Source organism: Pantoea sp. Taur, from assembly GCF_009830025.1.
GTDB classification, from domain to species: domain Bacteria; phylum Pseudomonadota; class Gammaproteobacteria; order Enterobacterales; family Enterobacteriaceae; genus Pantoea; species Pantoea communis.
In genome coordinates this window covers 1-56,921 of record NZ_SZZZ01000020.1, presented here as the reverse complement: position 1 = coordinate 56,921, position 56,921 = coordinate 1, and the positions used below count along the sequence as shown (strand labels likewise).

The 56,921-nt window shown below is 56.5% G+C and carries 53 protein-coding genes, 1 pseudogene and 1 riboswitch (1 of these 55 running past the window's edge); of the genes and pseudogenes, 32 read left to right on the top strand and 22 right to left on the bottom strand.

The features are described 5' to 3' along the window. The 3 genes in view from FD744_RS21050 to FD744_RS21040 are tightly spaced (each overlapping or abutting the next) and all read right to left on the bottom strand, a layout consistent with a single transcriptional unit that may run on beyond the window. On the bottom strand, positions 1–868 hold the 5' portion of the coding sequence (locus tag FD744_RS21050) for an ABC transporter permease (protein ID WP_160869255.1). Its footprint begins 32 nt before the window's first position; only the first 868 of its 900 coding nucleotides appear in the window; its start codon is at positions 866–868; its stop codon lies beyond the left edge, outside the window. Then, the gene (locus tag FD744_RS21045; protein WP_160869253.1) at positions 865–1,875 is read right to left on the bottom strand and encodes an ABC transporter permease; all 1,011 of its coding nucleotides are present in this window, start codon (positions 1,873–1,875) and stop codon (positions 865–867) included. Before FD744_RS21045 ends, FD744_RS21050 begins: the two co-directional genes overlap by 4 nt. Then, on the bottom strand, positions 1,875–3,470 hold the full coding sequence (locus FD744_RS21040; RefSeq protein ID WP_160869251.1) for an ABC transporter substrate-binding protein: 1,596 nt from the start codon (positions 3,468–3,470) through the stop codon (positions 1,875–1,877). Before FD744_RS21040 ends, FD744_RS21045 begins: the two co-directional genes overlap by 1 nt. Positions 3,471–3,669: 199 nt before the next feature. Here FD744_RS21040 and FD744_RS21035 point away from each other — a divergent pair, with 199 nt between their 5' ends. Continuing rightward, positions 3,670–4,719 carry a dipeptidase gene (locus tag FD744_RS21035; protein WP_160869249.1) on the top strand — a complete coding sequence of 350 codons (1,050 nt, stop codon included), beginning with the start codon at positions 3,670–3,672 and terminating at the stop codon, positions 4,717–4,719. 2 nt (positions 4,720–4,721) lie between these two features. Further along, positions 4,722–5,630 (top strand): LysR family transcriptional regulator, encoded by a 909-nt coding sequence (locus FD744_RS21030; protein WP_034819931.1) that lies wholly within the window; start codon positions 4,722–4,724, stop codon positions 5,628–5,630. Positions 5,631–5,774: 144 nt separating this feature from the next. Here the strand turns inward: FD744_RS21030 and FD744_RS21025 are convergent, their stop codons facing one another. Together FD744_RS21025 and FD744_RS21020 are read right to left on the bottom strand one after the other, a co-directional pair. Beyond that, positions 5,775–7,127 carry an MFS transporter gene (locus FD744_RS21025; RefSeq protein WP_160869247.1) on the bottom strand — a complete coding sequence of 451 codons (1,353 nt, stop codon included), beginning with the start codon at positions 7,125–7,127 and terminating at the stop codon, positions 5,775–5,777. Positions 7,128–7,299: 172 nt separating this feature from the next. Continuing rightward, on the bottom strand, positions 7,300–8,202 hold the full coding sequence (locus tag FD744_RS21020) for a GntR family transcriptional regulator (RefSeq protein WP_097119436.1): 903 nt from the start codon (positions 8,200–8,202) through the stop codon (positions 7,300–7,302). A gap of 135 nt (positions 8,203–8,337) precedes the next feature. On the opposite strand from FD744_RS21020, the gene FD744_RS21015 reads away from it, so the two are divergent. Then, complete coding sequence (locus tag FD744_RS21015) at positions 8,338–9,366, top strand: zinc-binding alcohol dehydrogenase family protein (RefSeq protein ID WP_160869245.1); 1,029 nt, start codon at positions 8,338–8,340, stop codon at positions 9,364–9,366. Positions 9,367–9,786: 420 nt separating this feature from the next. Here the strand turns inward: FD744_RS21015 and FD744_RS21010 are convergent, their stop codons facing one another. Continuing rightward, entirely contained in the window at positions 9,787–10,704 is a 918-nt protein-coding gene (locus FD744_RS21010; RefSeq protein ID WP_160869243.1) for a nucleoside hydrolase, read from the bottom strand. Between the two features lie 90 nt (positions 10,705–10,794). Between FD744_RS21010 and FD744_RS25400 the strand changes: the two genes are divergently transcribed. The 3 genes from FD744_RS25400 to FD744_RS21000 all read left to right on the top strand — a co-directional run bounded on the left by FD744_RS25400 (position 10,795) and on the right by FD744_RS21000 (position 12,467). Continuing rightward, a complete protein-coding gene (locus tag FD744_RS25400; protein ID WP_202403647.1) occupies positions 10,795–10,965 on the top strand; it encodes a hypothetical protein in 171 nt (56 codons plus the stop codon). Positions 10,966–11,006: 41 nt separating this feature from the next. Further along, a riboswitch (Fluoride riboswitch) is annotated at positions 11,007–11,082 on the top strand. Between the two features lie 91 nt (positions 11,083–11,173). Beyond that, the gene (crcB, locus tag FD744_RS21005; RefSeq protein WP_034819910.1) at positions 11,174–11,551 is read left to right on the top strand and encodes a fluoride efflux transporter CrcB; all 378 of its coding nucleotides are present in this window, start codon (positions 11,174–11,176) and stop codon (positions 11,549–11,551) included. 118 nt (positions 11,552–11,669) lie between these two features. Then, positions 11,670–12,467, top strand: coding sequence for a sugar phosphate isomerase/epimerase (locus FD744_RS21000; protein WP_160869241.1), 798 nt, complete (start codon positions 11,670–11,672; stop codon positions 12,465–12,467). Here FD744_RS21000 and FD744_RS20995 read toward each other — a convergent pair. From FD744_RS20995 to FD744_RS20985, 3 genes are all read right to left on the bottom strand, one after another. Further along, entirely contained in the window at positions 12,464–13,069 is a 606-nt protein-coding gene (locus FD744_RS20995) for an alpha/beta hydrolase (protein WP_160869239.1), read from the bottom strand. The genes FD744_RS21000 and FD744_RS20995 overlap by 4 nt on opposite strands. Positions 13,070–13,080: 11 nt before the next feature. Next, positions 13,081–14,022, bottom strand: a complete 942-nt coding sequence (locus tag FD744_RS20990) for a glutathione S-transferase family protein (protein WP_160869237.1) — start codon at positions 14,020–14,022, stop codon at positions 13,081–13,083. Between the two features lie 99 nt (positions 14,023–14,121). Next, on the bottom strand, positions 14,122–15,021 hold the full coding sequence (locus FD744_RS20985; protein WP_034819884.1) for a LysR family transcriptional regulator: 900 nt from the start codon (positions 15,019–15,021) through the stop codon (positions 14,122–14,124). 192 nt (positions 15,022–15,213) lie between these two features. Here FD744_RS20985 and FD744_RS20980 point away from each other — a divergent pair, with 192 nt between their 5' ends. The 3 genes from FD744_RS20980 to FD744_RS20970 all read left to right on the top strand — a co-directional run bounded on the left by FD744_RS20980 (position 15,214) and on the right by FD744_RS20970 (position 17,038). Next, positions 15,214–15,450 carry a ParD-like family protein gene (locus FD744_RS20980; protein ID WP_034819879.1) on the top strand — a complete coding sequence of 79 codons (237 nt, stop codon included), beginning with the start codon at positions 15,214–15,216 and terminating at the stop codon, positions 15,448–15,450. Then, positions 15,419–15,748: a type II toxin-antitoxin system RelE/ParE family toxin gene (locus FD744_RS20975; protein WP_058960669.1), complete on the top strand. Its 330-nt coding sequence runs from the start codon at positions 15,419–15,421 to the stop codon at positions 15,746–15,748. The genes FD744_RS20980 and FD744_RS20975 overlap by 32 nt, the downstream gene beginning before the upstream one ends. A 165-nt stretch (positions 15,749–15,913) precedes the next feature. Beyond that, positions 15,914–17,038, top strand: coding sequence for a GNAT family N-acetyltransferase (locus tag FD744_RS20970; RefSeq protein WP_058960668.1), 1,125 nt, complete (start codon positions 15,914–15,916; stop codon positions 17,036–17,038). Here the strand turns inward: FD744_RS20970 and FD744_RS20965 are convergent. After that, positions 17,035–18,867 carry an ABC transporter ATP-binding protein gene (locus tag FD744_RS20965; RefSeq protein ID WP_160869235.1) on the bottom strand — a complete coding sequence of 611 codons (1,833 nt, stop codon included), beginning with the start codon at positions 18,865–18,867 and terminating at the stop codon, positions 17,035–17,037. The genes FD744_RS20970 and FD744_RS20965 overlap by 4 nt on opposite strands. Before the next feature lie 62 nt (positions 18,868–18,929). Between FD744_RS20965 and FD744_RS20960 the strand changes: the two genes are divergently transcribed. Beyond that, complete coding sequence (locus FD744_RS20960) at positions 18,930–19,424, top strand: GNAT family N-acetyltransferase (RefSeq protein ID WP_160869233.1); 495 nt, start codon at positions 18,930–18,932, stop codon at positions 19,422–19,424. Positions 19,425–19,491: 67 nt separating this feature from the next. Here FD744_RS20960 and FD744_RS20955 read toward each other — a convergent pair whose 3' ends face one another. Beyond that, positions 19,492–20,406 (bottom strand): sugar ABC transporter substrate-binding protein, encoded by a 915-nt coding sequence (locus FD744_RS20955; protein WP_034819850.1) that lies wholly within the window; start codon positions 20,404–20,406, stop codon positions 19,492–19,494. 504 nt (positions 20,407–20,910) lie between these two features. Here FD744_RS20955 and FD744_RS20950 point away from each other — a divergent pair. The 11 genes from FD744_RS20950 to FD744_RS20900 all read left to right on the top strand — a co-directional run bounded on the left by FD744_RS20950 (position 20,911) and on the right by FD744_RS20900 (position 33,261). Continuing rightward, the gene (locus FD744_RS20950) at positions 20,911–22,305 is read left to right on the top strand and encodes an MFS transporter (protein ID WP_160869231.1); all 1,395 of its coding nucleotides are present in this window, start codon (positions 20,911–20,913) and stop codon (positions 22,303–22,305) included. Further along, on the top strand, positions 22,286–23,245 hold the full coding sequence (locus FD744_RS20945) for a 2-hydroxyacid dehydrogenase (protein ID WP_160869229.1): 960 nt from the start codon (positions 22,286–22,288) through the stop codon (positions 23,243–23,245). The genes FD744_RS20950 and FD744_RS20945 overlap by 20 nt, the downstream gene beginning before the upstream one ends. A 190-nt stretch (positions 23,246–23,435) precedes the next feature. Further along, on the top strand, positions 23,436–23,744 hold the full coding sequence (locus FD744_RS20940; RefSeq protein WP_097119423.1) for a type II toxin-antitoxin system RelE/ParE family toxin: 309 nt from the start codon (positions 23,436–23,438) through the stop codon (positions 23,742–23,744). A gap of 42 nt (positions 23,745–23,786) precedes the next feature. Next, on the top strand, positions 23,787–24,119 hold the full coding sequence (locus FD744_RS20935; RefSeq protein WP_097119422.1) for a HigA family addiction module antitoxin: 333 nt from the start codon (positions 23,787–23,789) through the stop codon (positions 24,117–24,119). A gap of 188 nt (positions 24,120–24,307) precedes the next feature. Beyond that, complete coding sequence (locus tag FD744_RS20930) at positions 24,308–25,471, top strand: HD-GYP domain-containing protein (RefSeq protein ID WP_160869227.1); 1,164 nt, start codon at positions 24,308–24,310, stop codon at positions 25,469–25,471. Between the two features lie 108 nt (positions 25,472–25,579). Beyond that, the gene (gene kdpF, locus FD744_RS20925) at positions 25,580–25,669 is read left to right on the top strand and encodes a K(+)-transporting ATPase subunit F (protein WP_100701897.1); all 90 of its coding nucleotides are present in this window, start codon (positions 25,580–25,582) and stop codon (positions 25,667–25,669) included. After that, positions 25,669–27,348, top strand: a complete 1,680-nt coding sequence (gene kdpA / locus FD744_RS20920) for a potassium-transporting ATPase subunit KdpA (RefSeq protein WP_160869225.1) — start codon at positions 25,669–25,671, stop codon at positions 27,346–27,348. The genes kdpF and kdpA overlap by 1 nt, the downstream gene beginning before the upstream one ends. A gap of 7 nt (positions 27,349–27,355) precedes the next feature. Then, entirely contained in the window at positions 27,356–29,404 is a 2,049-nt protein-coding gene (kdpB, locus tag FD744_RS20915) for a potassium-transporting ATPase subunit KdpB (protein WP_058960661.1), read from the top strand. Positions 29,405–29,415: 11 nt separating this feature from the next. Continuing rightward, the gene (gene kdpC / locus FD744_RS20910) at positions 29,416–29,988 is read left to right on the top strand and encodes a potassium-transporting ATPase subunit KdpC (RefSeq protein ID WP_034819833.1); all 573 of its coding nucleotides are present in this window, start codon (positions 29,416–29,418) and stop codon (positions 29,986–29,988) included. Between the two features lie 45 nt (positions 29,989–30,033). Then, positions 30,034–32,709, top strand: coding sequence for a two-component system sensor histidine kinase KdpD (kdpD, locus tag FD744_RS20905; RefSeq protein WP_160869223.1), 2,676 nt, complete (start codon positions 30,034–30,036; stop codon positions 32,707–32,709). Between the two features lie 54 nt (positions 32,710–32,763). After that, entirely contained in the window at positions 32,764–33,261 is a 498-nt protein-coding gene (locus tag FD744_RS20900) for a TIGR00645 family protein (protein WP_034819827.1), read from the top strand. Positions 33,262–33,424: 163 nt separating this feature from the next. Here the strand turns inward: FD744_RS20900 and FD744_RS20895 are convergent, their stop codons facing one another. Beyond that, positions 33,425–34,354, bottom strand: coding sequence for a LysR family transcriptional regulator (locus FD744_RS20895; protein WP_160869221.1), 930 nt, complete (start codon positions 34,352–34,354; stop codon positions 33,425–33,427). Positions 34,355–34,446: 92 nt separating this feature from the next. Here FD744_RS20895 and FD744_RS20890 point away from each other — a divergent pair, with 92 nt between their 5' ends. From FD744_RS20890 to FD744_RS20875, 4 genes are all read left to right on the top strand, one after another. Next, positions 34,447–35,655, top strand: coding sequence for an MFS transporter (locus FD744_RS20890; protein ID WP_034819821.1), 1,209 nt, complete (start codon positions 34,447–34,449; stop codon positions 35,653–35,655). Between the two features lie 53 nt (positions 35,656–35,708). Beyond that, positions 35,709–37,058 carry a sodium:proton antiporter gene (locus FD744_RS20885; RefSeq protein ID WP_160869219.1) on the top strand — a complete coding sequence of 450 codons (1,350 nt, stop codon included), beginning with the start codon at positions 35,709–35,711 and terminating at the stop codon, positions 37,056–37,058. 26 nt (positions 37,059–37,084) lie between these two features. Then, positions 37,085–37,432, top strand: coding sequence for a hypothetical protein (locus FD744_RS20880; RefSeq protein ID WP_160869217.1), 348 nt, complete (start codon positions 37,085–37,087; stop codon positions 37,430–37,432). A gap of 397 nt (positions 37,433–37,829) precedes the next feature. After that, positions 37,830–38,675: an alpha/beta hydrolase gene (locus FD744_RS20875; protein ID WP_097119413.1), complete on the top strand. Its 846-nt coding sequence runs from the start codon at positions 37,830–37,832 to the stop codon at positions 38,673–38,675. A 120-nt stretch (positions 38,676–38,795) separates the two neighbouring features. On the opposite strand, the gene FD744_RS20870 is transcribed toward FD744_RS20875, so the two are convergent. Continuing rightward, on the bottom strand, positions 38,796–39,713 hold the full coding sequence (locus FD744_RS20870; RefSeq protein ID WP_097119412.1) for a bestrophin family protein: 918 nt from the start codon (positions 39,711–39,713) through the stop codon (positions 38,796–38,798). 253 nt (positions 39,714–39,966) lie between these two features. Between FD744_RS20870 and FD744_RS20865 the strand changes: the two genes are divergently transcribed. Continuing rightward, positions 39,967–40,608 (top strand): hydrolase, encoded by a 642-nt coding sequence (locus FD744_RS20865; RefSeq protein WP_034819796.1) that lies wholly within the window; start codon positions 39,967–39,969, stop codon positions 40,606–40,608. 1 nt (position 40,609) lies between these two features. Here the strand turns inward: FD744_RS20865 and FD744_RS20860 are convergent, their stop codons facing one another. Continuing rightward, positions 40,610–41,512, bottom strand: coding sequence for a LysR family transcriptional regulator (locus FD744_RS20860; RefSeq protein WP_160869215.1), 903 nt, complete (start codon positions 41,510–41,512; stop codon positions 40,610–40,612). Positions 41,513–41,607: 95 nt separating this feature from the next. Between FD744_RS20860 and FD744_RS20855 the strand changes: the two genes are divergently transcribed. Together FD744_RS20855 and FD744_RS20850 are read left to right on the top strand one after the other, a co-directional pair. After that, the gene (locus tag FD744_RS20855) at positions 41,608–42,429 is read left to right on the top strand and encodes an SDR family oxidoreductase (RefSeq protein ID WP_160869213.1); all 822 of its coding nucleotides are present in this window, start codon (positions 41,608–41,610) and stop codon (positions 42,427–42,429) included. Positions 42,430–42,563: 134 nt separating this feature from the next. Continuing rightward, on the top strand, positions 42,564–43,580 hold the full coding sequence (locus tag FD744_RS20850; RefSeq protein ID WP_097119408.1) for an NAD(P)-dependent alcohol dehydrogenase: 1,017 nt from the start codon (positions 42,564–42,566) through the stop codon (positions 43,578–43,580). A 44-nt stretch (positions 43,581–43,624) separates the two neighbouring features. Here the strand turns inward: FD744_RS20850 and FD744_RS20845 are convergent, their stop codons facing one another. From FD744_RS20845 to FD744_RS20830, 4 genes are all read right to left on the bottom strand, one after another. Beyond that, positions 43,625–44,404 carry an L-threonylcarbamoyladenylate synthase gene (locus FD744_RS20845; RefSeq protein ID WP_160869211.1) on the bottom strand — a complete coding sequence of 260 codons (780 nt, stop codon included), beginning with the start codon at positions 44,402–44,404 and terminating at the stop codon, positions 43,625–43,627. A 259-nt stretch (positions 44,405–44,663) separates the two neighbouring features. Next, positions 44,664–45,596 (bottom strand): nucleoside recognition family protein, encoded by a 933-nt coding sequence (locus FD744_RS20840; protein ID WP_034819784.1) that lies wholly within the window; start codon positions 45,594–45,596, stop codon positions 44,664–44,666. A 230-nt stretch (positions 45,597–45,826) separates the two neighbouring features. After that, the gene (locus FD744_RS20835; protein WP_160869209.1) at positions 45,827–47,440 is read right to left on the bottom strand and encodes an FGGY-family carbohydrate kinase; all 1,614 of its coding nucleotides are present in this window, start codon (positions 47,438–47,440) and stop codon (positions 45,827–45,829) included. 19 nt (positions 47,441–47,459) lie between these two features. Beyond that, entirely contained in the window at positions 47,460–48,209 is a 750-nt protein-coding gene (locus tag FD744_RS20830) for an SDR family oxidoreductase (RefSeq protein ID WP_160869207.1), read from the bottom strand. 108 nt (positions 48,210–48,317) lie between these two features. Here FD744_RS20830 and FD744_RS20825 point away from each other — a divergent pair, with 108 nt between their 5' ends. Then, the gene (locus FD744_RS20825; RefSeq protein WP_373424441.1) at positions 48,318–49,313 is read left to right on the top strand and encodes a substrate-binding domain-containing protein; all 996 of its coding nucleotides are present in this window, start codon (positions 48,318–48,320) and stop codon (positions 49,311–49,313) included. Between the two features lie 99 nt (positions 49,314–49,412). Here FD744_RS20825 and gorA read toward each other — a convergent pair whose 3' ends face one another. Then, positions 49,413–50,765, bottom strand: a complete 1,353-nt coding sequence (gene gorA / locus FD744_RS20820) for a glutathione-disulfide reductase (protein WP_160869203.1) — start codon at positions 50,763–50,765, stop codon at positions 49,413–49,415. Between the two features lie 125 nt (positions 50,766–50,890). On the opposite strand from gorA, the gene rnz reads away from it, so the two are divergent. Continuing rightward, positions 50,891–51,802, top strand: coding sequence for a ribonuclease Z (gene rnz, locus FD744_RS20815; protein WP_160869201.1), 912 nt, complete (start codon positions 50,891–50,893; stop codon positions 51,800–51,802). Here the strand turns inward: rnz and FD744_RS20810 are convergent. Both FD744_RS20810 and FD744_RS20805 read right to left on the bottom strand, forming a co-directional pair. Then, the gene (locus FD744_RS20810; protein WP_160869199.1) at positions 51,799–52,614 is read right to left on the bottom strand and encodes a CPBP family intramembrane glutamic endopeptidase; all 816 of its coding nucleotides are present in this window, start codon (positions 52,612–52,614) and stop codon (positions 51,799–51,801) included. The two genes, rnz and FD744_RS20810, sit on opposite strands and share 4 nt — an antisense overlap. A 62-nt stretch (positions 52,615–52,676) precedes the next feature. Continuing rightward, on the bottom strand, positions 52,677–53,519 hold the full coding sequence (locus tag FD744_RS20805) for a 23S rRNA (adenine(2030)-N(6))-methyltransferase RlmJ (protein ID WP_160869197.1): 843 nt from the start codon (positions 53,517–53,519) through the stop codon (positions 52,677–52,679). A 223-nt stretch (positions 53,520–53,742) separates the two neighbouring features. Here FD744_RS20805 and prlC point away from each other — a divergent pair, with 223 nt between their 5' ends. Then, positions 53,743–55,785, top strand: coding sequence for an oligopeptidase A (gene prlC / locus FD744_RS20800; RefSeq protein ID WP_160833791.1), 2,043 nt, complete (start codon positions 53,743–53,745; stop codon positions 55,783–55,785). Positions 55,786–55,793: 8 nt separating this feature from the next. Further along, on the top strand, positions 55,794–56,543 hold the full coding sequence (gene rsmJ / locus FD744_RS20795; RefSeq protein ID WP_160869195.1) for a 16S rRNA (guanine(1516)-N(2))-methyltransferase RsmJ: 750 nt from the start codon (positions 55,794–55,796) through the stop codon (positions 56,541–56,543). A gap of 107 nt (positions 56,544–56,650) precedes the next feature. Here the strand turns inward: rsmJ and FD744_RS25665 are convergent. Continuing rightward, positions 56,651–56,921 (bottom strand): annotated as a pseudogene (locus tag FD744_RS25665) (IS4 family transposase); the annotation flags it as partial.

Sequence of the window (56,921 nt, the reverse complement as noted above, 5' to 3'; positions counted from 1 at the left end):
GACCGTCGCCGAGAAAGTTAAACGCCAGTGAGGTCAGGAAAATGGCGATACACGGCATCAGCGGCACCCACCATTCGCTGAACAGGAAGCGGCGCGCGGTGGCAATCATGGTGCCCCATTCAGGCGACGGCGGTTGCGCGCCCATCCCCAGGAAGCCAAGGCTGGCGGCGGTGATGATGATGGAACTCATATCCAGCGTGACGCGCACAATCAGGCTCGGCATGCACAGTGGCATGATGTGGCGCAGGATGATGCGCAACGGCGAGGCACCGGTGAGTCGGCTAGCGGCGATAAAATCGCTGTGGCGGAACTGCATGGTTTCGGCACGCGCCAGACGCGCATACGGCGGCCAGGCGGTTAAGGCAATCGCCAGAATCGCGCTCTCCACGCCGGGTTTCAGCGCGGCCACAAACGCCAGCGCCAGAATCAAACGCGGGAAGGCGAGGAAGATGTCGGTGATACGCATCAGCGTCTTATCCACAATCCCACCGGCATAGCCCGCGATACAGCCAATCAGCAGGCCGAGCGGGGCGGTGAGCAGCACCACGGCGATCACCATGCCAAGCGTGGTGCGTCCGCCATAGATAATGCGCGTCCAGACATCGCGGCCGAGTTCATCAGTGCCAAGCCAGTGTGCGACAGAAGGAGCCGCCAGACGGTTTTCCAGATGCTGTGTGCCAGGGTCAAACGGCGTCAGCCACGGGGCAAACAGCGCCAGTAATAGCATGACGGCGATGACCGCTAATCCTGCCATTGCCAGCGGGTTGCTGCGCAGGCTGAGCCACAAGCGATAGCGTCGGCCCCACACCGCCTGACGGCGATTGGCTGGCGTATCGTCCAGCAGCCAGTCACGAGAGAAGAAGATCATTTTACGCGTGGGTCCCAAAGTCGATAAAGAAGGTCAGCCAGCAGATTGAGCAGCACGTATACGGTGCCGACCAGCAGCGTGGCACCCACTACCGGGTTCATGTCGGCGTTCATCAGCGAGGTGGTGAGATACTGCCCGAGGCCGGGCCATGAGAAGACGTTTTCGGTGACCACCGCGCCCTCCAGCAATCCGGCGTAGGTCAGCGCCAGCACCGTCACCAGCTGCACCGCCACGGTCGGAAAGGCATGCCGCCAGATCACCCGGCGCGATGACAGCCCTTTCGCACGCGCAGTGATCACAAATTCACCGCTCAAGGCATTGAGCATAAAGGTGCGCGTCATACGTGTGATGTAGGCCATGCTGAAGTAGGCAAGGATCAAGACCGGCTGCGCCATGTGTGCCAGCGCATCCCAGAAGGCATCCGTTTCACCGGCGAGCAATGAGTCGATGGTAAGAAAGCCGGTGACCTGCGGCACCATATCCTGCCAGATGATGTCCTGCCGTCCTGGACCCGGCGCAATGCCGAGCACGGCGTAGAACACCAGCAGGCTCAGCAGCGCCAGCACAAACACCGGTAGTGAGTGTCCAGCGAGGCACACCACGCGAATGGTCTGATCGACCCAGGTGCTTTGGCGCACGGCGGCCCAGACACCCAGCGGAATACCGACCAGCGCGGCGATAATAATCGCGGCAGTCGCCAGTTCCATGGTCGCCGGGAAGAAGCGCGCAATATCGGTGGTCACCGGATTTGAGGTGAGAATCGATTTACCCAAATCGCCATGGAGTAATTGGTTGAGATAGTGGCCGAACTGAATGTAGAGGGGCTGATCCAGCCCCATTTCCAGGCGCACGCGATCCACCACAGACTGCGGTGCGTTATCGCCCACCGCCGCCAGCACCGGATCGGTAGGCATCACCCGGCCGATAAAGAAGGTCAGTACAGAAAGACCAAACAGCGTCAGCACCAGGCTACCCAGGGTGCTGACGATTTTCTTCAGTAAAGGCATCAGGCTTTTTTCACCTGATCGTATGGCCACTGCTCCAGCACCGTCATGTGCACATCTGAGATGTTTTTGCCGCACGCGACATTTTTGGTCTTCTGCATCATGAAGATGAACGGACTTTTCTCACGGCCCAACTGCTGAATCTGCTGATAGAGGGCAATACGTTTCGCCGGATCCGGCTCGTGCAGTGCCTGTGCAGTCAGTTTGTTGAACTCTTCATCTGACCAGCTGCAGCGCCATGCCAGCGTGCGGCTGCGGGCATTTTCGCTGTTGTCGGTATTCACGCAGAAGGCTTCGGTGTTGGAGTTCGGATCGAAATAGTCCGCGCCCCACACGGTCAGCGCCAGCTGATGCTGACGCGCACGCATCTTGGTCAGGACCTGGCGGTTTTCGGCGGCAATCAATGACACTTTGATGCCAATCGCACCCAACTGAGTCTGGATCGCCTGAGCGATATCGGGATACGGCTGCATTGAGTAGTGGTCAAGGGTGATCTCGAATCCATTGGGATAACCCGCTTCCGCCAGCAGCGACTTAGCTTTTGCCACGTCTTTATGGAACGGCGTGTCGTCCAGCGCTGCCGGGAAGCCGCTCGGCAGGAAGCTTTGATGGGTAACAAAGCTCATCGACAGGATGTTTTTCTGGATGCTGTCGTAATCCAGCGCCCACTTCAGGGCTTGCCACACCTGCGGCTTTTTCAGGTATTCATTATTGGTGTTGCATGACATCAGCATGATGGCTGACAGCGACTGATTCACCAGCGACACGTTGCTGTCGTTCTTCACCTGCAACAACTGCTCGGTGGTGAGATCGTAGGCCGCATCCACGTCGCCTTTCTTCACCATCAGCGCCTGAGCGGCCGGGTCGGTGATGTGCTTCAGGATCACGCGCTTAATTTTGCTCTTATCGGCATACAACGGGCTCAGTTCCAGGATCACCGTTTCACTGGCTTTCCAGGTGCGCAGGGTGAAGGCACCCGAACCGGCGCTATGCTGTTTCAGCCACGCATTACCGAAATCGTTGTTCTGCTGGTTGGCTTCACAGGCCTTCTTCGACACGATGCTGCCAACGGTGGCGGAGAGGCAATACAGCAGGAAGGTTTCCGCTGCTGGCGCGCCGAGTTTCATCTCCACGGTATGCGCATCTTTCGCCGTGACCCTCTGTGTCACATTGTCTTTAGTGAAGCCGAACTGGTTGATGATAAAGGCCGGGCTTTTATCCAGCTTGACGATACGTTCAATCGAATAGGCGACATCTTCTGCGGTGAGCGCTGTGCCATCGGCGAATTTGGCTGCCGGATCGAGATGGAAGGTGTAGGTGCTGTTATCGCTGCTCACATCCCAGCTCTTCGCCAGCTGGCCAATCACTTTATCGGCTTTCTGCGGGTCCGGCGTGACCAGGCGCTGATACATGTTGCCGCAAATCTGGCCGCCGGTGGCTTCAAAGCTTTCATGGGGGTCAAGGCTGGTGATGTTGTCCAGCTGCATCGCCATCACGAACATACTCGGTGGCGTATCAGCGAAGGCGGTGTTGAGACTCAGATAGGAAAAAGCAGGGACGGCGGCGCATCCTGCGAGAAAACGTCTTCTGGTTACCATGACAACTCCAAGTTATTGATTATTAAAATTAAATTTAGTTATTTTGCTGTTTTTTGTCTTGACTTTCCCGCTGTGCGAGAGGATTAATAATGGGATTAAGTCATTTGTTTCATGCGTGAAGCCTTGCCTCTTTTTGGTGCAATTTGCCCCGCCAGCAGGCAGCGCTTGCGCTTTCTCCCGAACATGGAACCGACACAACATGTCTGAAATCATCAACATTCCAGTCTTTGACGGTCATAACGATGTGCTCAATAAACTCTGGCAACACCATCAACCCAACGCGGTGCAGGCCTTCCTGCAGGGCACTGGACGCGGTCAGATGGACCTGCCGCGTATCCGCCAAGGAAATATGGTAGGTGGGATATTTGCCACCTGGGTGCCGTCTCACCCTCTGATTGCAAGAAGTGCGCCAGACCTCTCAGATTTTCCTCAGGAAATTATTGGCGCTGCGCGTGATGCCACTTTTTCGATGCTGGCGTTGCTGCTGCGCATCGAACAGGCCTCAGAGGGGCAAGTGAAAATTTGCCGCAGCGTGCGCGATATTCGTGACTGCATGGCCAGGGGCGTGCTGGCGGTGGTGATGCACGTGGAAGGGGCGGAAGCGCTGGATACCAACGGCGAGCTACTGGATATCCTGTATGCCAGCGGTCTTCGTACGCTGGGGCCACTGTGGAGTCGCCCGAATCAATTTGGTGAGGGCGTGCCGTTCCTTTATCCGTCATCGCCGGATGTCGGCAACGGCTTAACCGCAGCGGGTAAACAGCTGGTGCGTGACTGTAATCAGCGCCGCATCATGGTTGACCTGTCGCACATGGATGAGAAGGGCTTCTGGCACACGGCGGAGATTAGTGATGCACCGCTGGTGGCGAGCCACTCCAATGCACATGTCATCAGTGCGCAGTCGCGCAACCTTACCGATCGCCAGCTGGCGGCGATCAAGGAAACCCACGGCTTTGTCGGCGTGAATTTCGCCGTGCCGTTCCTGCGTGAAGATGGCGATCGACATGCGCCGACCACCGTGGATGCCATCGTGCAGCACGTGGAATACCTGCTGGAAAAAGTGGGGGAAGATGGCGTCGGTTTCGGCTCCGATCTGGATGGTGCCACCATGCCAGGCGATATGAAAGATGTGGCCGGTTTCCCGCTAGTGGTGAACGCGCTGGCGGCTCGTGGTTACTCGCGCGAACTGCTGGAAAAAATTTGCCACGGCAACTGGCTGCGCGTGCTTGAAGCGACCTGGGGCGAGTAATTATGCGATTGCGACACATTGAAGTTTTTCAGGCAATTGTGCAGACCGGCAGCATCAGTGCGGCGGCGCGATTGCTCAATGTGTCGCAGCCGAATGTCAGCCGCGTCTTAACGCACGCCGAGCAGCAATTGGGTTTTGCGCTGTTTGAGCGCCGTGCACAGGGCATGGTGGTCACGGCCGAAGGACGCCGCTTGCTGCCGGAAGTGGAAGATCTCTATCAGCGTTTGCAGACCATAACCCAGCTCACCGAGCAGTTGCGGCGCGGCGAAGGGCAGATGGTGCGTGTCGGTGCTGCACACGCTTTTGGTCAGATGGTGCTGGCACCCGCACTGGTCAACTGGCGACAGCAGGCGGCATCGGTGAGCGTGGAGTTGGTGACCGAGCACTTCAGCACGCTGTGTCAGATGATCATGGATAACCAGCTCGATTTCGCGCTGGTATTTGGTCAGCAGGTCGATGCCGATCTGCTGGCGGAGCCGCTGTTTCAATCGTCGATGGTGGCGCTACTGCCGCAGCATCACACTCATAACGAACCCGCCACGCTGGAGTGGTTGTGTGCCAACAACCTGTTGATGATGCAGAACCAAGACCCACTTGGGCGCGTGCTGCACCGTGCGTTGCGTGACAAAGGGCTGGACCCGGCGGTGTCGCTGTCGATCAAAACTTATTCGGTGATTGCCGATATGGTGCTGGCGGGTGGGGGGGTGGGCGTGGTGGATCTGTTTACTGCCTGCCGGTATGCCGACCAGTTAAAGTTGCTGCCGGTGGCACAACCGCTGCCGTTTGAAGTGATGCTGATCAGCCGTCGCGATCAGCCGCAATCGCAGTCTACGTTGCAGCTGAAGCAGGTGATCCGTAATAAGCTGTGGGAGATTGCGCGGCAGTGTGAAACGCGGTTTTTTACCCTGTAAATGACGGCGAACTGGCTACGAACTGATTGCGCAATAAATTGCGCCGCTACAAAAAACATGAGCTCTGCCGTAGCGGCGCGATTCATCGTGCTACAAAGATATGCACCCTGCCGTAGCGATGCGGTTTATCGCGCAATTGACGACTTACACCCCATCCGTAATCGGTTTACGCACCAGCAGCAGATAAGCCAGCGCACCCACCACGGTGACGCCTGCACAAATCATCAGCGCCAGGCTGAATGACTTGGTGGTGTCCAGCACCCAACCGGTGATCACCGGCGCAAACGAGGCAAACACAAAGCTGGCGAAGTTCTGGATGCTGCCCACCGATGCCGTCATACGTGCGGTAACGTTAGCGTGAATCAAGCCCCAGCAAGATGTCCCGGCAAAGTGAATGCAGAACAGCGCCATGCCAATCAGCGTCACTGCACTGGCGGTGTCTGTTGCACGGGTGACGAAAGTGGTGAAGGCTGCAGACAGCAGCATGCCGCTGACAATCGATACTTTACGCACTTTCACCGCATCCATGCCGCGACGTACCAGCGCATCCACCACGTAGCCGTTCAGCAACATGCCCGCGGCACCAAACAGGAATGGAATCGCCGCCAGCAAACCGGTGCTTTTCAGATCGAGATGATAGGTCGATTGCAGATAACCCGGCAGCCAGGCAATGTAGAGCCACGCGGTGTAGTTGATGCCGCTGAAGCCAATCATCATGCCCCACATGGTGCGCTGCTTGAACAGGCCGCGCCACTCGGCAAAGCTCAGCGGCTCTTTACGTGAGGCCACGCTGCCCGCTTGCAGATAGTGAATCTCTTCGCCGCTCAGCTGGCTGTTATCGCGGTTACGGTACATCACATACCAGCCAATGGCGAGGAACATACCCAGCACGCCGATGGTCACGAACATGCCGCGCCAGCCCATCACCAACATCATCGCTGCCAGAATCGGTGGCGCAATCGACAGGCCAATCATCGACGCGGCGTTAAACATGCCCATCGGCATGCCGCGATCTTTGATGTTGAACCAGTCGTTAATTACTTTAACGCCGCACGGGTTCATCGGCGCTTCACCAATCCCCAACCCGATACGCACCAGCACAAACTGGGTGAAGTTATGCACCAGACCGGCAGCGGCCTGGAACAGTGACCAGACAAACATGCCGAGCGCCAGCATGATGCGTGGGCCTTTGCGATCCAGCAGTGCACCACATGGCAGCTGCGCTAAGCCGTAAGCCAGCGAGAACGCAGACAGCAACACGCCGATCTCGGTGGCCGATAAGCCCAGCTCGCCGCGAATGGTCATGTTGGCCACCGACAGTGAACTGCGATCGAGATAGTTGATGATGGCCGCAAACAGCAGCAACAACATGGCGGTAACCTGAATCTTCTTAATGCGCGGTGAGCGCACCACGTCACCGCGTGCCGGGACAAAGTCTTGTCCATCGGCGACGGATGTTGGCGCAGCGTCACGGCCACGTGCAGATGTATTTTCCATTGCAACCTCCCAGGTATGGGGTCTTATCGTTATCGAGGGTTGGGGTCCTGCGGCAGCGAAACGGTGCTGCCACAACAGATTGCTTTGGAGACTAGAAGTAAACCGGTTGGGATGTTGCGAGGATGTTTCAGATTCGTGCGGGCGCTTCAGAATTGTGGTTTTTAATCGGTTTTTAATTGTACTGGCGAATGCAGCGGATCATCGATGACTTCGCCGTGCCAAGATGGTTATGCAACGCGCACAAAGCTTCGACGTCCCGGCGGCTGATTAGCGCGGTCAGAATCGCCATATGTTCCTCCAGTGCCACGATGTTACGCTGTTTTAAATCTGTTTCATCCCATTGATAATGTGAATGAAAAATCACGGAGATGATCTCCAGTGACTGATTGAAGAACGGATTATTAGCCGCTGACAAAATCAGCGTATGCATCTCTTTATCCAACGCGGCAAAGTGGCGATAGTTACTGGCGATGGTGTCGCGCATGGCACGGTGGCGATCCAGCAGGTCGCGCGCCTGAATCCAGCGCTCATCACTGGAGGGGAGGTTGAGAAAGCGAGTAAGCGCATGTGTTTCCAGCATTTCACGCAGTTCGAACAGATTTTCAGCGTAGAGTTGATCAAACTTTTTCATGCGCCAGTGACCCCGCTTTACCGGTTCCAGCAGGTCGTAACGCATAAACCGCAGCAGGAACTCGCGTACCACTACCGGACTGGCCTTGACCTGTTGTGCCAGCTGCAACTCACTAAAACTGTCGCCGGGCATCAGCTGACGCTGGTTAATCAGATTAAAAAACGCCTGTTCAAACAGACGCGCTTGTTGATCGATCGGCGGCGTTAACGCGCTAAACCCATCCTCTTCGCTGGGATCGCGCACGATAACGTAAGTTTCTTCAACTTTATCCAGTACGCCGCGCTCATGCAGATGCTGCAAGGTATGGCGCACGGTGGTGCGGCTGATATTGAACATTTCCGCCAGCGCGGCTTGCGGTGGCAGCGGAGAGCGGATGTGGCGTTTAGCGATGCCTTCCAGCATTTGATTGATCACGTTCTGGCGTAAATTCAGGCTTCGGCTCATGCGCTTCTCCGGTTTTTTATTTATTAAAAACCACACAAAGCCCAAAAAAAGGGCGCTGCCTCACACTTCAGCATGTGCAAACGGCGCGGGTGGCTGATTTTCGCCAAAACTGCGACATCAGCACAGGAGAAGCCCATGACAACAATGAAAACCCTGGTGGTTGCCGAGCCGCGCAATATGGTGTGGCAGCAGCGTGAGAAACCGACTCCGGCCGAACAGGAGGTTGTGATTAAACCGATTGCCGCCGGGATTTGCGGCACCGATATTCATGCCTGGGCGGGCAATCAGCCGTTCTTTAGCTATCCACGCGTTCTGGGCCATGAGCTGTGTGGCGAAGTGGTGGAGCTGGGCTGTCGAGTAACGGATTTCAAAGTAGGGCAGCGCGTGGCGCTGATTCCCTATGTTTCCTGCCAGCAGTGCGATGCCTGTTTGAGTGGTAAAACTAACTGCTGCGAGAATATTTCGGTAATTGGCGTACATCAGGATGGTGGCTTCTGCGAGTTCCTCAACGTACCCGCCAGCAACCTGTTAGCTGTTGATGATGTGGCGCCAGAAGCGGCGGCGCTGATCGAGCCTTTTGCGATCAGTGCGCATGCGGTACGTCGTGCGGCGGTGGCAGCGGATGAGCAGGTGCTGGTGGTCGGTGCCGGACCGATTGGTTTAGGTGTAGCCGCAATTGCGGCGGCCGCGGGCGCTCAGGTAGTGGTGGCCGATACCAGCGAACCGCGACGTGCGCATGTCGCAGAAAAGCTGGGGCTTGCGACCCTCAACCCGATGGCCGAGGATTTCGAAGCCACGCTACGTGCAGAGTTTGGTGGGCGTCTGGCGGCGAAGGTGATTGATGCGACCGGCAACCCGGCGGCGATGAACGGTGCGGTGAAGCTGATTCGTCATGGTGGCACCATTGTGTTTGTCGGCCTGCACAAAGGGGATTTGGTGATCCCGGATATCGAGTTCCATAAACGTGAAACAACGTTGATGGGCAGCCGCAATGCCACGCACGAAGATTTCGCGAAAGTGGGCGAACTGATGGCTTCGGGTCAGCTTCGTGCCGACATCATGCTTAATCGTCATTATGACTTTTCTACTTTGGCGGAGACCTTTGAGCCTGAGGTGATTAATAATCGTGAGCTGATCAAAGGTGTGATTCATTTTTCGAGGTAGTCGGTGCGTATCACTGCGCGCGAATGCGGGCCTGAGCGCCTCTGCTGCTGCCGGGCCGTCCTCGCGCCGCTGACGCGGTGCCTTCGGCTTCCACGTCGTGCCTGCGGACCGTTCGGGTTAAGGGGTTCAGTTCAGGTAAGGCCGTCCTGGCCAACCCGAACTGCCAGTCGCATCCCTGCGCCTGGCTCCTGGCCCAACGTAAAAGCCTCAGCGCTGCGGATAGCCCTTGCAGCAGCAGAGGCGCTCTGGCCTCAGCCATCGTGCCGTTTTTAACAGCACGCACTGAAGCTGAAGAGCGTGCTGGGGCTGTTCAGGGGAAGAGGCGCGCTCTGGCCTCAACCATTGTGTCCTTTTAACAGACTGCGTGATCACCCGGCGCTTAACTGGCAAGCATTACGCCATTGATAGCGACCACCAATCTCATGCCCGCAGTGCGGCAAAAAAGTGTTCCCTGACCGCTTCGGCATCCACGCCGAGGCACAAGCGCTGTGGGCGTAAGCCAGCAAACGGGTCTTCACGTGAGGCGAGGGCGCTGAGGCGTCTCACTGTCTGACCACGGCTGATGCCCTCCGTTATCACGCGCACTGGTGCTTCGGTCACGGTAAACGCCTGTGGCAAAGCCAGCCAGGAGAGCGTGAGCGTGTCATGCAGCGCCATGCCATCAAACCCTTCCTTTTGCAGACTGTACGCCAGATACGGACGGCATATCGCGCTGAGTACAGGCTGATTTAACTGCCGCACTTCATCGCCGGTGATCAGCACCTTGTGTGTCACATCCAGCGGTAATACCACCACCGGCAGCGCCGAGGCCAGCACCTGATCGGCGGCATGCGGATCTTTCCAGATATTAAACTCGGCAAACGGCGAGACGTTGCCGGAATGGCCGTCGGTGCCAAATGCGCCGCCCATTATTACCAGCTCTTTCACCAATGGAATGATATCCGGCGCCTGGTTGATGGCGCTGGCGATATTGGTCAGCGGTCCAATCGCCACGATGGTGATGGCATGAGGCTGCGCGCGCACGCTATCAATAATGAACTGCACGGCGCTGGGTGCTGCTTCACTGTGTGAGTTCTCGAACGCATCCCCTAATCCATCCAGGCCGTGCAGCGTGGCGGGTGCAGAAGGCGCCAATGCCAGTGGCCGCGAGCAGCCACGATACACCGGCGCGTCAATATCCATCTTCTGGCAAAACAGCCGGGCATTTTTCACCGCCTGGCCGACCGCAACATTGCCAAACACCGTGGTAATCCCCAGCAACCGCTGCGTCCGCGCCGCATACGCCAGCGCAAAGGCATCATCCACGCCAATATCAGTATCAAAAATCAGGGTACGCATTGGGATCTCCAATTTTGTATAAATGGAAGTGAAGCAAAAATATCAAGATGATGAATGTGCTATAAACGCGAAAATTAATCAGGAGTAAGCATGATAATAAAATCGCTGATATTCATTGCGCCATCAGGTCAAGGCCAGCATTATCAAGAACGCTGTGCTTTGCTCACCTTACTTGCTCTCTCAGAGATAGATAAAGCGGCAAATATGGGAATGACGCGAGAAGAGTTGCTGAAAGACCTTATCCAGGCCACGACGGGTTAACTCTCCGATATTGTCACCCCCGCTACGCCAGCGTATTATTATGCCGCTAAGGTGATGGCGTGCCACCTTCCCCAACCGCCGTTCTGGAAACAGACGGCTGATGACGCCTGACAACACTCGTATCCCTGCGCGGGAGACGGCGGTGTGTCAGGTGTTTTTCTGTCCTGCCGCGGCCCTGCGCGTAACTCATTTCAGGAGCTCCAAAAGTATGTTGAAGTCGTTACTGGCTGTGATGCTCGGTGGTGCCGTGGGCTGTTCACTGCGCTGGCTTATTTCTCTGCGGTTCAACGCGCTGTTTCCCAATCTGCCACCGGGCACTTTAATGGTGAATCTGGTCGGTGGTTTTATCATCGGTGCAGCGTTGGCGTTTTTTGTCCGCAATCCGCATATTGACCCTTTCTGGAAACTGCTGATTGTCACTGGCTTATGCGGCGGTTTAACCACCTTCTCTACCTTTTCAGCGGAAATTGTCGGCTTGCTGCAAACCGGTAAATACCTCTGGGCGATGTCGAGCGTGATGGTGCATGTGATTGGTTCACTGCTGATGACCTTCGCCGGCTTTGCAGTGGTGAATCTGCTGGGATAAAAGCCCTGCGCATCACGGGCTTGAAATAACTCCTAAGAGGTAGATACTGGTCGGTGTTCTGTTTGCGTGACAAGCAGAACCTGTCACCGATTTATCCGGACGATTAGGGAGCCCGTTGATGCGAAGTAACCCCAAATTCCTTAACCTGGTGTTGTTAAACGGTGAACCTGAACAGAAACTGCGCGCGGCCCGTGCCGCCGGTTTCGATCAGGTCGAAATCTGGCGGGAAGACGTTGAGGCAGCCACAGCGCAGCTGGCTCAACAGTTAAATCTTGGCTTTACCAATTTGCAGGTGCTGCGTGATTTTACCGGTGCGCCAGATCGTGAACGTCTGCAAAAGCGTGAAGAGCTGCGGCAGTTTATCCGGATTGCGCAGTCTGTCGGTTGCAACACCATTCAGGCACCGGCCACCACGCGTGAAGATTGCGTGGCGGAGCGCATCGATGAAGATTTGCGTTGGATGGCCTCGGAAGCCGCGCGCTATAACATGCGCATCATGTATGAACCCATGGCGTGGTGCAGCGTTGATAATACGCTGCCGCTGGCGTGGGAACGATTGCAGCGCCTGGACCAGCCGAATATTGGGCTGGTGGTCGATCTGTTCCACATCTGTGCCTTGGGTGGGGACGCCTCACAGCTGGATGGCATTCCTGCCGATCGTATCTATGAAGTGCAACTGTGCGATATGGCGGAGATGCCGCCGCAAGAGAAGGGTGCGCTAAGTGATTATGCGCGCCATCAGCGGTTGTTGCCCGGCGACGGCATTATCGAAGTGGAACGCTTTGTCGATAAGCTGAAAAGCGCCAGCTATCGTGGCCCGGTCGGCATTGAAGTGTTTAACGATGGATTAAAAGCGCAGCCACCCGAAGTGGCTGCGCAACAAGCCTGGAACGCGTTAAATCGCTACTGGCCTTAATCCTGCAAGCACTGGGCGATAAAGGCGGCCGCTTGCATCGCACCCTGTGAAGAAATGGTATGACCGGTGGCGGCTTCAAAGCGCGCTTCCACCGTCACGCCTGCCGCTTGCAGGCGCTGTACTGCTGACTCACTCTCGCTATACGGAATCACGCCATCCGCTTTGCCGTGAATCAGCAACGCAGGCGTGTGCGAAGCCGGGGTTAATGCACCGTCAAACGACAATCGTCCGGAAAACGCCGCCACGCCCGCCAGCGGATGACGGCCCTGTGCCAGTGCATCCAGCGCCATGATCGAGCCCTGAGAAAAGCCCACCAGAATCACTTTATCCCACGCGTCCGTCATGCCGTGTTGCGCCATCAACTGTTGCAGTGTCTCATCGAACGCTGCGCGGGCTTCACGCACCCGCGCCGGACGATTTTCTGGGGTAATGCCCGTCAGGCTAAACCACTGATAGCCCATTGCATGTTCAAACGGATAGGGCGCATTCGGCGAGGCAAAAGCCACATCCGGCAGCAGGCTGGCCCAATGCTGGCCGAGTCCTGCCAGATCGTCGCCATTACTGCCCACACCATGTAAAAAAATCACCAACGCTTTTGCCATCGTCCTGCTCCTTAAAGTCCGTAATCCGCCATATCCGGGCCTACTGGCACAATCCCATTTGGGTTCAGCGCCTTAATCGAATAGTAACCCTGCTTGATATGGTCGATGTTCACTGTCTGACGCACACCCGAAACCGCCAGCATACTCTTCAGATAGCGATCGAGCAGCGGATAGTCGCGCAGGCGGCGCAGGTTACATTTGAACAGGCCATGATAAGCAACGTCAAAACGCACCAGCGTCACGAACAACCGAATATCGGCCTCGGTCAGGCGCTCGCCCAGCAGGAAAGTACGGCCATCTTTCAGACGCAGTTCCAGTTCGTCTAACTGGCTGAATACATCGTTAAAGGCCTGCTGATAGCTCACCTGCGTGGTGGCAAAGCCGGTACGATACACGCCGTTGTTGAGACGTGGATAGATCGATGCGTTGATCGCGTCGATCTCAGCGCGCAGATCTTCTGGATACAGATCGAGGCTGTTGTCTGCCAGATCGCCAAACCCGCTGTTCAGCATACGCAGGATGTCAGCAGATTCGTTGTTCACGATGGTCTGCGTCTTTTTATCCCACAGTACCGGCACCGTGGCGCGGCCAGTGAAGTCAGCATCGGCGCGGGTATAGAGTTCGTGGATGTACTCGGCTTTGTTAAGCCAGTCACGATCAGCACCCGGATAGTCACCGAAGTGCCAGCCCTGCGCACCCAACTGCGGCTCGACCACCGAGACGCTGATGACGTTTTCCAGCCCTTTCAGGCTGCGCGCCACCAGCGTGCGTGAAGCCCATGGGCAGATCAGTGCCACATACAAATGATAGCGATCCGGCTCGGCGGCAAATTCGCTCGAGCCGTCTGCGGTGATCCAGTGGCGAAAACTGGACGTCTGACGGACAAATCCGCCCTGTTTATCGGTGGCTTGAACCGGATGCCACTCTGCGCTCCACTTACCGTTAACCAACATATGCTCGACTCCTCTCTGGTGATGGAGTGAGCATACCGCGCTGCTGGTTGGGTGATAATCCGGGCAAAATGGCTTTCATTGCTTCCAAATTGGAAGGAATCAGCCGGGAGGATGTTGCTGGAAATGATCGGCGAGGAAATCAATCAGTAAGCGGGTTTTCTGCGCCAGATGGCGAGCGGGGGGATAGAGGGCAAACAGGCCCATCGGCGGCGTGGCGAAGTTATCCAGTAGCGAGACGATCTCGCCGCGTTGTAGCGCAGGTGCGGCAATAAAACCCGGTAAACGTGCGATACCCAATCCGGCGATGGCTGCTTGTAAACAGGCTTCGGTATTGGAGAAACACAGGCGGCCGCGAATCGGCATGCTGACACTGTCGCCGCAGGGCGTCACAAACGGCCAGTGCCAGGGATCGCGGAAGTTGGTGTCGCTAATACACTGATGTGTCGCCAGATCGCGCCAGTGCTGCGGTGTGCCTTGTTGCAGCAGATAGCCCGGCGAAGCCGCTACGCGAATCGGCACATCGCCCAAACGACGTGCGATCAGGCTACTGTCATCTAATTTACCAATGCGAATCGCCATATCGAAGCCTTCATCGACGATGTTCACTGCACGATCGGAGAAGTTAACGTCCAGTTCAATCAACGGATAGTGACGCGCAAATGCGACCAATACGCTGGCGAGCACCGCCGTACCAAAGGTGCCGGGCGCACTGATTTTTAAGCGCCCCGTCGGCGTGGTGGCATTTTCGCGTACCGTGGCATCCAGCGTGTCGAAAGCATCCAGCAGGGTTTTCACGCGTTCGTAATAGGCGCGACCCACTTCAGTGGCAGAGAGCGCACGCGTACTGCGCTTAAACAACTGCACGCCGAGTTCCTGCTCCAGCCGTGAAACCAGCTTGGAGGCCTGCCCGCTGCTGGTGCCCAGTCGCTCGGCCGCCCCGGCAAAGCTGCCCACTTCCAGCACCGCGACAAACATGCGGTCACAATCGAGACGATCCATGGCGGTTCCTGAACAGCGAAAAAAGTGAGTATACACATTCGTTATCGAGGCACGGTAAATCGTGCTGCTATCACTGATTGCCAAATGCGACAATATGTCGCACAATCACCTCTGTTGTACGTCTGACAATGACGTATCAATGGAACCACCCTCACAATAACGTATCGGGTGACGACAATAAGAGGTTTAAATATGGCAACCAGCGTCCGCTTAGACGATGATTTTGTTGAAGATGTGAAAACACATGCAGAAGCCATGAGCCGCAGCGTGCCTAAGCAGATTGAGCATTGGGCGAAGATTGGTCGCATCGCAGAGGATAACCCCGATCTGACGTTCTCCTTCATCAACGAAATCTTACTGGCTAAAGCAGAAATGGATAACGGCAAGGTCAAAAAATATGTGCGCAGAAAAGACCGGACAGGAAGTTGAGATTTATCAGACCCGCCGTTTTGAGAAGGCTTTTAACCGCCTGACGGAACAGGATCAGGAGGGTGTTGATCAAGAGATTGACCGCATTATTGCTAACCCAGAGATCGGTGAACGCAAAAAGGGCGACCTGAGCTATCTCTGGGTGCACAAGTTTTACCTGAGCAAGCAGCAATATCTGTTGGGTTACAGCTGGGTCGATCAGAGACTGGAAATCTATCTTCTGAGCCTCGGTACACACGAAAATTATTATGACGACCAGAAGCAACATCGTAAAAACGACCTGAAACTCATCGGCTAACAGAGTCGCTTCCTTAAGCGGTGGAAGCGTCCTTTCCAATCCAAACTCCCCTCGGCGGGATTCATGCCAATAGCAGGTCGATGCACATTCAGTGCGCCCCCTCTTTTCCCCCGCAACAAAACCTGTTGAACTAGCTGTTCGCCTTAAGCTGGCCGGGAGCCATGCATGTCTTTGCTTCACCTGTCATCGCTGGCGGAGATTTCCGCCCTCGAATGGGATGCGCTGTTACCTGACGATCAACCGTTTTTACGCCATGCCTTTCTGCTCACGCTGGAAGAGAGTGGCAGCGTGCGGCCGGAAAACGGCTGGCAGCCGGATCACCTGTTGTGGCGTGAAAAGGGCGTGCTGAGCGCCGCGCTGCCGGGCTATCGCAAACGCAATTCGCAAGGTGAATACGTCTTTGATCACGCATGGGCTGATGCCTGTCACCGCGCCGGCATTCCATACTATCCAAAATGGCTGGGGGCGATTCCGTTCAGCCCGGTTACGGGTGCGCGTTTATTGGGCGAGCAAGCCGCCATCAGTCAGCTGCTCGCAGCGTTGCCCGATGAACTACTGCAAAACGGCCTGAGCGGCGCACATATCAATTTCACCACGCCGTTTGCCAACGATGTGATGGAGCAGCAGCCCGACTGGCTGGCGCGTCTCGGCATCCAGTATCACTGGCACAACAAAGGCTACCGCGATTTTCAGGATTTCCTCGACACGCTGATGTCACGCAAACGCAAACAGCTGCGTAAAGAGCGCGAACAGGTGGCGAGCAGCGGCTTTGAGTTCAACTGGTATCGCGGTGACGAACTCAGCGAAGATCAGTGGGATTTCGTCTACACCTGCTACGCCAACACCTATGCGGTGCGCGGGCAGCGTCCTTATCTCACGCGGCAATTCTTCAGCCTGCTGGCCGAACGCATGCCGCGATCGATTCGCGTGGTGATCGCCACGCTACAGGGCCATCCGGCCGCCATGGCGTTCTATCTGGTGGATGGCAACTCGCTGTACGGGCGTTACTGGGGCTGCCTGGCGGAGTTTGATCGCCTGCACTTTGAAACCTGCTTCTATCAGGGCATGGATTTTGCGATTGCCGAGGGATTACAGCGTTTTGATGCGGGAGCGCAAGGCGAGCACAAACTGGTGCGCGGCTTCGAACCGCAGATCACTCATTCCTGGCACTACCTGTGCCATCCGGGATTGCGTGAAGCCGTAGAAGAGTATTTAGTGCAGGAGCGGGCAGGGATCCGCGCCTATGCCATTGAAGCGCGCGAAGCCCTGCCATATCGACGCGGCGATTAATCTTCGCCGACAAAACCACCGGTCTGATGCTGCCACAGGCGCGCGTAAAGTCCATTGTGCGCCAGTAGTTCGCGGTGGTTGCCCATCTCAACAATCTCACCTTTATCCAGCACCACCAGTCGATCCATTTTGGCGATAGTAGAAAGACGGTGCGCGATGGCAATCACCGTTTTGCCCTGCATCAACATTTCCAGACTCTCCTGAATCGCCGCTTCTACCTCGGAATCGAGTGCGGAAGTGGCCTCATCCATGATCAGAATCGGCGCATCTTTCAGCAGCACGCGGGCGATGGCGATACGTTGACGCTGACCGCCGGACAGTTTCACGCCGCGCTCACCCACATGCGCATCCAGCCCGGTACGGCCCTGTGGATCGGACAGCAGCGGAATGAACTCATCGGCGCGGGCGCGGATAATCGCCGCCTGCAGCTCGTCTTCGGTGGCGTTTGGGCGCCCGTACAGCAGGTTTTCACGAATCGAACGGTGCAGCAGTGACGTGTCTTGAGTGATCATGCCAATCTGGCCGCGCAGGCTCTCCTGCGTGACTTCGGCGATGTTGTGATCGTCAATCAGGATGCGCCCGCCGTTGATGTCATATAGCCGCAGCAGCAGATTCACCAGCGTTGATTTACCCGCGCCGGATGGCCCAATCAGGCCGATTTTTTCGCCCGGTTTGATATTCAGGTTGAGGCGATTGATCACCTGGCGGCTGCCGCCGTAATCAAAGCGCACATCTTCAAAGCGGATCTGACCCTGCGTTACCTGCAGGTTTTTCGCCTGCGGCTCATCCTGTACGCTGAGCGGCTGCGCGATGGTGTTCAATCCATCCTGCACCATGCCGATATTTTCAAAGATGCCGTTCACCACCCACATGATCCAGCCGGACATGTTCACCAGGCGGATCACCAGACCGGTGGCCAACGCAATCGCACCGACGCTGATCAGCGACTGGCTCCACAGCCACAATGCCAGGCCAGAAGTGCTGACAATCAGCAGACCATTCAGCGTCGACAGCGTGATATCCATGGTGGTGACCATGCGGCTGGCGTGCTGGGTTTTGTCGGTCTGCTCCTGAATCGCTTCGCGCGCGTAGCGTTTTTCCAGATCGTTGTGCGCGAACAGTTTGATGGTGGCGATATTGGTATAGCCATCGACGATGGTACCCATCAGTTTGGAACGCGCTTCGGAAGAGACCACCGAACGCTGCTTCACGCGCGGCACAAAAAATCTCAGCGAGACGCTATACGCCACAACCCAGATAATCAGCGGAATCATCAGGCGCCAGTCGGCTTCGGCGAACAGTACCAGCGAGGTGACGGCGTAGATCACCACATGCCAGATGGCATCCACCAGCTGCACCGCGGAATCGCGCAGGGAGTTACCGGTCTGCATAATGCGCTGGGCGATGCGCCCGGCAAAATCGTTCTGGAAAAAGTTGAGGCTTTGGCGCAACACGTAGTTGTGATGCTGCCAGCGGATCATGCTGGTCATGCTCGGGTTAATACTCTGATGCACCAGCATATCGTGCAGCGCGATAATCACCGGCCGCAGAATCAGCGCGACAAACCCCATCCACAACAGCACCTGCCAGTTGTCGGTAAACAGCGTGGCGGGCGTCGAGTGATTGACCAGATCGATGATGCGGCTGAGATAGCTGAACAGCGCCACTTCAATCAGCGCCTGCGCTAATCCCACAATCAGCAGGGCGACAAAGCTCGGCCACACCTGACGCAGATAGTAGAGGTAAAACGGCCAGACGCTGGAAGGGGGAGAATCGGTTGGTGCATCCTGGAAAATATTGATAAAACGTTCAAAACGACGATACAACATAAAGTCACTCTTCCGTTTGGTGAGAGTTAACAGCTTAGTGCAATTGAATAGGGATTACCGACATGGATCTGATCATTCGCGGTCGCGAACCGGCCGATGCGGCTGCTTATCAACGCCTTTTCAGCCACCCCGAAGTGTATCGCTGGACCACGCAGCTGCCGTTTCCCAGCGTGCAAACCTGGCAGAAAAAATTCGAAAACATGGACGCGGCGGGCTATATCGGTTTCGTGGCCGAAATTGATGGGCAGATGGTGGGCGAGCTGACGCTGTTTGTCGAACAGCGCCCGCGTACGCGTCACAGCATCAGTTTTGGTATCAGCGTCGATCCAGCGTTTGGCGGGCGGGGTATCGGTGAGAAACTGATCCGCAACGCCATCGACTATGCCTTTAACTGGCTCGGTGTGGTGCGTATTGAGCTGGAAGCGTTTCATGACAACGCCCGTGCGATACGGTTGTACCAGCGCCTCGGCTTTGAGCAAGAGGGCGTGAAGCGTAAAGCCTGCCTGCGTGAGGGGGAGTATCACGACATCGTGGTCATGGCGAAACTGCGGGAGTAATCGTGGATTGCGCAATACATTGCGCCGTCGCAGGACGGCGCGGTTTATCGCGCGGTATTGGCCTTAATTACTGGCTCTTCTCCACGTACTTCTGCATATTCTCTTTGGTCACCAGCTCAAACGGGATCCATACGTGTGAATCCACTTTCTCGCCTTTCATCAGCTTCTGCGCCACATCCACCGAGGCTTTACCCTGACCAATCGCATCCTGGAACACGGTGACCTGCATTTTGTCCTGCGCCATGGCTTTCAGGCCATCCGGCGTGGCATCAATCCCGCCCACCAGAATCTTCTTGTTGCTCTTCGCCAGCGCCATCGCGGCACCGATTGCCATTTCATCGTTGTTAGCGGCAACGATATCAATCGCTTCGCCGTTGCCGATCCAGTTGAGCATCAAATCCATGCCTTCGTTACGTGCATAGTTCGCTGGCTGTTTCTGCACCACTTTCATGCCCGGATATTTCGCCACCACCTGCTCGACATCTTTGGTGCGTTGCAGTGCGCCTGCGTCGGTCAGATTGCCGATCATGATTGCCACATTGCCTTTGTAGTTGGCCATTTTCGCCAGCGCTTCCATTTGCAAGGTGCCGGATTCGCGCTCGTCTGAACCCACAAACACCACGCCCGCTGGCAGCGATTTATCGCCTGGTGTGCGGTTCACGTATACCAGCGGGATTTTCGCCTGCTGCGCCAGTTTGGTCAGCTGCGGCGTGCTGGCGGAATCCACCGGATCGACGATGATGGCATCAACGCCCGCGCCGATAAAACTCTGCACCTGATCGGTCTGACGGCCAACGTCGCCGCGCGCATCTTCAAACTGCACATCGAGCCCGCGCGCTTTGGCTTCTTTATCAATCGACTGGCGAATAATGGTTAAAAAGTTCTGATCAAAATACGCCATTGATACGCCGATTTTCTCTGCCAACGCCGAGGCAGAGCTGGACAGCAGGCCAAGCAACAGTATCGCCTTGAGGGTTTTCATCGCGGACTCCAGGGTAAGTTTGTTATTAGAATGAATGTTTCAATGATAATAAAAATGGATCATTGAAATCATTTTCAGACTACGAGGCGGTAAGGATCCTGACAATCAATATGTATGGATTTTGCAGCTAAGCGCACACTTTGCTCGCGGGTGCATAATACTTTGCGACCTCCTTTGACGAGCCGGTGCATGATGCTTTGCGGCTTTTTATGGCGAGCCGATACATGATGCTTTGCAGCCTCATAGTGATGTTGCGAAGGTTTTTCTCAGAGCTGGCGCACATTCCGGCGTAAAAGCATCGGCTTATTTAAGGTTCTGTGCAGCGCCGCACCCTACTTTGTGGCAGATGCCAAAACCAGCGCAAAAAAGCCGCGCGGATTCCTCCATTCGCACAATGACCACCTCGCATCTGGCTCTCTATAGTTGCTGAACAGTGAAATTTAAGCGGTATTCCTGAACATCATCGCTTCGGAGCAGGACGCTCCTTCATCAAGGGGTTCAGCCATGTTACTAAGCAAAAACCGCAATGAGAACAGTCATGTGCGTATCTGGATCCTCTGTCTGATCCTGTTTCTATCCGTGGTGGCCTATGCCGACCGTTCGATCTTGTCGATCTCCGGATCGGCGATCAAAGAGGAGTTCGGTTTATCAGCGATCCAGCTTGGCCTGATCCTCTCGGCATTCAGTTGGGCCTATGTGATCGGCCAGATCCCCGGCGGGATTTTCCTTGACCGCTTCGGTACGAAAAAAGTCTATGGCGTGACGCTGGCGCTGTGGTCGGTTTCGACCATTTTAATGGGCTTTATTGGCGAGTTTTCCAACGGCATGACCATGGCGCTGACGCTGATGTTTGCGCTGCGCTTTGCCCTCGGACTGATTGAAGCACCGAGCTTTCCGGCCAACGCGCGTGCGGTGATCATGTGGTTCCCCGGTGCCGAACGTGGTCGTGCCTCGTCGCTGTTTGCCTCGGCACAGTATTTTGCCGTTGCCATCTTCTCACCGCTGTCCGGCTGGCTGGTATCCCGCTTCGGCTGGGAGTGGCCGTTCTTTGTGCTGGGCGGTATTGGCGTGCTGGCGGTGTTTGTGTGGGGTTGGTATATGCGCAGCCCGAAACAGCATCCGCATGTATCAGCCGCAGAGTTGAAATACATTGAGGAGGGCGGTGCGCTGGTGGATATCGATTCAGCGCAAACGCTCAAAGCACGCCCACCCTTGAGCAAAGCGATGTTCAAAACCTTGCTCAGCAATCGCATGCTGTGGTGCGCCTACATTGGGCAATACTGCATTATTGCGCTCAGCTACTTCTTTATCACCTGGTTCCCGATTTACCTGGTCCAGGCACGCGGCATGAACATCATGGAAGCGGGCTTTGCCACCATCGCCCCGGCGCTGTTTGGCTTCCTTGGCGGCATCAGTGGCGGTTACATCTCTGACAAGCTGCTGGCTAACGGCTGGAGCCTGTCGTGGGCGCGTAAAACGCCGTATATCGTCGGCATGCTGATGGCCGCCTCGCTGATTCTGGCGGCGGTGATCCCGACCAATGCCGGCATTATCGCCATTATGTCGTTTGCCTTCTTTGGCAAAGGCGTGGCGGCTGGCGCGGGTACCTGGACCATTGTTAGCGATACCGCACCGAAAGAAGCAGTAGGTCTGGCGGGCGCGATCTTCAATGGCATCGGCAATATGGCCGGATTTATCACGCCACTGCTGTTCGGCATCATCGTCGGTTTGACCGGCAGCTACAGTATTGGGTTGGTGTTCGTTGGCGCGCATTGCATCGTCGCGGCGCTGCTGTTCCTGCTGGTGATGGGCCCGATTGAACGTGTCGGTGACGAGCAGGATTCGTCTGCAACATCCTTCGAAAATCAGGGGAAACAAGATGGGATCAAAGCCGTTTAACGTATTACTAAAAGGGCCGCTGTTGCCGCAGCGGTTGCAGGATAATCTGGACGCGCACTTCACCACTTCGCGCTTGTGGCAACAGGAGGATCAGGCCGCGTGGCTGGCAGAGCACGGTGCCAGCATTGATGCGCTGGTGACCAGCGGTAATGCGTTGATGGGAGCAAGTGCTGAGCTACTGGCGCAGTTGCCCAATCTGAAGGTGATTTGCAGTAACGGCGTGGGCTATGACGCGATAGACATTGCTGCCGCCGAAGCGCGTGGCATTGTGGTGACCAACACGCCAGGCGTTTTAAACAGCTGTGTGGCGGATACCGGCATGGCGCTGCTGCTGGATGTGGCGCGCCACATCAGCGCATCGGATCGTTATGTGCGCGCCGGTAACTGGCAAGCGAAAGGGCGCTATCCGTTGACCACCAAAGTGGGCGGTAAAGTGTGCGGGATTGTCGGGCTGGGCGGGATTGGTAAAGAGCTGGCGAAGCGCGCTCAGGCGTTTGATATGGATGTGCATTTTTACAACCCGCGTTCACGCCCGGATGTGCCTTACACGCGCCACGATTCGCTGTTATCACTGGCAAAGCAGGCGGATTTTTTGGTGCTGACCCTACCCGGCGGTGCCGCCACACATCATCTGGTGAATGCTGAAGTGTTACGTGCGCTGGGGCCAAAGGGCTTTTTAATCAACATTGCGCGCGGCAGTGTGGTGGATGAGCAGGCGTTGATTGCGGCGCTCGAAGCCGGTGAGATTGCGGGTGCCGGTCTGGATGTGTTCGAGCATGAACCGGCGGTGCCTGCTGCGTTACTGCAGCGTGATGATGTGGTGATCACCCCGCATCTCGCCAGCAGCACCCATGAAACCATGGCGGCGATGGCAGATTTGGTGTTTGAAAACCTGCTGGCGTTTTCGCAAGGCGAAGCGGTGTTAACGCGGGTGGTGTAGATTCTATACGGACAAACGTAGCGGCTGAGTAATGCCAAGCCGCTCACAGTTCTCATGACGTTTTCTTTGATCTCAAAATAATTTTGTAATCCCGCTAGAACATTCTTTATAATGTTAACTATTGCACTTGGTTGCTGTGCATTTTGGCAGTAACTTGCCTGCGTGATTTTATTTTCATGCAGGGAAGCAGATGAAGGGTGCAATTAGACATTTTCGGGATGATTGGCTTGAGCAGTTTTTTATTTATGCCTTACCGCACAGGTGTCTCCCCAAAACCATTGAATCCGCGCTCGCGCGTAAGCTCGATATCATCAATGCCGCTAAAACGCATTATGATCTGCGATCGCCGCCTGGAAACTGTTTTGAAGCCCTGAAGCCTCCTTTGCTGGGTTACTACTCCATCCGCGTTAATGAGCAATATCGACTCATATTTCGCTGGATGAATGGCGAGGCTAGCGATCTTTATCTCGATCCGCACCGTTACAAAAATCACCGATAACCACTGCACGTGGACGAAAATTACCAGCAAAGAGAAACAAAAATGAATCAGGCAAAACGTAAACCCACCAGTGTTGGAGATGTGCTGCAGTTCGAGTTCCTCGAACCCCTTCACCTCAAAGTGAATGACTTGGCTGAAATGCTGAATGTGCACAGAAACACCGCCAGCGCGATGGTCAATAACAACCGCAAACTGACGACCGAGATGGCATACCGTTTAGCGGCAGTGTTTGATACTAGCGTCGACTTCTGGCTCAACCTGCAGCGTTATCAGGACCAATGGGAGGTTGAAAACGATGCCCGCATGCAAGAAGAATTAAGTCGTGTCACGCCTTTGAGCACTTTTATGGCACAGCGCGGTATTCAGGTTGCCTGAAGAACTCCGGCAATAGTGCGATGCAGCATTTCGCGACAACGCTGCGCAGTCAGGCGTAGCGCGACGAATTTTATTGCGCTAATCCAAATCACTTCCCCTCTCACAGATCGCACAAATCACTCCTGAAGATTATTTGCTCAGCTGCCGATACCTCTCCTTACCATCCACTGATATTAAGGAGAGATATCGTGATAAAGCTGATTACCGTTGACGAATTGCGGCAAGGAATGTTCATCCACAAACTGGAGGTTTGGTGGCTCAAGGACAAACGCATTCGCAACCAAATGCTGATCACCGATAAACGCCAGATCGCGATGATCCGCAACGAAGGGATCCAGCAAATCTGGATCGATCTCGATAAGTCGGTGCAGGCACCTGCGAAGCCTGTGCCGAAGAAAGCCATTCCGCAAACCCCATTCTTCCAGGAGCTGGATCAGGCACAAACCATCTTCAATCAGGGCAAGCCACAGGTGCTGGCGATGTTCAACGAGGCGCGTATGGGACAGGGGCTGGACCTCAACTATACGATGGACCTGGTGGACGATATTGCCGGATCGATTACCCGTGAACCCACCGCGCTGCTCAGCGTGGCTCGGCTGAAAAATCACGACGATTACACCTATCTGCACTCTATGGCGGTGTGCGGGTTGATGATCTCGCTGGGCAAAAAAATGGGGCTCGATGAACACCAGCAGCGGCGCGTGGGCATGGGTGGATTGCTGCATGATGTCGGCAAATCGGCAGTGCCGCTGGAGATCCTCAATAAACCCGGCAAGCTCACCGACGAGGAGTTCACTATCATGCGCGAGCATCCGATTATCGGTGCACAGATGCTGATGGAGGCTGATGCAGGGGAAGACCTGTTAGATATTGCGCTGCATCACCACGAAAAAGTCGATGGCAGCGGTTACCCCCACAAACTGAAAGGCGAAGAGATTTCGCTGTTTTCTCGTATGGCCGCGGTGTGCGATGTCTATGATGCCGTGACCTCCAATCGTCCGTATCGCAAGGGATGGACCCCCGCCGAAGCGATGCACAATATGCTGAGCTGGCGCGGTCACTTCGACAATACGCTGCTGCACGCCTTTGTGCGCACCATTGGCATTTATCCGGTGGGATCACTGGTGCGGCTGGCTTCCGGACGCGTGGCGCTGGTGGTGCAGGCCGGTGAAAAATCGCTGTTAAAACCCAAAGTGCATGTGTTCTGGTCTTTACACGCGCAACGTGAAGTGAAACCGGAAGAGCTGGATCTCGGGGATTCGTTCTGCACCGACAGTATCACGGGGGCCGAAGACAGTGGCCTGTGGCAGAACATCGACCTCAATCGCATCTGGGCACTGGAAACCGCCTAATTCGACAGCATTTTTATACTTTCTTTACGCCGGATTCCCGCCTTTTTACCCCTTCTTTATGCCGCGCCGCGCATGCTTGCAGCACTACCAAATCCTCTGGAGGTTGCTGTGAGCGTGGGCGTGATTGCCGGCATCGTGCTGGTGTTTATCTTGTTGGGCTACCTGATCTATGCCCTGCTTAATGCGGAGGCATTCTGATGGCTGCGAATGCGTTTTTACTGATTGCGGTCTATCTGCTGGTGCTAATGGTGCTGGCACAACCGCTGGGGCGTTTTCTTGCGGTGTTAGTGGCCGACAAGCCGCTGTTGCCGCGTACCGAGCGGGCGCTGTGGCGGCTGGCCGGTGTGGAGAGTGGCGCCATGCGCTGGCCGCACTATCTGCTGGCGATCCTGCTGTTCAACGCGCTGGGGTTCTTATTATTGCTGGCGATTTTGATGTCGCAGGGGTCGCTGCCGCTCAACCCGCAACACCTGCCTAATCTAAGCTGGGACCTGGCACTCAACACCGCCGTCAGCTTTGTCACCAACACCAACTGGCAGGCTTATGCGGGCGAAAGCACGGTGAGCTATTTTAGCCAGATGGCGGGCCTCACGGTGCAAAACTTCCTGTCGGCGGCGACCGGCATCGCGGTGGCCTTTGCGCTGATTCGCGGTTTTGCCAATCGCTCGCTGGCGACACTCGGCAACGCCTGGCGCGACCTGACACGCATCACGGTGTATGTGCTGCTGCCGATCAGCCTGCTGATAGCGCTGTTCTTTGTTTATCAGGGCAGCATCCAGACGTTTGAGCCTTATCACGCACTCACCACGCTGGAAGGGGCGAAGCAAACGCTGCCACTCGGTCCGGTGGCTTCGCAGGAAGCGATCAAAATGCTCGGCACCAACGGCGGCGGCTTCTTTAACGTTAACTCAGCCCATCCGTTTGAAAACCCGACCGCGCTGACCAACTTTGTGCAGATGCTGAGTATCTTCCTGATCCCGGCGGCGCTGTGCTTCACCTTCGGTCAGCATCTGGGCGACCGCCGTCAGGGCCACATGCTGCTGTGGGCGATGACCATCATGTTTGTGCTGGCGGTGGTTACCGTGATGTGGGCAGAGCTGCGCGGTAATCCGCACTTCCTGGCACTCGGTGCAGACAGCGCCATCAACATGGAAGGCAAAGAGACGCGCTTTGGCATCCTCAACTCCAGCCTCTTTGCGGTGATCACCACCGCAGCCTCGTGCGGTGCGGTGAATGCCATGCATGACTCCTTTACTGCCCTCGGCGGCATGGTGCCGATGTGGCTGATGCAACTGGGTGAAGTGGTGTTCGGCGGCGTCGGTGCCGGGTTGTACGGCATGCTGCTGTTCGTGCTGCTCGGGGTGTTTATCGCTGGTCTGATGATTGGTCGCACACCTGAATACATGGGTAAAAAAATCGACGTGTGGGAGATGAAAATGACCGCACTGGCGATTCTGGTGACGCCTACCCTGGTGCTGCTGGGGACCGCACTGGCAATGATGACGGATGCAGGGCGCGCCGGTATGGCGAATCCAGGCATCCACGGCTTCAGCGAAGTGCTGTATGCCGTCTCGTCGGCATCCAATAACAACGGCAGTGCTTTTGCCGGTTTGAGCGCCAACACCCCGTTCTGGAACCTGTTGCTGGCCTTCTGCATGTTGGTGGGACGCTTCGGCATCATCATTCCGGTAATGGCGATTGCCGGTTCGCTGGCGGCGAAGAAAATCCAGCCGGTGGGCAACGGTACGTTACCGACCCACGGTCCATTGTTTATCGCGCTGCTGATTGGCACCGTATTGCTGGTGGGGGCACTGACCTTTATCCCCGCGCTGGCTCTCGGCCCGGTGGCGGAACATCTGCAATTAATTCAGGGATAACGGAATCATGAGTCGTCAACAACTGGCGCTGTTTGATGCAGCGCTGACGAAAACCGCGGTACTGGATGCGGTGAAGAAACTCGATCCGCGCGTGCAGTTTCGCAACCCGGTGATGTTCCTGGTGTGGCTCGGCAGCGTGCTGACCTCGCTGCTGGCCATCGGCATGCTGACAGGCCATCTGAGCGGCAACGCCGGGTTTACCGCCGGTGTCGCCATCTGGCTGTGGTTCACGGTGCTGTTTGCTAACTTCGCTGAAGCGCTGGCGGAAGGGCGCAGCAAAGCGCAAGCCAACAGCCTGAAAGGCATCAGCAAAACCAGCGATGCGAAAAAGCTGGCTGAGCCACGTCATGGCGCGCAGTGGCAGCCGGTAGCGGCAGACACCTTGCGTAAAGGCGACGTGGTGCTGGTGGAAGCGGGTGACATCATCCCGTGTGACGGCGAAGTGCTGGAAGGCGGCGCTTCCGTGGATGAGAGTGCGATTACCGGCGAATCGGCTCCGGTGATCCGTGAATCCGGCGGCGACTTCTCATCGGTAACGGGCGGCACGCGCATTCTGTCCGACTGGCTGGTGATCCAGTGCAGCGTCAATCCGGGCGAAACCTTCCTTGATCGCATGATTGCCATGGTCGAAGGTGCCAAACGTCGCAAAACGCCGAACGAGATCGCGCTGACTATTCTGCTGGTGTCGCTGACCATCGTGTTCCTGCTGGCGACGGCCACCCTGTGGCCGTTCTCGGCCTACGGCGGCACGCCGGTGAGCGTAACGGTGCTGGTGGCGCTGCTGGTGTGTCTGATTCCGACCACTATCGGCGGCTTGCTGTCGGCGATTGGCGTGGCGGGGATGAGCCGCATGCTCGGTGCAAACGTCATCGCCACCAGCGGTCGTGCGGTGGAAGCAGCGGGTGATGTCGATGTGCTGATGCTGGATAAGACCGGCACCATCACGCTGGGTAACCGCCAGGCGACGCAGTTTATGCCTGCGCCCGGCGTCACCGAGCAGCAGTTGGCGGATGCGGCGCAGTTGGCCTCGCTGGCGGATGAAACCCCGGAAGGGCGCAGCATCGTGGTGCTGGCGAAGCAGAAATTTAACCTGCGCGAACGCGATCTCAGCAGCATGGGCGCGAGTTTTATTCCGTTTTCGGCGCAAACGCGCATGAGCGGCGTCAACGTGCAGGATCGTCTGATTCGCAAAGGGGCTGTTGACGCGGTTCGCCGCCATATCGAAGCCAACAACGGCCGTTTCCCGGCAGAAGTGAACGCCAGCGTCGAAGAAGTGGCGCGCGCGGGTGGCACACCACTGGTGGTGGCCGAAGGCGCACAGGTGCTGGGCGTGGTGGCGCTAAAAGATATCGTCAAAGGCGGCATCAAAGAACGTTTTGCCGAGCTGCGCAAAATGGGCATCAAGACGGTGATGATTACCGGCGATAACCCGCTGACGGCGGCGGCCATCGCGGCAGAAGCGGGCGTGGATGATTTCCTCTCGGAAGCGACGCCGGAAGCCAAGCTGGCACTGATCCGCCAGTATCAGGCGGAAGGGCGTTTAGTGGCGATGACCGGCGACGGCACCAACGACGCCCCCGCGCTGGCGCAAGCGGACGTGGCAGTGGCGATGAACTCGGGCACGCAGGCGGCGAAAGAGGCTGGGAACATGGTCGATCTCGACTCCAACCCAACCAAACTGCTGGAAGTGGTGCACATCGGTAAACAGATGCTGATGACACGCGGTTCACTGACCACCTTCAGTATCGCCAATGATGTGGCGAAGTACTTTGCCATTATCCCGGCGGCGTTTGCGGCCACCTATCCGCAGCTCAATATGCTCAACGTGATGCATCTGCACTCACCGAACTCAGCGATTCTGTCGGCGGTCATTTTCAACGCGCTGGTGATTGTGTTCCTGATCCCGCTGGCGCTAAAAGGCGTGAGCTACCGACCGATGAGTGCTGCCGCGCTGTTGCGCCGCAACCTGTGGATTTACGGTGTCGGCGGATTAGTGGTGCCGTTTATCGGTATTAAAGCCATCGACCTGCTGCTGACGCTGTTTGGCCTGGTTTAAGGAGAAGAGAAATGAGTCAGTTACGTCCGGCTATTGTATTGTTAATACTGCTGACGCTGTTAACCGGCGCGGTCTATCCGCTGCTGACCACCGGCTTAGCGCAGTGGTGGTTTCCGTCACAGGCCAACGGTTCGTTGATTGAGCAGGATGGCGCGGAGCGCGGTTCCGATTTAATTGGCCAGGTGTTTACGCAGCCCGGCCATTTCTGGGGCCGCCCATCGGCGACCGGCGATGCGCCCTACAACGCATTGGCCTCCAGTGGCAGCAACCTGGCGGCGAGCAATCCGGCATTGGATAAAGCGGTGGCCGAGCGCGTGGCTGCCCTGCGCACCGCCAATCCACAGGCTCCAACTGCGGTACCGGTTGAGCTGGTGACCGCATCGGCGAGTGGGCTCGATCCGGATATTTCACCGGAAGCCGCATTGTGGCAGGCACCGCGTGTGGCGGCAGCGCGCAATATGGCGCTGAAGGATGTGGAAGCGCTGATTGCCCGTAACACTGAGCGTCCGCTGCTGCCGTTTATCGGTGAAGAGACGGTGAACGTGTTGCGGCTGAATATGGCGCTGGATGCGCTGCAGGGATAATTGATTGATAGCGCGATTTATCGCGCTTTTCTCGACGGATAACTGATGAACGATGAAATCACCCGCCCCGATCCCGATGCGCTGTTGCTGAATCACAGCGACAGCCATCGCGGTAAGCTGAAAATCTACTTTGGCGCCTGTGCGGGCGTGGGGAAAACCTTCGCCATGCTGCAGGAGGCTCAGCGTTTACGTGCGCAAGGCCTCGATGTGCTGGCGGGCGTGGTGGAAACCCACGGGCGTGAAGAAACCGCGGCGCTGCTCAATGGTCTGGCGGTATTGCCGCGTCGCGCCACCGGGCGTTCACGGCATGCCGAATTCGATCTTGATGCAGCACTGGCGCGTCATCCGGCGGTGATCCTGATGGACGAACTGGCACACACTAACGTACAGGGTTCGCGTCATCCCAAGCGCTGGCAGGACATCGAAGAGTTGCTGGAAGCGGGCATCGACGTGATCACCACCGTCAACGTGCAGCATCTGGAAAGCCTCAACGATGTGGTTGGTGGCGTGACCGGCATCCAGGTGCGAGAAACCGTGCCCGATCCGTTTTTCGATAGCGCCGATGAGGTGGTGCTGGTGGATCTGCCGCCGGACGATCTGCGTCAGCGGCTGAAAGAGGGCAAAGTCTACGTCGGCGATCGCGCCGAGCGCGCGATTGAAAACTTCTTCCGCAAAGGCAACCTGTTTGCTCTACGCGAACTGGCGCTGCGCCGCACCGCGGACCGCGTGGACGACCAGATGCGTGCCTGGCGGGATCAGCAGGGCCGCGACAAAGTCTGGCACACACGTGATGCCATTTTACTGTGCATCGGCGACGACACTGGCAGTGAAAAACTGGTGCGCACCGCCGCGCGTTTAGCCGCGCGCCTCGGCAGCGAGTGGCACGCAGTATACGTAGAAACGCCGCGTCTGAATCGCCTGCCGGAAGCGCGTCGTCGTGCCATTTTACGCACGCTGCAACTGGCCCAAGAGCTGGGTGCGGAAACCGCCACCCTGTCCGATCCCGATGAAGCCCGCGCCGTGCTGCGTTACGCGCGCGAGCATAATCTCGGCAAAATCGTCACCGGTCGTCAGCCGCAACGGCGCTGGCGGCGCGACAGTTTTGCCCAGCGTTTGGGCCAGCTTGGCCCAGACCTCGATTTGCTGGTGGTGGCACTGGACGAACCGGTGCGCGACGCGCCGCATCCGATGGGCGGTAAACAGGCCAACAGTGATAAGTGGCGGCTGCATCTGCGCGGCTGCCTGATGGCGATTGCGCTGTGTATTCTGGTGACGATCGTAGGTCGCTGGCTACTGGTGGAGTTCGATCCGGCCAACGGCGTGATGATTTATCTGTTAGCCGTGGTGTTAGTCGCGCTGCGCTTTGGCCGCTGGCCCTCGGTGTTTGCCACGGTGATCAACATCCTGGCTTTTGATCTGTTCTTTGTCGCCCCGACCGGCACCGTGGCGGTATCGGATTTGCAGTATCTGGTGACCTTCGCGGTGATGCTGGCGGTAGGGGTGATCGTCGGGAACCTGACAGCAGGCGTGCGCTATCAGGCTAAAGTCGCGCGCTATCGTGAACAGCGTGCGCGGCATTTGTATGAGATGGCAAAATCGCTCGGCAGCGCGCTCACGCCGCAGGATATCGCCGCCACCAGCCAGCGCGTGATTGATGTCACCTTGCAGGCACGCAGCCAGCTGCTGCTGCCGGATGAGCAGGGCGAGTTACAGGCGGTGGGTGAGAGCAGTATTGGTACGCCGCCCGATCTCGGCATCGCCAAATGGAGCTTTAGCAAAGCACAACCCGCCGGTGCAGGCACCGATACCTTGCCAGCGGTGCCGTACCAGATTTTGCCCTTAAAGAGCGGAAATCACTGCCGTGGACTGTTGGTGGTAGAGCCGGAAAATCTGCGCCAACTGATGATCCCGGAACAGCAGCGTTTAGTTGAAACTTTTACGGTGCTGATCGCCAACGCGCTGGAACGCATGGCGCTGTCGCAGAGTGAAGCGGCGTCTCGTTTGGCGGCAGAGCGTGAACAGCTGCGTAACGCACTGTTATCCGCGTTGTCGCATGACCTGCGCACGCCGCTGACGGTGCTGTTCGGTCAGGCGGAAATGCTGATGCTGGATTTGGCCGGCGATAACTCAAAATATGTCGGCCAGGCGAACCAGATTCGGGAACAAACGTTAAGCACCATTCGGCTGGTGAGCAATATGCTGGATATGGCACGTATTCAGTCTGGTGGACTCAACCTGCGCGAGGAGTGGGTGGCGCTGGATGAAGTGATTGGCGGGGCGCTGAGCAGTATGGGCCCCTCATTGAAAGGACACGATTTTGCACTCGATCTGCCGCCGGAACTGGTGCTGATCAAAGGCGACAGCGCGATGCTGGAGCGGGTGTTCACCAACCTGATCGAGAACAGCCTCAAATATGCCGGCAACGCCGCGCAGCACGGCATTCGCGCCTGGCGTGATAAAGAGCGGCTGGAGATTGCCGTCTGGGACAACGGTCCGGGCATCGCTGAAGAGAATATGACGCGCATTTTCGACAAGTTTGCGCGCGGCGATAAGGAGTCGGCGGTGCCGGGGGTCGGGCTCGGTCTGGCGATCAGTAAAACCATTATTGAATCCCATCGCGGGCGCATCTGGGCAGAAAATCGACCGCAAGGCGGCGCGGAGTTTCGCTTGTCGCTGCCGCTGCCGGTAGCGCCTGAAATTTCTGAAGAAGCGCTGAAATAACTTCACACAAGTTCGGTTATACTCGCCCACTTGTCTGTTGATTAATGGGAAATTATGGAACGTTTTATCGAGAACCTGATGTATTCATCGCGCTGGTTGCTGGCTCCGGTTTACATTGGACTTTCGCTGGGGCTGCTGGCGCTGACCGTTAAATTTTTCCAGGAAATTTTTCACCTGTTGCCCAACATACTCAGCATTGCTGAGAACGATCTGATTCTGCTGCTGCTGTCGCTGGTGGACATGACGCTGGTCGGCGGATTGCTGGTGATGGTGATGCTCTCTGGCTATGAGAACTTTGTTTCTAAGCTGGATATTGATGAGAACAAAGAGAAGCTGAGCTGGTTGGGCAAGATGGATTCCGGCTCGCTGAAGAACAAAGTCGCGGCTTCGATTGTAGCGATTTCATCGATCCACCTGCTGCGCATCTTTATGGATGCGCGCAATGTCGATGACAGCAAGCTGATGTGGTACGTGATTATCCACCTGACCTTTGTGCTGTCGGCCTTCGTGATGGGCTGGCTGGATAATATGTCGAAGGTCGAGAAGAAGTAGTTTCGTGTACGAGGTGCGCATCAATGCGCACCCTACGGAAATTCGCCCAACGCCTGAAAATCCGCCCATCCTCCCAGGAACTGCGCTTCCTACGAAAATCTGCACCATTTCCTCAAGGCACCCTTTAACGTGACGTCACCATATTGATATGGCGGCATTGTCTTCACCGCACCGGCTGTGTGCCCGCCAGTTTCGGCATCACCTCTCTGATCATCGCGAAAAACTGCCGCATACGAGCGGGATAATAGCTGGCCCACGGATAGGTCAGCCACACCGGCAGCGGCGGCGCTTGCCACTCGGGCACCAGCTGAATCAACTCTCCTTTCGCCAAATCCTCCTGTACTACCCACGACGACACAATCGCCGCACCCATGCCCGCCAGCGCGGCTTTGCGGATGGCGTATAAGCTGTCGCTGGCGAGGCGCGGGGCAATCGGCAGGTTCAACGGCTGTCCGTCACTCAAACGTTGTAACGCGAGTTCATTGCGGTAAAAGCTGGTCAGTGCCAGCCAAGGTAATTCGGTGAGCTGGCTGACATCCTCAATCGGCGCATGCAGTGCCAGCAGAGAAGGTGCGGCGACCACAAAGCGCGGCACTTCAGCCAGCAGAATCGCCACCAGCGAGGGATCGTTCACTGCACCGACCTGAATCGCGCAATCGACATTTTCGCTGATAAAGTCCGGCGTGCGATCATTGAGCATCCACTCCACCGTCAGGCGCGGGTAGCGCTGCAGGTAATCCACCAGCGGATCGATCAACTGGTCCTGGCCAAACGCATGGGGCGCACGCACGCGCAGTGTGCCAATCGGATCGTCACTGGAACCCGTTAGTTCATCTTCCAGCGCATGCCAGGTCGCCAGCAACTGCCGCGCCTGCGCATAACAACGCTCGCCGTCATCGGTGAGTTTCAATGCATGAGTCGTGCGCAGAATCAGCTTCAGTCCTAACCGCTGTTCCAGTGCCTGCAACCGGCGGCTGATGGTGGGTTGTGTCGTGCCCAACTGCGCAGCGGCGGCTGACAGCGATCCACTTTCGACAATACGAATAAAGGTCTGCATCAGTTCAATGCGGTCAATACTGGTTGGATTGCTCATACGCACCGTGCATAACAGTTCTGTGTTTGACGAGTCTACCGCGTATGGCCGCGACGCGCTTTAATAAGCGCACTTTCACGGGGGAATTCACTATGTCAGCCATTTCGCAATCTACTGCATTGCCAGCTGAAAAACTGCCAGCGCCGCTGGTGTTTACGCTTGCTGCAGGTGCCGGGCTTAGCGTGGCATCGATTTACTACAGCCAGCCGATGCTGGATATCATCAGCAAACAATTTAACGTCGGGATTGGTAGCGTCGGCATGGTGCCAATGCTGACCCAGGCGGGATATGCACTCGGTATTCTGCTGCTGGCACCGCTTGGTGACCGCCATGACCGCCGCACCATTATCCTGATTAAAGGACTGATGCTGGTCGCCGCGCTGTTGCTGTGTGGCTTCTCGGGCGGCATCAACGCGTTACTGATCGCCAGCTTTGTCACCGGCTTAACCGCGACCGTGGCACAGGACATCGTGCCTGCTTCGGCGGCACTCGCGCCAGAACGCAGTCGCGGTAAAACTGTTGGCACGGTGATGACCGGCTTGCTGGTCGGTATTCTGCTGTCACGCGTGGTGAGCGGCGTGGTGGCGGAGTATCTGGGCTGGCGCACCATGTACATGGTGGCGGCGGTGGCCGTGCTGCTGATTAGCCTCGCGCTGTGGCGCGTGCTGCCACGCTTTAAACCGGGCACCTCGGTGAGCTATCCGCGTCTGCTGCTGTCGCTGGCGCATTTGTGGCAACACCACCAGACGCTGCGCCGTGCCGCGCTGGCACAGGGTTTGCTGTCCGTAGGTTTCAGCGCCTTCTGGTCAACGCTGGCGCTGATGCTGAGTGAGCGCTTCCATTTTGACAGTGCGGTCGCGGGTGCATTTGGTCTGGCGGGTGCGGCTGGGGCCCTGGCGGCACCGCTGGCGGGAAGCGTGGCGGATCGCATCGGCCCTGCACGTGTCACCCAGTATGGTGCCACGCTGGTGATGGTGTCATTTGCGCTGATGTTCCTGCTGCCACTGTTACCGGTTCCGGCTCAGATTGGCCTGATCATCATCAGCACCATCGGCTTCGATTTGGGCGTGCAGGCCACGCTGGTGGCGCATCAGACGCTGGTCTACAGTCTGGCACCAGAAGCGCGTAGCCGACTGAATGCGCTGATGTTCACCGTGGTGTTTATTGGCATGGCGACCGGTGCGGCACTTGGAAGCCTGGCGCTGGCGCACTTTGGCTGGACCGGCGTGGTGGCGCTCTCCACACTTGCCGCTGCGCTTGCGTTGCTGATTCGTCTGGCGAGTCGTCACCTGAAAAACTGATCGTCAATCCTGTGCCAGGCTTAAGGGAGAATGTTATTTAAAAACGGAGCGTTATGAACTTCCTGGCCTGGACTGCCGCTACCGGTGGTCTGCTACTTCTTATGTCACTGGCCTCCGGATGGATCCATCGTGGGCCAGTGACTTCGTTTGGGCTCTACCTGCTTGCGGGCATCATGTGTGGCCCGTGGGTCTTCAATCTGCTGGAACTCGACATCCTCGGGCACGCCGAACTCGCCGCCCATCTCACCGAAATCGCCATGGCAGCCTCGCTGTTTATCACCGGACTTAAGTTACGTCTCCCGCTCAACGCACATGCCTGGCGTGTCGGCGTGCGATTGGCCTTTCCCGCGATGCTGCTTACCGTAGGCGGCATGACGCTGCTGGTGCATTGGATGACCGGCTTCGATTGGGCGATATCGCTGGCATTTGGTGCCATTGTGGCACCGACCGATCCCGTGCTGGCGAGTCTGATTTCCGTTAACGATGCGCGTGATGATGACGCGTTGCGCGTGGCGCTCTCCAGCGAAGCGGGAATGAACGATGGTTCGGCGCTACCGCTGTTGATGCTGGCGTTACTGCTGATGCAATCTGGCTCGCTGGATATCGGCCATCTGAGTGAATGGATGTTGAAAGATGGATTGTGGGCCATTGGTGGCGGGCTAGCGATTGGGTATCTAATGGGTCGCGTCATTGGCCATCTGGCAACCCATCTGCGCAGCGCGCATCAGGACACAGCGCCCAATGATTTTCTCGCGCTGGCGCTCATCGCGCTCAGTTATGCGGCGGCGCAGTCGCTGGAGGCCTCGGGCTTCCTGGCGACTTTTGCGGCTGGCGTGGGATTACGTCGTGCAGAACTGCGCGTGGTGAAGCACTATCCGCAGGAAGCGTTGTCAGAAGAGGAGCAATACCTGCCCGCAGAAGCCCGCGTCAATCCTAACCAACGGCTGGCACACGGTGGCAGCGGTATGGTGAAATCAGTGGGCCTGGTGGTCGGCGATGCGTTGTCATTTGGTGATACCATCGAGCGGTTGCTGGCCGCCGCGATGATGGTGGTGCTGGGAGTCACACTGGCGCAGCACTGGAATCTCACCGGCATTGGCCTCGCGCTGCTGCTGTTTGTGGTCGTGCGTCCGCTGGCGGTGTGGATCACCACCTGGCGCTGTGAGATACCGCTCATGCGCCGTCTGCTCATTGGCTGGCTGGGGATTCGCGGCATCGGCAGTATCAATTACATTGCTTATGCCTGGGTGCACGGCATGCGTGGCCCGCAGGCAGAGCAAATGGTGGATATGGCGTTGACGTTAGTGGTGTGCAGCATCGTGCTGCACGGCATCACGGTGACGCCGTTATTAAACTGGCGTGCCGCCCGTCAGGCGGCACGTGCGCAACATAATCAAAAGTGATTTTCTGGAAATTACTGGAGTCTGTTATGAAAGCCATATTAATCGCCCTCGTTGGGCTCTCGCTTTCCGCCCCTCTCTTCGCCGCTGACGGTGATAACACCAGCGAAGAGAATGTGTATGCCAGCCAGCTGTGCCATCTGGTGAGCACGGAAAAAAAGACCAGCGATCTGGATACCTATACCGCGAAAATGAAGTCTCAGCTGGCTGCCAGCCAGTCTTCTTCGGCGATGGATAAGACTGAATTCAATGAAGAAACGGCGCAGGAAGTGATCAGCGCCTGGATGGAACTGGGCGAGGATGAACGCACGCAGCTGCGCCATAATCAGCAGCAGTGCGAGCAAACAGTTATGACCCAATTCCAGCAACAGGATTAAATCCCCGTCATACTTCGAACTGTAGCGGCGTTGGCTGCGTTTGTTCGCCCCGGTCACTTACTGAAGTAAGCTCCCGGGGACTCACGCACTTGCCGCCTTGCCACAGCTCGAATTATTTAGGGGATTTCAGCGTCTAGCCAATTACGTGATCTCGAGTGTTCGCTTTCATGTAGCGGCAAAATTTTTGCGGATTCACTATAAAATAAGCGCCTTTATAGGCGCTTTTTCTATGGATCTTTTGTACAAAATGCGTACATAATCGCCAGCGTTGAAAGTTGACACGTATCACATAACGAGACGCAGCCCACAAGGCTGACATATTTTTCAATACTGGCTACAGGGCATGAAACTTACACGGCGTGGTTTTCTTCAAGCAACCGGGGCAACCGTCCTTTCGATGACCGCAGGCAAACTGTTTGCCCGTGATGACATCATCCCATTATGGCCTGATGATCCGCCAGGCGGTGGCGGACCGTCTGGGCTATTGAAAGTCAGTATGAATGGCTCCTGGACCAACATCGTATCTCCCGCGATTCAGCGTTTCCGTCCGGAAAATCCCAACGGCGAAGCGGTGATCGTGGCGGCTGGCGGTGGCTATCGCTTTATCGGCATGGGGCGTGAAGCCTGGCCGGTGGCGCGCTGGTTAAATGCCAACGGTTACACCGTGTACGTACTGAGTTACCGCTTGCCCGGAGAAAAGTGGCAGGCGGGTAATCTCGCGCCGCTGCAGGATGCGCAGCGTGCCATTCGTCTGGTGCGTTCTATGGAGAGTAAAGTGCATCTGCTCGGCTTCTCCGCTGGCGGACATCTGCTTGGCATGGCGGCCGCACGTCCTGATTTCGAAACCTATCCGGCGCAGGACCCGCTCGATCAAATCCGACCTACGGCCGATAGCGTTGGCCTGATCTATCCGGTCATCACCCTTGAAGCGCCGTATCAGAACACCAAGACGCACCTGATGATGGTAGGCGATCACGCGACACCCACTCAGGAAGCGAACTGGTCAGTGCAGAATTATGTCACCCGACAATATCCACCGACGTTCCTGGCGCAGGCGGAAGATGATCACACCTCCAATCCCCATAACACTGAAATGATGCGCGATGCCTGCCGTCGGATGCAGGTGCCAGTGGAGTTGATTGAGCTGAGCAGCGGTGGGCATGGCTTTGGTCTGGGGAAAGCGGGTACGCCTGCTGCGCTCTGGGATCAGGCGTATGTGCGCTGGCTGGATCTGCACAGTTAATCGGGCAAAAAAACGTATTATCCGAAGAGACGGACCACAAAAGTGCTCGCTATGTGGTCGGTCTGAGCTGTTAGCCATATGCCCGGCTGTGTTGTTATGCGCGCCAGGCAAATGGACGCTTTACGTCAGATTAAAATGCTCATCCGGCTGGCGCGGTTCCGGCAACGGGAAATCATTGTTCATCGCCTTCAAATTACGTTCGATATTCACGCACAGCGCATCCAGTGGCAGATGGTTGGGCGCAGTGCCGAACGGATCTTCCAGCTCTTCCGCCAGTGACTCCAGCGACAGGAAGGTGTACGAGATAAACACCGACACCAACGGCGTCATCAGATGCAAATCCGCCACCAGCGCAAACGGTAGCAGGGTACAGAACAGGTACACGGTGCGATGCAGAATCAGGCTGTAGGCAAACGGAATCGGCGTGCTGGCAAGGCGATCGCAGCCGCCCAGATAAGCCGACAGATGATTGAGATTGTCATCGATACTCTGCCAGACAATATCCGACACCAGACCCTCATCGCGCCGCTGCGCCAGCCATTCGCCCATGCATAACAACGTCTGTGAGGTCGGCATCGGATGGCTCAATACGGCACTGTGCCATTTCTCCGGCAGCAAGCGCGCCAGATCGGCCTGCGCATCGGTTTTACGCAGCCGATGTTTCATTGCCCAGCTAAATGCCAGCTGCAGCCCTACAAACTCCTGCACTTGCGCTTCACTGATGCCGCGAATGCATTTTATCTGGCGCAGCAGTGAGCGTTGCGTGATGTGCATATTGCCCCACAGCGTGCGCGCTTCAATAAAACGCGCATAGCTGGCGTTATTGCGGAAGCCAAGAAAGATGGCAATCGACACGCCAATCAAGCTGAACGGTGCAGTCGTGAGGTGAATGCCGAAAGTGGAGTACCACGGATAGCCGATAATGGCGATCACCGACATCAGCAGGTTGAGCGACAGGCGAAACACAATGCTAACCAGCACCGAGCCGTGCCAATCAAACAACCTGATGAACCAGTGTTGACGAGGACGTACGATCATTTTGCGATGGTGTTTTTTATGATTTTGTTGGCACAGGTTACGCCTGCTGATACACCGGAAGCAATGTGAAAAACAGCGCATTTGAGGCTGAAATTGCTGTGTTGAGTGTTAATTTATCTTTTTAAATCAGTCTTCTAAAAACAGTTTGAACAAGTTGTAAAATTCTTTGCGTTATCTCTTCGCGGCCCCTTTCTCTAAAGTTCATTCCAGCAGCACAACACACAAATTTAAAAACACTTTAGAGGAATACATCATGTCTAAACTCGACCTGCTCGACCCACAGAACTCAACTCTGATCTTTATCGACCACCAGCCGCAGATGGCTTTCGGCGTCGCCAATATTGATCGCCAGCAGCTCAAAAATAACACCGTCGCTTTGGCAAAAGCGGGCAAAGTTTTCGACGTGCCGGTGATTTATACCTCTGTAGAAACCGAAAGTTTTAGCGGCTACATCTGGCCAGAACTGCTGGCGGTGCACCCGGAATCGAAGCCGATTGAACGCACCTCAATGAACTCATGGGAAGATGCCAAATTCGTGGAAGCGGTGAAGAAAACCGGCCGTAAGAAATTGATTATTTCAGCGCTTTGGACGGAAGTTTGTCTGACTTTCCCGGCCCTGATGGCCTTGAAAGAGGGCTTTGAAGTGTACGTGGTGACCGATACTTCAGGCGGCACCAGCGTCGATGCTCACGAGCGTTCGATTCAGCGCATGGTGCAGGCCGGTGCGGTGCCGGTGACCTGGCAGCAAGTGTTGCTGGAGTACCAGCGCGACTGGTCACGTAAAGAGACTTATGACGCGGTGATGGATCTGGTGCGTGAGCACAGCGGCGCATACGGCATGGGCGTGGATTACGCTTACACCATGGTGCACAAAGCGCCACAGCGTCAGGCTTGAATTACGACTGGCGCGGCAGGCTGTTTTTCAGAGCATCGATAAACAGCCGCAGCGCCATCGACTGATGCTTGTTGGGCGGGAACCACAAGGCCAGACCTGCCGACTGCACCCGCCAGTCGGCGAGTAACTCCACTAACTGGCCGGATTGCAGCGCCGCTTCGGCGTAAAGCGATGGCACATAAGCAATGCCCAATCCGCTGATGGCCGCCCGGGTCATTAGCGCGTTATTATCTAACGTTATCGTGCCCGGTACATCCAGCTCACAGCGTTTCCCCGCATTCTCATACTCCCAGCGATAGCGTTTCCCGCTCGGCAGACGATGGCGAATGCACTGCTGCTGCAACAAATCCTGCGGCTGCTTGATGAGGGCGTGTGCGGCGAGATAGGCCGGTGAAGCCACGGTGATAAAATTCAGCGGGCCGCCCAGCGCAATCGCCACCATATCCTGCGGCACATCTTCAATCAGCCGAATGCCGGCATCAAACCCGGCGGCGGTGATATCCACCAGTTCACCCTGTGCGGCAAAATCGAGCTGAATATTCGGGTAATCGGCGCAAAATCCCGGCACCACTTTTTCCAGCAGGATGCTAATAGCCGCATCGCTGGCACTGATGCGTAAGGTGCCTGCGTGCTGCTGGCGGCGAGCGCTGACATCGTGCAGCACTTTATCCATTTCATTCAGTAGTGGAGCGAGGCGATCGATTAACTGTTGCCCGGCATCAGTGAGCGATACGCTGCGGGTCGTGCGCTGAAAAAGCTGTACCCCCAGATTCTGTTCCAGCGCTTTCACCAGATGGCTGAGTGAAGAGCGCTTCAGGCCGAGCATCTCAGCGGCACGGCGGAAGCTGCGCTGCTCGCCCAACGTTTTGATGGCCTGAAGTTCATGCCAGGAAGGTCTTCTCATTGGTGGTATTTCCTCACCAGGTCATGCGCGATTAGGGAGATTATGACCACCAGTAAAGCGATCTATCATCGGGTTTTCAACCGGAGGACGACAAAATGAAAACCTGGTTAATTACCGGTGCCAGCAGTGGGCTGGGCCGTTTGATGAGTGAAGATTTACTGGCACGTGGCGATCGCGTGCTGGCCTGCGTACGTCGCACTGAGGCAATGGCGGATCTGCAGGGGCAATATGGCGAACAGCTGCAGGTTATTGCGCTGGATTTGGCAAACACCGCCAGTATCGCACCCGCTATCGGCAAAGCCTTTGCTCAGGTGGAACGTGTTGATGTGGTGGTAAGTAATGCCGCCTATGGTCTGTTTGGCGCAGCGGAAGAGTTAAGTGATACGCAGATTGATCGCCAGATCGCCACCAATCTTACCGGCTCAATCCAGCTAATTCGTGCCGTGATTCCGCTGCTGCGCCAGCAGGGCGGCGGGCGCATCGCGCAGGTTTCCTCGGAAGGCGGGCAGGTGGCTTATCCCAACTTCAGCCTGTATCACGCCAGCAAGTGGGGCATCGAAGGATTTGTTGAAGCGGTACGCCAGGAAGTTGCCAGCTTTGGCATCGATTTCCTGCTGGTGGAGCCGGGTCCAACCGCCACTAACTTTGGTGCCGGGCTGGATATTGCTGAGGCGCAGGATGTTTATCGGGACACCGCCTCCGGTGAAGTGCGCCGCGCGATTATGTCTGGCGAGTTCGCGATCAAAGGCGATGCCGCGAAATCTGTCACCGCGATGATCGCCACGCTGGATCAACCCGCCATGCCGCTGCGTCTGGCATTGGGCAGCACGGCGTATGACAATATCGAAGCCACGCTGGAACGACGCCTGTCAGAGCTGCGTTTGCAGAAAGAGATAGCCTATCGTGCGGATGTGTAAAAGCTTTTCGCATAACCGCACGGAGTAACAGGCAGGGAAGCGGCATCGCTGCCAAACTTAGCGCACAAAAGAAGGCATGCACGTTTCGCAGCGGCATGCTTTGTATTGAGCGTTTTGCTAAGGAGAAAGTGGTTATGAAAGCGATGATCCTGAAACAACCCGGCGGTTTAGAGCACTTGCAGCTGGCGGATCTGCCCGATCCCGGTAAACCGGGCGCCGGAGAGATCCGCGTGGCGATCCATGCCACCTCACTTAACTTCCACGATTTGCTGGTGGCTAACGGATCGATCCCCACCGAGCAAGATCGCATTATGATGGCGGACGGTGCGGGCGTGGTCGAAGAGGTCGGTGCAGGCGTCACCGACTTTAATCCCGGCGACCATGTGGTGTCCTGTTTCTTCCCACAGTGGCAGGATGGGCTACCGTTTGCTCAGGTCGGCAATTTCACCCAGACACCCGGCGATGGAACAGACGGCTTTGCCGCCGAAGTGGTGGTGCGTCCTGCGCATCACTTTACCCTCGCACCGCGCGGCTGGCGGCATGCCGAAGCCGCGACGATTACCACATCTGGCCTGACGGCATGGCGCGCACTGGTAGGCGATGCGCAGATTAAATCGGGCGATACCATCGTCACGTTGGGCACCGGCGGCGTGTCGATTACTGCGCTGCAAATTGCCAAAGCGATGGGCGCACGAGTGATTGTCACATCTTCATCGGATGAGAAGCTGGCCAGAGCCAAAGAGCTGGGGGCCGATGCGGGCATCAACTATCGCACCACGCCGGAGTGGGGCAAAGCGGTACAGCAGCTGACTGAGGGCAAAGGCGCAGATGTGGTGATTGAACTGGGCGGGCCGGGCACCATGGCACAGTCGATTGAAGCGGTGCGCGTGGGCGGGCATATCGCGCTGATTGGTGTGCTGACTGGGTTCGAAGGCGTGATCCCGACCTCGCTATTGATGGCGAAGCAGGCGCGTATTCAGGGGTTGATTGTCGGCCATCGTCGTCAGCAGCAGGATTTCGTGCGCGCGTTAGAGCAAACTGGTATTCGCCCGGTAATCAGTGACAGTTATGGTGCGCTGAACGATCTGCCTGCGGCCTTCCAGCATCAGCAATCGGCGGGACACTTCGGCAAAATCACCGTGGAGTGGTAACGCGAATTAGCCTGTTTCCCATACCAGGAAACAGGCTAGTGACATCAGTAGTAATCGCCGTGACGGTAATCCCAGGACGGGAAGATGTCCGACAGCAACGCCATGATTTTATCGACATCAAGGCCTTTGCGAATCAATACCGGGCACGGGGTGATTTTACGCTCGCCGTTTTGCTGTGGAATCAGACGACCTTCGCTATCGACCATCGACACCATTACGCCTTGTTCGTAGCGCACTTTATTTTCGTCGTTAGGCTGAATGGATTTCACGTAGTCATTGGCTTCAATAATTAAATCAGCACGCGCTTCAATACGTTCGCCAATACCCTCAACCAGACCACGGTTTCCCTGACCCGATGGGTTCGCAGAACTGGCGAAGGAGAATTTCCCGTGATCTTCCCACAGCGCTTTCGCAATATTTTCGCCTGGGCGACCAAATTTAATCACGAAGCAGCTGGTCTGGCGGCCATCCATCATCAGCTCTTTTGAACCGTCAGCCGGAATACGCGCCAACGCATCTTCTCGCCACGGTAAAATACAGCCCAGCAAAATATCCTGATCCCAATGCTGCTGATAAAGCTGGTCAATTTCCGGCGTCAGTTGAGCCAGTGAACGCAGTTGTTCCAGCGAGCCACATAGTACCACGCCTGGCTTGTTGCGCTTGCGCTGCTTGGCTTCAAACTTACGCTCTAACCCGGCTTTATCGGAAGTCATGATGATGTAACCGACTTTCGTTGGGCTCACAATCATGCCGCCGTCCTGGGACAAAATCTCGATGGCTTCAGGTTGTAACCCGCCATTCCACGTTATTTGCTTACCGCTCATGGATCTACCCTATCTGCGTATCAATAGATGACGTACAGGAATATTACCTGCAATGTAATTAAGGAATTAATTAACCGGATAATTCATCGGGATTAATGGGTTTGTGCAAAACCATGCTGGTGATAATAGTACGATAATTAAAGGTGATGCAACTGATGAAAATAACGATGAAAGGAATAGGGTTAATTTAAAATAACACGCGGGAAATGTAGTGTTATTTAAACAAGGCGCTGAATAAGTCTTTCAGCGCCAGGGTTAATTAAAATATCAGAGCGTGTGCCACACCGCGCAGCGCAATGCCGAGGATGATACCCGGCACGGCGAAACGGAACAGACGCGGGAAACGACTCGACAGGCCAAGGAAGATACCAATCCCCGGCAAATCAAAGGTCTGAATAAACCAACCCGCCGAGGCGTTGATGTTGTGCGCACTGTATAAACCTTTTTCGACCAGCCCGGCTACCACGCCGTAGTAGGCGGTGCCGCCTGCCAGGCATTTGGTCAGTGCAGGCAGAATATACACTTCAGAGATGTTGAATCTGTCCAGCAGCGGAGAAACCAGCCGGGTAAGCATCTCAATCCCGCCGGACTCTTTCAAAATCCCCACCACCGACAGTGAGAGAATCAGCATCGGCAGCGATCCCAGCGCCAGACGAATCGCGTCCGCACCCGCGCTGTTGATGATGGCGATCAGTCCCATTTTGCTTTCATTATTCGCAACGGCTTCATCTTCATTGAGCAGCGCTGCATCCGAGAGCTTGCGCCCAAAGAAATGATAAGTGGTGGCTGCCGCCAGCACCCCGCCGCAGATGGAGATGAGTATCGCGGCACTCCAGTTGAGCCCGGCAGGAATCAGCGGATAAAAAGCGTTGGCTTGCCCCATGGCAAACAGCATCGCCAGCGTGGCCGCCATATGGCGATCGGAAGTGCCACGTTTTTCCATAATCGCTAATGCCGCTAACGGCGCGGCGAAACTGACAAAGTTCAGCTGGATCAGCGCAAATAATGCCAGTCCGGTAATACCTAAAGGTTTTAATAACGGTGTGGAATGACGTACCACAAAATCCAGCACGCCTTTCACTTCCAGATATTTCATGATGAATAACATCACCACCATGATAGGAATAAGCGTGTACAACGCGACATCCACCGAGGCTTTGCCTGCAGACATAATTATGCTGATGATATTCATGCGGTTGCCTGAACCTCGAACCACGGCTTAATACCGGTAAACATGTTGCTCCCCTTGCCTTAAAAAACGCATAAAAATGCCAGCGCGAAGGGCGCTAGCTAAGGGATAAATAGTATCCCGGTGGTGTAAACTTGAGTAGTGAAGAAATTAAATTTTATCTTGCAGGAAATGGCAGGGCAAAATAACCGTGCGCCGACGTTTGTGCGGCGCACGGAAATATTATTCGACGTTTATTCGCTTATCTGACGAATATTACGCGCGGTGCTCTGCAATAATTTAAATGCATCATAACGGTGCTGATGCAGTGGCGAAACCGACGGCTCAGGATGCCAGCGCTTTTCATCGGTGGTCATGTTGGCCATCGCCGAGGTGACGTCGGAATATACGCCACTGGCGGCAGCGGCAAGAATCGCTGAACCCAGTAATACCGGCTCAGGGCAGTGGGTGGATTGCACAGGAAGCTGGCAGCTGTCCGCCAGCAACTGGCGTACCAGCGAGTGTTGCCCGGCGCCGCCGCTGATGACAATCGACCGCGTGACGATACCCTTGCTGGTTTGCGCCTCAATGATTTGGCGCAGGCCGTAGCCGAGGCTGCACAAGCCGGCGATATACAGTGCGATCAGGCTCGCTTCATCGTTGTCCATGCCCAGACCGCAAATCACCGCTCGCGCGTAAGGGTCGCCAAAAGGTGCACGATTACCCGCAAATTCCGGCACGATATGCAGACCTTCGACTAAATCCACCGTTGCTGATTCACTGCGAGATTGCTGCAAAGCCTGTTCCGCAAGGTACACCGGCAGTGAAAGGCCAGCGGCATCGGCGGCCTGCTGTGCCCTTGCAGCCGCTGGATGCATCTCCAGCAGGCGGTCGATGGCGGCGCCCGCCGCGCTTTGTCCGCCTTCACTCAACCATAAACCCGGCACCATCGCCGAGTAATACGGACCCCACACACCTGGCACAAACGCGGCTTCACGCGTCGGCGTCATGGTGCAGGACGAGGTGCCAAACACATAGGCGAGTTTATCCTCCGGGCTGCCATCTGCGCCCAGCGTACCGACGCCGCCTGCATGGGCATCGATTAACCCGGCGGCCACGGGCGTGCCAGCAGATAAGCCAAAGTCGGCGGCGGCCTGCGCGGTTAAACCTGTGCCGCACGGTGTGCCTGGCTCGACGATCTGCTGTCCGATACGCGCAAATTTTTCCTGAGCGAATTCCGGCAGGCCAATGGCACTGAAGTAGTCGGCATCCCAGCGCTGCTCATGCGCAAGATAGTTCCATTTACAGGTGACGGTGCAGGATGAGCGCGCCGTATCGCCTGTCGCGCGCCAGCTGAGGTAATCGGTGAGATCGAAAAAGTGTGCGGCGTTCTGGAACGTCTGCGGGTTGTGGGTTTTCAGCCACAGCAGTTTTGGCATCTCCATCTCCGGTGAGATGCGTCCGCCCACGTAGTCGAGCACCGGATGTTTCGTCGCGTTAATGGCATCGGCCTGCTGCGTGGCGCGGTGATCCATCCACACAATAATATTGCGTTCCGCCTCTCCGTTTGGGCTGACGGGCAACGGTTGCCCCTGTTCATTGATCACCACCAGCGAGCAGGTGGCATCGAAGCCAATGCCAGCTACCGCAGCGGGATCGATAGCGGCAGTGGCCACTGCCTCGCGCACGCAGTGACTGACCGCCTGCCAAATCTCATTGGCGGATTGCTCAACCACATGACCGTGGGCACGGAAGGTGGTGATGGACTGTTTTGCATGGCCTAACAGATTTCCCGCGCGGTCAAACACGCCCGCGCGAGCGCTGGCCGAACCAACATCGACACCAATCAGATATTTTTCGTTACTCATGCTGCTGCACCTCGGCTGGTTACAGGTCAACGCTGTTGGGGAGGATAACAATATCGCGCACTGTGACACCCGGCGAGCGTGTCACCATAAACAGCACCGATTCCGCCACTTCAATGGGCTGCATCAGGCTGCCATTGGCCAGCGCGTCCTCCAGTTTCTCCTGCGGCCAGTCATCGAGCAGGGCAGTGACCACCGGGCCCGGCAGCACCGCACCGACGCGCACACCATGCTGCGCCACCTGACGACGGGTTGAATGCACAAAAGCCTGCACAGCAAATTTGGATGCGGTGTAGATCGGTTCCCAGACCACGGGCACCACGCCCGCAATCGAACTGGTGAAAATGATGTCGCCCGATTTCTGCGCGATCAGATGCGGCAGCACCGAACGCACACAGCGAAAGGCCGCGCTGGTGTTGAGTTTCAGTACGCGATCCCAGATATCGGGATCGCCTTCCGCCACTGGCCCGCCAATGTAGGCACCGGCGTTGGCGTGGAAAATATCGAGGCGGCCCGCCAGCTTGAGAATGTCGTCGAGGATCCCGTCAACCTGTTTGCCGTCCATCAGGTCAATTTGCAATGGCAATGCCTGAGGACCCAGTTCCGCCACCAGCTGCTGCAACTTGTCGCCATCGCGATCGATCAGGACGACTTTAGCCCCGGCCTGCAGCAGCACTTTGCTGCATTCCAGACCGATACCGGAGGCAGCACCAGTAATGGCGGCAACTTTTCCGTTGAGTGGGTTATGCATGGAGAAGAGGTTCGTGTTCATCTTATAATCCTTTATCAATGGCGTTTTAGGTGGTGCTCAATCGATGAAGCACAACTATCACCCCGACTTTTAACCAGCAACAAAAAGAGCAATAAAGGGATGGGTTCTGTGACGGGGATCGGCAAAAACAAGAAAACCACCATTTATGACCTCGCGGAACTCACGGGGGTTTCGGCAAGCGCGGTGAGCGCGATTTTAAGCGGCAACTGGAAGAAGCGGCGCATCAGTGCCAGCACTGCTGAGAAGGTGAGCCGGATTGCGCAAGAGCAGGGCTATGCGCTGAATCGACAGGCCAGCATGCTGCGCACCACGCGCTCGAAAACCATCGGCATGATCGTGCCCAAATACGACAACCGTTATTTTGGCTCAATCGTGGAAAGTTTTGAGCAGATGGCGCGCGTTCGCGGCCTGTTCCCGGTGATTACCTGCACGCAGCGCGATCCTGATTTGGAACTCGAAGCGGCGCGCACCATGCTCTCCTGGCAGGTGGATTATATGGTGGTGACGGGCGCGACCGATCCCGATCGCATCACTGCACTTTGTCAGGCCGCAGGCGTATCGTCGCTGAATCTTGATCTGCCCGGTTCGCTGGCGCCTTCAGTGATTTCGGATAACTTCAATGGCGCATTGAGCCTGACGCGTAGCCTGCTGGAGAAGTGCCCGCAGCCGCTGATTTTTATCGGGGGGCGTGCCAGCGATCACAACAGTAAGGAGCGCCTGCGCGGTTTTTTGGCGGCACATCAGGAACGAGGCATTTCTGTGCCGGAGGAAAATCTGCTGCTGTGTGGCTATGAGCCAGAAAAAGCGCAAATGGCGTTGAAAAGCTACTTTCAGCAGCATGAAGCGGGGCAATTTGGCCTGTTTGTGAACTCAACCATTTCGCTGGAAGGGGTGGTGCAGTTTCTGCGTGCGGAGGATTTGTTATCTGATGATAAACATCCGGCGATTGGCTGTTTCGACTGGGATCCGTTTGTCGCGCTGCTGTGCAAAGACATCATCATGGTGAAACAGGATGTGGCAGGCATGATGGAGACGGTGTTTCGCCTGATGGAGAGCGGTGAGCAGGACGTGGCGGTGGTGGAAGTGCCGGTGTTGCTGATGTGAAAAAGGCGGACTTCACGCCGCCTCACCACGAGTCGCCATAAATAGCGCCCCTTCAAAAGGCCGATGCTACATTGAAGGGGACGTATTCAAGCGAATCCTTTATCGCATCGTAACAAACTCTTCTGCCGCAGTCGGGTGAATCGCCACAGTGTTGTCGAAGTCTTTCTTGGTGGCGCCCATCTTCAGTGCCACCGCGAAGCCTTGCAGCATCTCATCCATACCGTTACCGATACCGTGGATACCGACAATCTTCTCGTCCGCACCGACACACACCAGCTTCATGCGGCACGGTTGGCGATGCTGGGTGACGGCGGTGTACATCGCGGTGAAGGAAGATTTATACACTTTCACCTGATCGTCACCGTAATGCTCACGCGCCTGCGGCTCAGTCAGGCCGACAGTACCAATTGGTGGATGGGTAAACACCACGGTCGGCACATTGCTGTAATCCAGGTGCTCGTCCGGTTTATTGTTAAACAGGCGCTCAGAGAGGCGACGGCCGGCGGCGACGGCGACGGGGGTCAGTTCCACCGCGCCGGTGTTATCGCCCACCGCATAGATGCCTTTCACGTTGGTGTTCTGGAACTTATCAACGTTGATATAGCCTTTCTCGTTCAGCGCCACGCCGGTCACGGAGAGGTTGAGATTGTCGGTCGCCGGCTCGCGACCAATCGCCCACACCAGGCAATCGACAGTTTGCTCATGGCCATTTTCCAGCTGCAGCGTCAGGCTGCCGTCGGCGTTCTTGATTACCGCTTTCGGGATCGATTCGGTGTGCAGCGTTGGACCTTCGGCCTGCATCACTTCCACCAGGGTATCGACAATCAGCGGATCGAAACTGCGCAGCGGCGCATGCTTACGCACAAACAGATGGGTTTCGGCGCCCAGTGCGTTGACCACTCCGGCCAGTTCCACCGCGATATACCCTGCGCCGACCACCGCGACACGCTTCGGCAGCGCATCCAGCTCAAAGAAGCCGTCAGAGTCGATACCGTATTCCGCGCCAGGCACTTTTGGATGGCTTGGACGACCGCCTGTGGCGATCAGGATGTGATCGGCCGTGATGGTTTCGCCATTCACTTCCACGGTGTTGGCATCAATAAAGCGGGCGAAGCCTTTGATCACTTCAACGTTGTTTTTACCCAGCACGTTGTCATACGAGGTGTGGATGCGATCGATATAGGCGCTGCGGTTTTTCACCAGCACTGACCAGTCAAAATTGTTCACGGTGGTATCGAAACCGTAGTCCGGGCCGTACAGGTGAATAGCTTCGGCAATCTGCGCGGCATGCCACATCACTTTTTTCGGCACGCAGCCAACGTTGACACAGGTGCCGCCCAATTCTTTCGCTTCGATCAGCGCGCATTTCTGGCCATGCATCGCTGCACGGTTAATCGAGGCGATACCGCCGCTGCCGCCGCCGATGGCGAGGTAGTCAAAATGTCGGGTCATCCGGAATGTCCATCTTTTGGAAGAAAATTGGCATAGAGTGTAACGCTGCTTGCGCAAGCGGCGCAAAGGTTCAGCCTATGTTTGTGATAGGGTTAAATCCAGGTTCCGCTTACATGGAAGACATTATGCATCTGACTTTTCTCGGCACTGGCGCGGGTGCGCCGAGCCTGCAACGTAACGTCACGGCGATTGCACTGACGCTGTCGAAACGGGGCGACACCTGGCTGTTCGACTGCGGTGAAGCGACGCAGCACCAGTTTATGCGCTCCGCACTCAAGCCGAGCAGGCTGGAAAAAATCTTTATTACCCACTTGCACGGTGACCACATCTTCGGTCTGCCGGGCTTGCTCACCAGCCGTTCGATGGCCGGGCTGCTGGAGCCGATGACGATTTACGGTCCAAAAGGCATCAAACAGTTTGTCGAGACGGCGCTCAGTCTCAGTGGTTCTTACACCGGCTTCCCACTTGAGATCATAGAAATTGAAGCGGGCGAAGTGCTGGATGATGGCGAGTTCCGCGTCATCGCCTATCCGATGAATCATGTGGTGGAATGTTATGGCTATCGCATTGAGCAGCATGATAAACCGGGCTTCCTCGATGCGCCGCGCCTGAAAGCGGAAGGGGTACCGCGCGGGCCGTGGTATCAGGATTTGAAAGAAGGTAAACGCATCCGGTTGGAGGATGGGCGCGAAATTAACGGCGCGGCGTATCTCGGCCCGGCGACCAGAGGCAAAGTGGTGGCGATATTCGGTGATACCGGTCCGACCGAAGTGGCACTTGAGCTAGCGGCTGATGCGGATGTGATGGTGCATGAAACCACGCTGGAAGCTGCAATGGCCGAAAAAGCCAATGGTCGCGGCCACTCCACGACGATTCAGGCCGCCGAAGTAGCAAAACTGGCAGGTGCAAAACGCATGATCGCCACGCACTTCAGTTCGCGGTATTTGTCAGGCGATCGGGAGAGATTACTGGCGGAGTGCCAGTCGGTGTTTGCGGCTACCGAGCTGGCACGAGATTTCGCGGTGTTCGAGATTTAGTGCTGCAATGCCGGATAGGTGAAGAACAGCAGGTGCGTCATGTTAAACAGGAAGTGGACGCCGGTGGCGACCCACACGCGTCCACTCCAGTGCCACGCCATGCCGTAAATCAACCCGGCCAGGGTAGCGAAGACCACCAGCATCATGCCGCCAGGGAAGTGCGCCAGACCAAACAGCAGTGCGGTGAGCAACAGTGCCGCTACGCCACCGATTTTCTGGCGCAGGCGCTGTTGCACATAGCCACGGAAGAACGCTTCTTCGGCCAGCGAAACAAAGAACAGGTTTGCCAGCATAAAGCTGCCGAGCCAGTCCGGCCAGTGTGGCTCAATCGCCAGTCCACCCAGCAGCACCGCGACGTACAGCAGCAGCGGGATCGCCGCCAGTAACAGCAGCCACAGAATCTTGTGCGGCGCAGGAAACTGCTGCGCACGGAACAGCGTGGGCAAGGCAGCCAGCAGCACAAAGGGAATCAGCGCTTTATCAAAGTTGTAGTAAAAGCTGAACGGCACACTGTTGGGGCCAACCTGCATCTCCTCGATCTGACGCGGGTTGTTAAAGCCAGGCAGCAGATGCAGGAACAGGCCACCGGCGATCAACACCAGCAGCGCTTCGCTGATCAGCAACACGGCACGGTTGGTGGGATTTTCCACCCGCACCCACGCCAGCAAAGCGATGGCACCTAAAATGGCGAGAGCAGGCCAGTCCAGCACATCCTGGAACAGGCCCATTATCGTTGCCAATAACAGCAGAAGTACGGCAAGGCGTTTGGCAGGTGACAGCACAGTGAGTGCGCCAGCCAGAATGATCCACATAAAAAGTGTCCTTAGAAGGGCAACGGCAAAGGGCGGCTCAGAAACCGCACCCTATAAGCCCGTTATTCTGGAACGATCTGCGTCACGCTGTAGTGACCGGTACCCGCCGGCACCAGCTTCTGATGCAGCCACGGCAGCAGCTCTTCCATCTGTGCTTTCAGCTTCCACGGCGGGTTAATCACGATCATGCCGGAGGCAGTCATGCCGCGTTGATCGCTATCCGGACGCACAGCCAGTTCGATCTGCAAGATGTTGCGGATGTTGCTGGCTTCCAGGTCTTTAATCATGTGTTTGATTTGCTGGCGCAGCACCACCGGATACCACAGCGCATACACACCGGTAGCAAAGCGTTTGTAGCCTTCCCGAATGCCTTTCACCACATCCTGATAATCGCTTTTCATTTCGTACGGCGGATCGATCAGAATAAGTCCACGGCGGCTCTGCGGAGGCAGCTTAGCTTTTAACTGCTGATAGCCGTCGCCACGCGCTACGCGTGCGCGGGCATCTTTGCTGAATTCGGAACGTAGCAGCGGATAGTCGCTGGAGTGCAGTTCGGTCAGCTCCAGCTTGTCCTCTTCACGCAGCAGATAGCGGGCGATCAGCGGCGAGCCTGGATAGTAGCGCAAGGTGCCATGCGGGTTGAGGTTGCGAACGGCCGTCAGATAAGGCTTCAGCAGTTCTGGCGCGTCCGGCTGCTGCCAGATGCGCGCAATGCCTTCCAGATATTCACCGGTACGCTCGGCGTGCTCTCCGCTCAGCTGGTAACGTCCGGCACCGGCGTGCGTGTCCAGATAGAGAAACGGTTTTTCCTTCTCCATCAGGGCGGTGAGGATCAGGCTTTCAACGGTATGTTTGAGCACGTCGGCATGGTTGCCGGCATGAAAACTGTGGCGATAACTCAGCATAAAAAAGAGGGGTCCGCGGTTGGATCAAAGGAGATAAAAACATCGTGTGTGGCGCGATTATAGCCGCGCTGCGTAAAAATTGCTGACGTTTCGGCGCTCGCGCTTTTTTCTTTACGGGTCCATTCTCAGTAGCATTGATTTTCACGTTAACTGACCGCATGTTAGAAAGATTGCGTCGCGCCATTGCGCGCCACCCCCACTCCATGAAGAAAGGACTGCGCTTATGACCAATCCGTTACTCACCCCTTACACGCTACCCCCGTTTTCCGCGATCAAGCCTGAGCACGTGGTTCCTGCTGTGACTGAAGCGCTGAACAACTGCCGCGCTGAAGTTGAACGCGTTGTAGCACAGGGTGCACCTTACACTTGGGACAATTTAGTGCAGCCACTGGCAGAAGTGGATGACCGTCTGAGCCGTATTTTCTCGCCGGTGAGCCACCTGAATTCGGTGAAGAACAGCCCGGAACTGCGTGAAGCTTATGAGCAGACGCTGCCGCTGCTGTCAGAATACAGCACCTGGGTGGGACAGAACGAAGGCCTGTATCAGGCTTATCGTGATCTGAAACAGGGCGACAGCTATGCCGCGCTGGATATCGCACAGAAGAAAGCGGTGGATAACGCACTGCGTGATTTCGAACTCTCCGGTATCGGTCTCGATAAAGAGAAGCAGAAACGCTACGGCGAAATCGCCGCGCGCCTGTCTGAGCTGGGTTCGACCTACAGCAACAACGTGCTCGACGCCACCATGGGCTGGAGCAAGTTGATCACCGATGAAGCCGATCTGGCGGGCATGCCAGAAAGCGCGCTGGCTGCGGCCAAAGCGCAGGCCGAAGCCAAAGAACAAGAAGGCTGGCTGCTGACGCTGGATATCCCAAGCTATCTGCCAGTCATGACCTATTGCGATAACGCCGCGCTGCGTGAAGAGATGTACCGCGCCTATTCAACGCGTGCTTCTGAGCAGGGTCCCAACGCCGGTAAATGGGATAACGGCCCGATCATGGCCGAAGAGCTGGCATTGCGTCACGAACTGGCACAGCTGCTGGGCTTTGACTCCTTCGCGCACAAATCACTGGCGACCAAGATGGCCGAGAATCCGGCTCAGGTGATCGACTTCCTGACCGACCTCGCCAAACGTGCGCGTCCGCAGGGTGAGAAAGAGTTAGCTCAGCTGCGCGCCTTCGCCAAAAAAGAGTGTGGCGTTGACGAGATGAATCCGTGGGATCTCACTTACTACGGCGAGAAGCAGAAACAGCATCTCTACACCATCAGCGATGAGCAACTGCGTCCGTACTTCCCGGAAGAGCGCGCGGTGAGCGGCCTGTTTGAAGTGGTGAAACGCATTTACGGCATCACCGCCAAAGAGCGTAAAGACGTGGATGTGTACCATCCAGACGTGCGCTTCTTCGACCTGTTTGATGAAAGCGGCGAGCTGCGCGGCAGCTTCTACCTCGACCTGTATGCGCGTGAACACAAGCGTGGCGGGGCGTGGATGGACGATTGCGTCGGCCAGATGCGTAAAGCCGATGGCAGCCTGCAGAAGCCGGTGGCGTACCTGACCTGTAACTTCAACCGTCCGGTACAGGGCAAGCCTGCGCTGTTTACCCACGATGAAGTCACCACGCTGTTCCACGAATTTGGTCACGGCCTGCACCACATGCTGACGCGCATCGAAGCGCCGGGCGTGTCGGGTATTAGCGGTGTACCGTGGGATGCAGTCGAGCTGCCAAGCCAGTTTATGGAAAACTGGTGCTGGGAGCCGGACGCGCTGGCGTTTATCTCCGGCCACTACGAGACCGGCGAACCGCTGCCGAAAGACCTGCTGGATAAGATGCTGGCGGCGAAGAACTATCAGGCGGCGCTGTTTATCCTGCGTCAGCTGGAGTTCGGCCTGTTCGATTTCCGTATGCATACCGAGTTCAATCCGGAAAAAGGTGCGCAAATCCTCGAAACCCTGCGTGAAGTGAAGAAACAGGTTGCCGTGGTGCCAAGCCCGGAGTGGGGCCGCTTCCCGCATGCGTTTAGCCACGTCTTCGCCGGCGGTTATGCCGCAGGTTACTACAGCTATCTGTGGGCCGACGTGCTGGCGGCGGATGCCTATTCGCGCTTCGAAGAAGAGGGCATCTTCAACCGTGAAACCGGCCAGTCGTTCCTCGACAACATCCTGACGCGCGGCGGTTCCGAAGAGCCAATGGAGCTGTTCAAACGCTTCCGTGGCCGTGAACCACAGCTGGATGCGATGCTGGAACACTACGGAATTCAGGGATAAGCCTGCTTGTGAAAATCGGTTTAATCGATGAATCAGGCGCCGGAGACGGCGCCTTATTACATCTGGCGCAGCGCTGGGGCTTACAGCATGACGATCAGGCCGTAATGGCCCTGGTGCTGACGCCGGAGCGCCTTGAGCTGCGCAAACTGGATGAGCCTAAACTGGGTGGCATCTTTGTGGATTTTGTCACCGGAGCTATGGCGCATCGCCGCAAGTTTGGCGGTGGGCGCGGCGAGGCGGTGGCGAAAGCGGTGGGCATCAAAGGCGGTTATTTGCCGGACGTGATCGACGCAACGGCAGGATTGGGGCGCGATGCCTTTGTGCTGGCGGCGCTGGGTTGCCGGGTGCGCATGCTGGAACGCCATCCGGTGGTTGCGGCTCTGCTCGATGATGGCTTACGTCGTGGCTATGAAGATGCGGAGATTGGAGGCTGGCTGCGCGAACGTCTGACGCTGCTGCATGTGGTGAGTCAGCAGGCGTTGAGTGATATCACGCCCGCGCCAGATGTGGTGTATCTCGATCCGATGTATCCCCATCGTCAAAAGAGCGCGATGGTGAAGAAGGAGATGCGGGTGTTTCAGTCGCTGGTGGGACCCGATGAGGATGCCGATGCGCTGCTGGAACCGGCGCGTCGTCTGGCGAAGAAGCGCATTGTGGTGAAGCGCCCGGATTACGCACCGCCGTTAGCCGGTATAGCAACCCAATCGGCCGTGGTCACCAAAAGCCATCGCTTTGATATTTATCCGCCATTGGTATGATTCTGCATGATGGCGTTGCGGCGTGATTTATCACGCGGGGTTTAAAGACGCGCGATGTATTACGTCGCTACCAAAAAAACAGGGCCATTACTGGTAATGCTTGTCAGTTAAGATCTTAATGGAGGCCGCAACGGATAACGTTGTGGCCTCTTTTTTACCGCCCTTGGGTAATGCCGCACTCTTCTTTCCGGCAGCACCAGCCCTGGAGCCATCGCCATTATCTCTTCCATTATCCGCGGTATTTTTCCCGGTGAGATGCCCGGTAGCAGGCTCAGATGACTTCTCAGATACAGTGCGGACTGCTTAAAACTCATCTGATAAGGTTCCACGCCTTTCAGGCTGTACGCCATCTGCGCCATCATGAACCTCAGAAGGTTA

What these genes read in the sequence shown, in the direction of transcription:
- FD744_RS20895 (WP_160869221.1), bottom strand. Translation starts at nt 34,354, where the DNA reads ATGAGCAATCCAACCAGTATTGACCGCATTGAACTGATGCAGACCTTT.
- prlC (WP_160833791.1), top strand. Translation starts at nt 53,743, where the DNA reads ATGACCAATCCGTTACTCACCCCTTACACGCTACCCCCGTTTTCCGCG.
- FD744_RS21020 (WP_097119436.1), bottom strand. Translation starts at nt 8,202, where the DNA reads ATGAGCCGAAGCCTGAATTTACGCCAGAACGTGATCAATCAAATGCTG.
- FD744_RS20950 (WP_160869231.1), top strand. Translation starts at nt 20,911, where the DNA reads ATGTTACTAAGCAAAAACCGCAATGAGAACAGTCATGTGCGTATCTGG.
- FD744_RS25400 (WP_202403647.1), top strand. Translation starts at nt 10,795, where the DNA reads ATGATAATAAAATCGCTGATATTCATTGCGCCATCAGGTCAAGGCCAG.
- FD744_RS20965 (WP_160869235.1), bottom strand. Translation starts at nt 18,867, where the DNA reads ATGTTGTATCGTCGTTTTGAACGTTTTATCAATATTTTCCAGGATGCA.
- FD744_RS20805 (WP_160869197.1), bottom strand. Translation starts at nt 53,519, where the DNA reads ATGCTGAGTTATCGCCACAGTTTTCATGCCGGCAACCATGCCGACGTG.
- FD744_RS21000 (WP_160869241.1), top strand. Translation starts at nt 11,670, where the DNA reads ATGCGAAGTAACCCCAAATTCCTTAACCTGGTGTTGTTAAACGGTGAA.
- FD744_RS20840 (WP_034819784.1), bottom strand. Translation starts at nt 45,596, where the DNA reads ATGAATATCATCAGCATAATTATGTCTGCAGGCAAAGCCTCGGTGGAT.
- FD744_RS20860 (WP_160869215.1), bottom strand. Translation starts at nt 41,512, where the DNA reads ATGAGAAGACCTTCCTGGCATGAACTTCAGGCCATCAAAACGTTGGGC.
- FD744_RS20870 (WP_097119412.1), bottom strand. Translation starts at nt 39,713, where the DNA reads ATGATCGTACGTCCTCGTCAACACTGGTTCATCAGGTTGTTTGATTGG.
- FD744_RS21040 (WP_160869251.1), bottom strand. Translation starts at nt 3,470, where the DNA reads ATGGTAACCAGAAGACGTTTTCTCGCAGGATGCGCCGCCGTCCCTGCT.
- FD744_RS20845 (WP_160869211.1), bottom strand. Translation starts at nt 44,404, where the DNA reads ATGAGCGGTAAGCAAATAACGTGGAATGGCGGGTTACAACCTGAAGCC.
- FD744_RS20890 (WP_034819821.1), top strand. Translation starts at nt 34,447, where the DNA reads ATGTCAGCCATTTCGCAATCTACTGCATTGCCAGCTGAAAAACTGCCA.
- FD744_RS20830 (WP_160869207.1), bottom strand. Translation starts at nt 48,209, where the DNA reads ATGAACACGAACCTCTTCTCCATGCATAACCCACTCAACGGAAAAGTT.
- FD744_RS20900 (WP_034819827.1), top strand. Translation starts at nt 32,764, where the DNA reads ATGGAACGTTTTATCGAGAACCTGATGTATTCATCGCGCTGGTTGCTG.
- FD744_RS21045 (WP_160869253.1), bottom strand. Translation starts at nt 1,875, where the DNA reads ATGCCTTTACTGAAGAAAATCGTCAGCACCCTGGGTAGCCTGGTGCTG.
- FD744_RS20945 (WP_160869229.1), top strand. Translation starts at nt 22,286, where the DNA reads ATGGGATCAAAGCCGTTTAACGTATTACTAAAAGGGCCGCTGTTGCCG.
- FD744_RS20835 (WP_160869209.1), bottom strand. Translation starts at nt 47,440, where the DNA reads ATGAGTAACGAAAAATATCTGATTGGTGTCGATGTTGGTTCGGCCAGC.
- kdpB (WP_058960661.1), top strand. Translation starts at nt 27,356, where the DNA reads ATGAGTCGTCAACAACTGGCGCTGTTTGATGCAGCGCTGACGAAAACC.
- FD744_RS20955 (WP_034819850.1), bottom strand. Translation starts at nt 20,406, where the DNA reads ATGAAAACCCTCAAGGCGATACTGTTGCTTGGCCTGCTGTCCAGCTCT.
- FD744_RS20970 (WP_058960668.1), top strand. Translation starts at nt 15,914, where the DNA reads ATGTCTTTGCTTCACCTGTCATCGCTGGCGGAGATTTCCGCCCTCGAA.
- FD744_RS21015 (WP_160869245.1), top strand. Translation starts at nt 8,338, where the DNA reads ATGACAACAATGAAAACCCTGGTGGTTGCCGAGCCGCGCAATATGGTG.
- FD744_RS20990 (WP_160869237.1), bottom strand. Translation starts at nt 14,022, where the DNA reads ATGTTGGTTAACGGTAAGTGGAGCGCAGAGTGGCATCCGGTTCAAGCC.
- FD744_RS20995 (WP_160869239.1), bottom strand. Translation starts at nt 13,069, where the DNA reads ATGGCAAAAGCGTTGGTGATTTTTTTACATGGTGTGGGCAGTAATGGC.
- FD744_RS20810 (WP_160869199.1), bottom strand. Translation starts at nt 52,614, where the DNA reads ATGTGGATCATTCTGGCTGGCGCACTCACTGTGCTGTCACCTGCCAAA.
- FD744_RS20880 (WP_160869217.1), top strand. Translation starts at nt 37,085, where the DNA reads ATGAAAGCCATATTAATCGCCCTCGTTGGGCTCTCGCTTTCCGCCCCT.
- FD744_RS21035 (WP_160869249.1), top strand. Translation starts at nt 3,670, where the DNA reads ATGTCTGAAATCATCAACATTCCAGTCTTTGACGGTCATAACGATGTG.
- FD744_RS20885 (WP_160869219.1), top strand. Translation starts at nt 35,709, where the DNA reads ATGAACTTCCTGGCCTGGACTGCCGCTACCGGTGGTCTGCTACTTCTT.
- FD744_RS20985 (WP_034819884.1), bottom strand. Translation starts at nt 15,021, where the DNA reads ATGGATCGTCTCGATTGTGACCGCATGTTTGTCGCGGTGCTGGAAGTG.
- gorA (WP_160869203.1), bottom strand. Translation starts at nt 50,765, where the DNA reads ATGACCCGACATTTTGACTACCTCGCCATCGGCGGCGGCAGCGGCGGT.
- kdpC (WP_034819833.1), top strand. Translation starts at nt 29,416, where the DNA reads ATGAGTCAGTTACGTCCGGCTATTGTATTGTTAATACTGCTGACGCTG.
- FD744_RS20960 (WP_160869233.1), top strand. Translation starts at nt 18,930, where the DNA reads ATGGATCTGATCATTCGCGGTCGCGAACCGGCCGATGCGGCTGCTTAT.
- FD744_RS20850 (WP_097119408.1), top strand. Translation starts at nt 42,564, where the DNA reads ATGAAAGCGATGATCCTGAAACAACCCGGCGGTTTAGAGCACTTGCAG.
- kdpA (WP_160869225.1), top strand. Translation starts at nt 25,669, where the DNA reads ATGGCTGCGAATGCGTTTTTACTGATTGCGGTCTATCTGCTGGTGCTA.
- FD744_RS20935 (WP_097119422.1), top strand. Translation starts at nt 23,787, where the DNA reads ATGAATCAGGCAAAACGTAAACCCACCAGTGTTGGAGATGTGCTGCAG.
- FD744_RS20875 (WP_097119413.1), top strand. Translation starts at nt 37,830, where the DNA reads ATGACCGCAGGCAAACTGTTTGCCCGTGATGACATCATCCCATTATGG.
- FD744_RS21030 (WP_034819931.1), top strand. Translation starts at nt 4,722, where the DNA reads ATGCGATTGCGACACATTGAAGTTTTTCAGGCAATTGTGCAGACCGGC.
- FD744_RS21025 (WP_160869247.1), bottom strand. Translation starts at nt 7,127, where the DNA reads ATGGAAAATACATCTGCACGTGGCCGTGACGCTGCGCCAACATCCGTC.
- crcB (WP_034819910.1), top strand. Translation starts at nt 11,174, where the DNA reads ATGTTGAAGTCGTTACTGGCTGTGATGCTCGGTGGTGCCGTGGGCTGT.
- rnz (WP_160869201.1), top strand. Translation starts at nt 50,891, where the DNA reads ATGCATCTGACTTTTCTCGGCACTGGCGCGGGTGCGCCGAGCCTGCAA.
- FD744_RS20940 (WP_097119423.1), top strand. Translation starts at nt 23,436, where the DNA reads ATGAAGGGTGCAATTAGACATTTTCGGGATGATTGGCTTGAGCAGTTT.
- FD744_RS20865 (WP_034819796.1), top strand. Translation starts at nt 39,967, where the DNA reads ATGTCTAAACTCGACCTGCTCGACCCACAGAACTCAACTCTGATCTTT.
- FD744_RS20980 (WP_034819879.1), top strand. Translation starts at nt 15,214, where the DNA reads ATGGCAACCAGCGTCCGCTTAGACGATGATTTTGTTGAAGATGTGAAA.
- FD744_RS21010 (WP_160869243.1), bottom strand. Translation starts at nt 10,704, where the DNA reads ATGCGTACCCTGATTTTTGATACTGATATTGGCGTGGATGATGCCTTT.
- kdpD (WP_160869223.1), top strand. Translation starts at nt 30,034, where the DNA reads ATGAACGATGAAATCACCCGCCCCGATCCCGATGCGCTGTTGCTGAAT.
- FD744_RS20855 (WP_160869213.1), top strand. Translation starts at nt 41,608, where the DNA reads ATGAAAACCTGGTTAATTACCGGTGCCAGCAGTGGGCTGGGCCGTTTG.
- FD744_RS20975 (WP_058960669.1), top strand. Translation starts at nt 15,419, where the DNA reads ATGTGCGCAGAAAAGACCGGACAGGAAGTTGAGATTTATCAGACCCGC.